Origin of the sequence: Verticiella alkaliphila (assembly GCF_018904615.1) — a bacterium.
Lineage (GTDB): Bacteria > Pseudomonadota > Gammaproteobacteria > Burkholderiales > Burkholderiaceae_B > Verticiella > Verticiella alkaliphila.
Genome location: NZ_JADCNH010000016.1, coordinates 1 through 56,984 on the forward strand (window position 1 = coordinate 1; position 56,984 = coordinate 56,984).

The 56,984-nt window shown below is 66.7% G+C and carries 52 protein-coding genes and 3 pseudogenes (1 of these 55 running past the window's edge); 10 read left to right on the top strand and 45 right to left on the bottom strand.

Annotated elements, in window-relative coordinates:
- From IMZ29_RS11910 to panD, 6 genes and pseudogenes are all read right to left on the bottom strand, one after another.
- On the bottom strand, positions 1-465 hold a 465-nt coding region (locus IMZ29_RS11910), incomplete at its 3' end, for a TrbG/VirB9 family P-type conjugative transfer protein (RefSeq protein ID WP_216184010.1).
- A 134-nt stretch (positions 466-599) separates the two neighbouring features.
- A pseudogene (ugpQ, locus tag IMZ29_RS11915) lies at positions 600-1,374 on the bottom strand (glycerophosphodiester phosphodiesterase).
- A complete protein-coding gene (locus tag IMZ29_RS11920; RefSeq protein WP_216184012.1) occupies positions 1,371-2,657 on the bottom strand; it encodes an extracellular solute-binding protein in 1,287 nt (428 codons plus the stop codon). The pseudogene ugpQ and the gene IMZ29_RS11920 overlap by 4 nt, the downstream one beginning before the upstream one ends.
- 123 nt (positions 2,658-2,780) lie before the next feature.
- Positions 2,781-4,040 carry a D-amino acid dehydrogenase gene (locus IMZ29_RS11925; protein ID WP_216184014.1) on the bottom strand — a complete coding sequence of 420 codons (1,260 nt, stop codon included), beginning with the start codon at positions 4,038-4,040 and terminating at the stop codon, positions 2,781-2,783.
- 167 nt (positions 4,041-4,207) lie between these two features.
- On the bottom strand, positions 4,208-5,251 hold the full coding sequence (locus tag IMZ29_RS11930) for a CDP-6-deoxy-delta-3,4-glucoseen reductase (protein ID WP_216184016.1): 1,044 nt from the start codon (positions 5,249-5,251) through the stop codon (positions 4,208-4,210).
- 33 nt (positions 5,252-5,284) lie between these two features.
- Positions 5,285-5,641: an aspartate 1-decarboxylase gene (gene panD / locus IMZ29_RS11935; protein WP_216184019.1), complete on the bottom strand. Its 357-nt coding sequence runs from the start codon at positions 5,639-5,641 to the stop codon at positions 5,285-5,287.
- A gap of 180 nt (positions 5,642-5,821) precedes the next feature.
- On the opposite strand from panD, the gene sugE reads away from it, so the two are divergent.
- Positions 5,822-6,139, top strand: a complete 318-nt coding sequence (sugE, locus tag IMZ29_RS11940) for a quaternary ammonium compound efflux SMR transporter SugE (RefSeq protein WP_216184021.1) — start codon at positions 5,822-5,824, stop codon at positions 6,137-6,139.
- Between the two features lie 75 nt (positions 6,140-6,214).
- Here sugE and thpD read toward each other — a convergent pair whose 3' ends face one another.
- From thpD to IMZ29_RS11980, 8 genes are all read right to left on the bottom strand, one after another.
- Positions 6,215-7,138 carry an ectoine hydroxylase gene (thpD, locus tag IMZ29_RS11945; RefSeq protein WP_216184022.1) on the bottom strand — a complete coding sequence of 308 codons (924 nt, stop codon included), beginning with the start codon at positions 7,136-7,138 and terminating at the stop codon, positions 6,215-6,217.
- The gene (locus tag IMZ29_RS11950) at positions 7,138-7,548 is read right to left on the bottom strand and encodes an ectoine synthase (protein WP_216184023.1); all 411 of its coding nucleotides are present in this window, start codon (positions 7,546-7,548) and stop codon (positions 7,138-7,140) included. Before IMZ29_RS11950 ends, thpD begins: the two co-directional genes overlap by 1 nt.
- 15 nt (positions 7,549-7,563) lie before the next feature.
- Entirely contained in the window at positions 7,564-8,874 is a 1,311-nt protein-coding gene (gene ectB, locus IMZ29_RS11955; RefSeq protein ID WP_216184024.1) for a diaminobutyrate--2-oxoglutarate transaminase, read from the bottom strand.
- Positions 8,875-8,947: 73 nt separating this feature from the next.
- Positions 8,948-9,469 (bottom strand): diaminobutyrate acetyltransferase, encoded by a 522-nt coding sequence (ectA, locus tag IMZ29_RS11960; protein WP_253207070.1) that lies wholly within the window; start codon positions 9,467-9,469, stop codon positions 8,948-8,950.
- Entirely contained in the window at positions 9,466-9,999 is a 534-nt protein-coding gene (locus IMZ29_RS11965) for a MarR family winged helix-turn-helix transcriptional regulator (protein ID WP_216184026.1), read from the bottom strand. Before IMZ29_RS11965 ends, ectA begins: the two co-directional genes overlap by 4 nt.
- A gap of 426 nt (positions 10,000-10,425) precedes the next feature.
- Entirely contained in the window at positions 10,426-11,103 is a 678-nt protein-coding gene (locus IMZ29_RS11970; protein ID WP_216184028.1) for a helix-turn-helix transcriptional regulator, read from the bottom strand.
- A 43-nt stretch (positions 11,104-11,146) separates the two neighbouring features.
- Complete coding sequence (locus IMZ29_RS11975) at positions 11,147-13,240, bottom strand: acyltransferase family protein (RefSeq protein ID WP_216184030.1); 2,094 nt, start codon at positions 13,238-13,240, stop codon at positions 11,147-11,149.
- A 334-nt stretch (positions 13,241-13,574) separates the two neighbouring features.
- Positions 13,575-14,939: an aminotransferase-like domain-containing protein gene (locus tag IMZ29_RS11980; RefSeq protein WP_253207075.1), complete on the bottom strand. Its 1,365-nt coding sequence runs from the start codon at positions 14,937-14,939 to the stop codon at positions 13,575-13,577.
- A gap of 232 nt (positions 14,940-15,171) precedes the next feature.
- Here IMZ29_RS11980 and IMZ29_RS11985 point away from each other — a divergent pair, with 232 nt between their 5' ends.
- The 5 genes from IMZ29_RS11985 (at position 15,172) to IMZ29_RS12005 (ending at position 18,779) form a co-directional block, all read left to right on the top strand.
- The gene (locus tag IMZ29_RS11985; RefSeq protein ID WP_253207071.1) at positions 15,172-15,768 is read left to right on the top strand and encodes a LysE family translocator; all 597 of its coding nucleotides are present in this window, start codon (positions 15,172-15,174) and stop codon (positions 15,766-15,768) included.
- Between the two features lie 61 nt (positions 15,769-15,829).
- Positions 15,830-16,648 carry an alpha/beta fold hydrolase gene (locus IMZ29_RS11990; RefSeq protein ID WP_216184035.1) on the top strand — a complete coding sequence of 273 codons (819 nt, stop codon included), beginning with the start codon at positions 15,830-15,832 and terminating at the stop codon, positions 16,646-16,648.
- A gap of 12 nt (positions 16,649-16,660) precedes the next feature.
- Entirely contained in the window at positions 16,661-17,527 is an 867-nt protein-coding gene (locus tag IMZ29_RS11995) for a DMT family transporter (RefSeq protein WP_216184037.1), read from the top strand.
- Positions 17,524-18,231, top strand: coding sequence for an MFS transporter (locus tag IMZ29_RS12000; RefSeq protein ID WP_216184039.1), 708 nt, complete (start codon positions 17,524-17,526; stop codon positions 18,229-18,231). The genes IMZ29_RS11995 and IMZ29_RS12000 overlap by 4 nt, the downstream gene beginning before the upstream one ends.
- A 14-nt stretch (positions 18,232-18,245) precedes the next feature.
- Positions 18,246-18,779, top strand: a complete 534-nt coding sequence (locus IMZ29_RS12005) for an MFS transporter (RefSeq protein WP_216184041.1) — start codon at positions 18,246-18,248, stop codon at positions 18,777-18,779.
- Here IMZ29_RS12005 and IMZ29_RS12010 read toward each other — a convergent pair.
- The 19 genes and pseudogenes from IMZ29_RS12010 to tkt form a co-directional block, all read right to left on the bottom strand.
- Positions 18,757-19,077: a DUF2818 family protein gene (locus tag IMZ29_RS12010; protein WP_216184043.1), complete on the bottom strand. Its 321-nt coding sequence runs from the start codon at positions 19,075-19,077 to the stop codon at positions 18,757-18,759. The genes IMZ29_RS12005 and IMZ29_RS12010 overlap by 23 nt on opposite strands.
- Before the next feature lie 14 nt (positions 19,078-19,091).
- Positions 19,092-20,579 (bottom strand): NADH-quinone oxidoreductase subunit NuoN, encoded by a 1,488-nt coding sequence (nuoN, locus tag IMZ29_RS12015; protein WP_216184045.1) that lies wholly within the window; start codon positions 20,577-20,579, stop codon positions 19,092-19,094.
- Positions 20,580-20,613: 34 nt separating this feature from the next.
- Positions 20,614-22,101, bottom strand: coding sequence for an NADH-quinone oxidoreductase subunit M (locus tag IMZ29_RS12020; protein ID WP_216184047.1), 1,488 nt, complete (start codon positions 22,099-22,101; stop codon positions 20,614-20,616).
- Positions 22,102-22,115: 14 nt separating this feature from the next.
- A pseudogene (nuoL, locus tag IMZ29_RS12025) lies at positions 22,116-24,235 on the bottom strand (NADH-quinone oxidoreductase subunit L).
- Between the two features lie 21 nt (positions 24,236-24,256).
- Positions 24,257-24,565 (bottom strand): NADH-quinone oxidoreductase subunit NuoK, encoded by a 309-nt coding sequence (nuoK, locus tag IMZ29_RS12030; protein ID WP_216184049.1) that lies wholly within the window; start codon positions 24,563-24,565, stop codon positions 24,257-24,259.
- Entirely contained in the window at positions 24,565-25,206 is a 642-nt protein-coding gene (locus IMZ29_RS12035; RefSeq protein ID WP_216184051.1) for an NADH-quinone oxidoreductase subunit J, read from the bottom strand. The genes nuoK and IMZ29_RS12035 overlap by 1 nt, the downstream gene beginning before the upstream one ends.
- 21 nt (positions 25,207-25,227) lie before the next feature.
- Positions 25,228-25,719, bottom strand: coding sequence for an NADH-quinone oxidoreductase subunit NuoI (nuoI, locus tag IMZ29_RS12040; protein ID WP_216184053.1), 492 nt, complete (start codon positions 25,717-25,719; stop codon positions 25,228-25,230).
- A 10-nt stretch (positions 25,720-25,729) separates the two neighbouring features.
- Positions 25,730-26,800, bottom strand: a complete 1,071-nt coding sequence (nuoH, locus tag IMZ29_RS12045; RefSeq protein ID WP_216184055.1) for an NADH-quinone oxidoreductase subunit NuoH — start codon at positions 26,798-26,800, stop codon at positions 25,730-25,732.
- Complete coding sequence (gene nuoG, locus IMZ29_RS12050) at positions 26,800-29,130, bottom strand: NADH-quinone oxidoreductase subunit NuoG (RefSeq protein ID WP_216184057.1); 2,331 nt, start codon at positions 29,128-29,130, stop codon at positions 26,800-26,802. The genes nuoH and nuoG overlap by 1 nt, the downstream gene beginning before the upstream one ends.
- A complete protein-coding gene (gene nuoF / locus IMZ29_RS12055) occupies positions 29,130-30,449 on the bottom strand; it encodes an NADH-quinone oxidoreductase subunit NuoF (RefSeq protein ID WP_371820243.1) in 1,320 nt (439 codons plus the stop codon). The genes nuoG and nuoF overlap by 1 nt, the downstream gene beginning before the upstream one ends.
- Entirely contained in the window at positions 30,446-30,946 is a 501-nt protein-coding gene (gene nuoE, locus IMZ29_RS12060; protein ID WP_216184059.1) for an NADH-quinone oxidoreductase subunit NuoE, read from the bottom strand. The genes nuoF and nuoE overlap by 4 nt, the downstream gene beginning before the upstream one ends.
- 25 nt (positions 30,947-30,971) lie before the next feature.
- The gene (locus tag IMZ29_RS12065) at positions 30,972-32,225 is read right to left on the bottom strand and encodes an NADH-quinone oxidoreductase subunit D (protein WP_216184062.1); all 1,254 of its coding nucleotides are present in this window, start codon (positions 32,223-32,225) and stop codon (positions 30,972-30,974) included.
- Between the two features lie 4 nt (positions 32,226-32,229).
- Positions 32,230-32,826, bottom strand: a complete 597-nt coding sequence (locus IMZ29_RS12070) for an NADH-quinone oxidoreductase subunit C (RefSeq protein WP_216184064.1) — start codon at positions 32,824-32,826, stop codon at positions 32,230-32,232.
- Between the two features lie 46 nt (positions 32,827-32,872).
- A complete protein-coding gene (locus IMZ29_RS12075) occupies positions 32,873-33,352 on the bottom strand; it encodes a NuoB/complex I 20 kDa subunit family protein (protein ID WP_216184066.1) in 480 nt (159 codons plus the stop codon).
- A gap of 40 nt (positions 33,353-33,392) precedes the next feature.
- Positions 33,393-33,752, bottom strand: coding sequence for an NADH-quinone oxidoreductase subunit A (locus tag IMZ29_RS12080; protein ID WP_216184068.1), 360 nt, complete (start codon positions 33,750-33,752; stop codon positions 33,393-33,395).
- Between the two features lie 134 nt (positions 33,753-33,886).
- Positions 33,887-35,035, bottom strand: coding sequence for an NAD(P)/FAD-dependent oxidoreductase (locus tag IMZ29_RS12085; RefSeq protein ID WP_216184070.1), 1,149 nt, complete (start codon positions 35,033-35,035; stop codon positions 33,887-33,889).
- A gap of 93 nt (positions 35,036-35,128) precedes the next feature.
- Entirely contained in the window at positions 35,129-36,322 is a 1,194-nt protein-coding gene (locus tag IMZ29_RS12090) for a phosphoglycerate kinase (protein ID WP_253207072.1), read from the bottom strand.
- 11 nt (positions 36,323-36,333) lie between these two features.
- Positions 36,334-37,344, bottom strand: coding sequence for a type I glyceraldehyde-3-phosphate dehydrogenase (gene gap / locus IMZ29_RS12095; RefSeq protein ID WP_216184072.1), 1,011 nt, complete (start codon positions 37,342-37,344; stop codon positions 36,334-36,336).
- A 67-nt stretch (positions 37,345-37,411) separates the two neighbouring features.
- Positions 37,412-39,460 (bottom strand): transketolase, encoded by a 2,049-nt coding sequence (tkt, locus tag IMZ29_RS12100; RefSeq protein WP_216184074.1) that lies wholly within the window; start codon positions 39,458-39,460, stop codon positions 37,412-37,414.
- A gap of 88 nt (positions 39,461-39,548) precedes the next feature.
- Between tkt and IMZ29_RS12105 the strand changes: the two genes are divergently transcribed.
- Positions 39,549-40,301, top strand: coding sequence for a 16S rRNA (uracil(1498)-N(3))-methyltransferase (locus IMZ29_RS12105; RefSeq protein WP_216184076.1), 753 nt, complete (start codon positions 39,549-39,551; stop codon positions 40,299-40,301).
- Between the two features lie 124 nt (positions 40,302-40,425).
- On the opposite strand, the gene IMZ29_RS12110 is transcribed toward IMZ29_RS12105, so the two are convergent.
- The 5 genes and pseudogenes from IMZ29_RS12110 to IMZ29_RS12130 all read right to left on the bottom strand — a co-directional run bounded on the left by IMZ29_RS12110 (position 40,426) and on the right by IMZ29_RS12130 (position 46,415).
- Positions 40,426-40,848 (bottom strand): barstar family protein, encoded by a 423-nt coding sequence (locus tag IMZ29_RS12110; RefSeq protein WP_216184078.1) that lies wholly within the window; start codon positions 40,846-40,848, stop codon positions 40,426-40,428.
- 181 nt (positions 40,849-41,029) lie between these two features.
- Positions 41,030-42,256 carry a patatin-like phospholipase family protein gene (locus tag IMZ29_RS12115; protein ID WP_216184080.1) on the bottom strand — a complete coding sequence of 409 codons (1,227 nt, stop codon included), beginning with the start codon at positions 42,254-42,256 and terminating at the stop codon, positions 41,030-41,032.
- Positions 42,237-44,524: pseudogene (locus IMZ29_RS12120) on the bottom strand (NADP-dependent malic enzyme). Before IMZ29_RS12120 ends, IMZ29_RS12115 begins: the two are co-directional and overlap by 20 nt.
- Positions 44,525-44,574: 50 nt before the next feature.
- Positions 44,575-45,456: an FAD-binding protein gene (locus tag IMZ29_RS12125; protein ID WP_216184082.1), complete on the bottom strand. Its 882-nt coding sequence runs from the start codon at positions 45,454-45,456 to the stop codon at positions 44,575-44,577.
- Between the two features lie 98 nt (positions 45,457-45,554).
- Positions 45,555-46,415, bottom strand: a complete 861-nt coding sequence (locus IMZ29_RS12130; RefSeq protein ID WP_216184083.1) for a lytic transglycosylase domain-containing protein — start codon at positions 46,413-46,415, stop codon at positions 45,555-45,557.
- Positions 46,416-46,677: 262 nt separating this feature from the next.
- On the opposite strand from IMZ29_RS12130, the gene IMZ29_RS12135 reads away from it, so the two are divergent.
- Positions 46,678-48,225, top strand: coding sequence for a UbiD family decarboxylase (locus IMZ29_RS12135; RefSeq protein ID WP_216184086.1), 1,548 nt, complete (start codon positions 46,678-46,680; stop codon positions 48,223-48,225).
- A 96-nt stretch (positions 48,226-48,321) separates the two neighbouring features.
- Here IMZ29_RS12135 and IMZ29_RS12140 read toward each other — a convergent pair whose 3' ends face one another.
- From IMZ29_RS12140 to IMZ29_RS12150, 3 genes are read right to left on the bottom strand one after another with little or no spacing between them, the layout of a single operon-like run.
- Entirely contained in the window at positions 48,322-48,696 is a 375-nt protein-coding gene (locus tag IMZ29_RS12140) for a hypothetical protein (protein WP_216184088.1), read from the bottom strand.
- The gene (locus IMZ29_RS12145; RefSeq protein ID WP_216184090.1) at positions 48,693-49,178 is read right to left on the bottom strand and encodes a phage holin family protein; all 486 of its coding nucleotides are present in this window, start codon (positions 49,176-49,178) and stop codon (positions 48,693-48,695) included. Before IMZ29_RS12145 ends, IMZ29_RS12140 begins: the two co-directional genes overlap by 4 nt.
- Positions 49,178-49,486 carry an ElaB/YgaM/YqjD family protein gene (locus IMZ29_RS12150; RefSeq protein ID WP_216184092.1) on the bottom strand — a complete coding sequence of 103 codons (309 nt, stop codon included), beginning with the start codon at positions 49,484-49,486 and terminating at the stop codon, positions 49,178-49,180. The genes IMZ29_RS12145 and IMZ29_RS12150 overlap by 1 nt, the downstream gene beginning before the upstream one ends.
- Positions 49,487-49,752: 266 nt before the next feature.
- Here IMZ29_RS12150 and dacB point away from each other — a divergent pair, with 266 nt between their 5' ends.
- Together dacB and IMZ29_RS12160 are read left to right on the top strand one after the other, a co-directional pair.
- Positions 49,753-51,330, top strand: a complete 1,578-nt coding sequence (gene dacB / locus IMZ29_RS12155) for a D-alanyl-D-alanine carboxypeptidase/D-alanyl-D-alanine endopeptidase (RefSeq protein WP_371820245.1) — start codon at positions 49,753-49,755, stop codon at positions 51,328-51,330.
- Between the two features lie 37 nt (positions 51,331-51,367).
- The gene (locus tag IMZ29_RS12160) at positions 51,368-52,237 is read left to right on the top strand and encodes a cytochrome c oxidase assembly protein (RefSeq protein ID WP_216184095.1); all 870 of its coding nucleotides are present in this window, start codon (positions 51,368-51,370) and stop codon (positions 52,235-52,237) included.
- A gap of 12 nt (positions 52,238-52,249) precedes the next feature.
- Here IMZ29_RS12160 and tldD read toward each other — a convergent pair whose 3' ends face one another.
- The 4 genes in view from tldD to IMZ29_RS12180 are tightly spaced (at most 44 nt apart) and all read right to left on the bottom strand, a layout consistent with a single transcriptional unit that may run on beyond the window.
- Entirely contained in the window at positions 52,250-53,710 is a 1,461-nt protein-coding gene (tldD, locus tag IMZ29_RS12165; RefSeq protein ID WP_216184097.1) for a metalloprotease TldD, read from the bottom strand.
- Between the two features lie 28 nt (positions 53,711-53,738).
- Complete coding sequence (locus IMZ29_RS12170) at positions 53,739-54,566, bottom strand: carbon-nitrogen hydrolase family protein (RefSeq protein ID WP_216184100.1); 828 nt, start codon at positions 54,564-54,566, stop codon at positions 53,739-53,741.
- A 44-nt stretch (positions 54,567-54,610) separates the two neighbouring features.
- Positions 54,611-55,552 (bottom strand): YhdP family protein, encoded by a 942-nt coding sequence (locus IMZ29_RS12175; protein ID WP_216184102.1) that lies wholly within the window; start codon positions 55,550-55,552, stop codon positions 54,611-54,613.
- Positions 55,553-55,565: 13 nt separating this feature from the next.
- Positions 55,566-56,984, bottom strand: partial view of a YhdP family phospholipid transporter gene (locus tag IMZ29_RS12180; protein ID WP_216184104.1) — the 3' portion only. 1,185 nt of this gene lie beyond the right edge of the window; only the last 1,419 of its 2,604 coding nucleotides appear in the window; its start codon lies off the right edge, out of view — the gene reads right to left on this strand; it ends in the stop codon at positions 55,566-55,568.

A 56,984-nucleotide genomic window follows, 5' to 3' on the forward strand; every position in this document is an offset into this window, starting at 1 on the left:
CGTGGCCGAATCCGGTGCCATGGCGAGCGCGCCGCTGCGCAGGGGCGACGGCGAGGGCGCAGGCAGCCACTGGGGCGACGGGGCGGCTTCGGTCGTGGCAATGCCGGACCGCGCCTGCGCGCCGGCATAGTCGACCTGAGCCTCGATATCGCCGATGCGCAGCACCAGACGCGGCGCCGTGCCAGTCAGCACGACATACGGACCTTGTTGCGTATAGGGCACCAGCCGCGACGCGCCGTCCGCCAGCGCGAACACCGCCGGCAAGGCCTGCCCCGCGTTGAACTGCAACCAGGTCGATTGCCCGTCGTCGAACACCTGCAACGGGGCCACGCGCCGGTCGCCGGAGAGCCGATAGGCGAAATCGTAGCCGGGTGCCGCAGCCGCCAGTGCCGCGCTGGCGGCTCCCAGGAGCGTCGCCACCATGAGCGCCGTGCGTGACGCGCGCTTGAACTGCCTGCCTGCCATGTCTCGTCCCCGATGCCGCGGCACTTGTCCGCCATGGCTGGCATGCTGCGCGCGTCAAGGCGCGCGCCTATATCGGAGAACACGTAAGGGGGAGGTTTTCACGCACCGCGGGCGCTGCGCGCGCCCGCGGTGCGTCAGGCGAAGTCGGCGGGAAAGAGATCGATGCGATCCGTGCAGATCCCATCGACGCCCCAGTCCAGGAGGACTCGGGCGCGTTCCGGCGCGTTGACGGTGTAGACCATGAGGCCATACATAGCCCTCGGCCTTGATCTCGGCCGCGAGTGCGGCCGTGAGGTGACGGTGGTTCGTGTGGATCGCCGTGCAGCCGAGGGACTCAGCCGTGGCCTGCCAGCCTCGCGGCACCTGGCTCCAGAGCATCGCTCGCGCGATATCGGGCGCTGCGAGCTTGGCCGTTCGCAGCGCGGCCTCGGAGAACGAGGAGAGCAAAGGTGCCGGCAACACGGCGTCTGCCGGCTTCGCCGCCCAGGCGCGCGCCGTATGCTCGGCGGTGACGCGCCCAGTGAGCGCCTCGAAGCCGGCCGCGGGCTTGATCTCCACGTTCATCCAGATGCCCTGGGCAATGAGCCAGTGCGCGATGTCTGCGAAGAGCGGCACCGGCTCGCCCGCGAATGCCGGGTCGAGCCAGGCGCCCGCGTCCATGCGCACCAGATTGGCCGACGGCGTGAGGGGCACCGCGCCCCGCCCCGGCACCGTGCGCCCGAACGCCTCGTCGTGCATGAGCACGGGGACCTCGTCGGCCGCCAACATGACGTCGAACTCGACGCCCTGCAGGCCACGCGCCTGCGCCGCGCGCATGCCGGCCAGGGTGTTCTCGGGCGCGAGCGTGCCGCCCCCGCGATGGGCGACGATGCGCGGATAGTGCCAACCGCGGGAGACGGCGTCGCTCATTTGCCGCCCATCGCCGCCGAGGCGCGGCGCACGGCATCGCCCTGCGCCTGCATGGGCGGCTTGTTGCCCTGGAGGATCGAGGCCATTTCCTCGTTCAGGATGGCCAGCACCTTCGGATACTGCGGCAGGCGGATGCCACGGCTGTTCTGGCCCGGGGTGTCGTCCATCAGGTCGACCATGGCCTTCGCGCCCGGAATCCGGTTGTAGAACGAGACGTCGGCAGCGCGGGCCGCAGCTTCAGTCATGGGCAGGTAGCCGGTGCTCTGGTGCCATTGGGCGGCCACGGCCGGCGTGGCCAGCCAGGCGACGAACTTGCCCATGGCCGCCTGCTCAGGCGCGGGATGACCCGACAGGGCCCACAGGGCCGAGCCGCCGATCAGCGGCATGCCGCCTTCCTTGCTCGCTTCCAGATAGCGCGGGATCGGCGCGATGCCAGCGGAAAAGCGCTTCGGATCCAGCTGGGCCCAGGCGCCGGTACCGCTCGTGAGGATGGCGCATTCACCGCGGGCGAACGGCGCGTCCGATTCGCTGTTCACACTGATCTGCGGAAAGAGGCTGCTCTTGACCCAGCTCTTCATGAGCGCCATGTGACGCACGTGCAGCAGCCCGTTCACGAGCAGCTCGGCGCGACCGCTGTCCATGCCGTTGTTGCGCGTGGCGAACGGCTGGTTGTTCGAGGCCGCGAGGTTCTCCTGGTGGATCCACACCATGTCGCTCGTGGCGTACGGGCAGGCGACGCCCGACTTCTGCAGGGCGATCAGCTGACCTTGCAGCTCCTGCCACGTGCGCGCCGGCGCGTCCGGATTGAGCCCGGCCTTCTTGAAGAGATCCCGGTTGTAGAACATCACCGGGGCCTCGGCCATCAGCGGCAGCGCGAGCAGACGCCCACGGCTGTCACGCACGTAGCTCGTGGTCTGAGGCAGGAACCACTGCAGATCGCGCACCGGATGCTTGGCGAGCAACTCGTGCATCGGCATTACGCGGTTGTCCTTGGCCACGCCTTCAGGATTGTGATAATCCGGCAGCTGCACGAAGTGCGGTGCGCGCTTGTCACGGATGGCCTGCGCGACGCCCGTCTCCATGGCTTCGAAGGACGGGGCCACGGAGAGCTCGACGGCAACGTCGGACTGGCTCTTGTTGTACTGCGCGACGAAGGCCTCGAAGATCGCCGCATGCGCGGGATCCATGGCGTGCCAGACTTGAATCTTCTGGGCGGCCGCCGACGCGGTGCCGCCCACGAGCGCAACCGCCAGGGCGGCAACGCATTGCTTCCATGCTTTCACGGTATCTCCTGATAACCCAGAACTACGGCATTGTCCCGCCGTGTGGCGGCGGATCGACGTTGAGAAAAAACGAAGGTTGGTGAGGTGCGACGCCGGCCAGGGGCCGGCACGGGGCGCGGCCCGTCAGTATCCGATGAAGGGAAAATCCGGTTCCGGACGACGGCCGGCAACGATGTCGGCGATGACGCGGCCCGAGCCCGCGCCCATCGTCCAGCCCAGCGTGCCATGCCCCGTGTTCAGAAAGAGATTGCCGATGCGCGAGCGCCCGACCAGCGGCACGCTGGACGGTGTGGACGGACGCAGCCCGGACCAGTAATTGGGGGTGGTCAGATCGACGACGCCCTCGGGGAAGAGTTCAGCGGCGATACTGGCCAGCGCCTCGCAGCGCACGGTATTCAACGCGCGCGAATAGCCCGAGAGCTCGGCCGTGCCGGCCAGGCGCAGGCGATCGCCCAGACGCGAGACCACGACCTTGCGCGAGCTGTCGGTGAGACTGACTTCGGGCGCGCGCGCGGGATCGAGGATGCGAAACGTGGCGGAATAGCCCTTGGCGGGATAGACAGGGCACGGGACACCGAGGGGACGCAGCACGTCGGGCGAGAAGGCGCCCATCGCGACGACGAAGGCATCCCCGAGCACGCGGGTGTAGCGGCCATCCGGTTCGATGACCTCGGCTGCCCAGACGCGGCCGCCTTCGGCGAGCAGGCGGGTGACGCGGGTGTCGAAGCGAAAGTCGACGCCGGCGGACTCGGCGCGCTGCGCGAGCTGCGTCGTGAACTGGTGGACGTCGCCACTCTCGTCATCGGCCGTGTAGTCGCCGCCCACGATGCGATGACGGCTGGGCGCAAGCGCGGGCTCGATGGCCACGGCTTCCTCGGCCGACACGATGCGCCGATCCACGCCCATGTCCCGCATCAGGCTGGCCGCGCGTTGGGCGGTCTCGAACTCGGACTGTCGCCGATAGAAGGTGAGGATGCCGCGCTGGAGCTGGTCGTACTGGATGCCGAGTGACTCGCGCATGCCATGCAGGGTGCGGCGACTGTATTCGGCCATGGCCACCATGGCCCGGATGTTCGGCGCCAGGCGCGAAGGCAGGCATTCCCGGAGGAAGGAAAGGCCCCACTGCCATTGGCGCCAGTCGGCCTGGGGCCGAAAGAGCAAGGGCGAGTCGTCGCGCATCATCCATTGGAGCAGGCGCCACGGTGCGTGCGGATTGGCCCAGGGCTCGGCATACGACACGGAAATCTGGCCACCGTTGGCGAAGCTCGTCTCCCGGGCGGGGCCGGCACAACGGTCGATGACCGTCACCTCATGACCGTCCTGGCGCAGCCACCAGGCGCTGCTGGTGCCGATGATGCCGCTCCCCAGAACCACAACCTTCATGCTTGCTCCTGTCCGGCCGGGGCCAGCCGTTCAGGCCCCGCGACGCCGGGGCTTCGGGTGCGCGCGCCGCGCACGGCCAGAACGCCCGCTGGCGGGCAGTGTAGCGCGGAATCCGGGGCGCATTCCAACGCAAATTGTGTCTGTCACACGGGTGCCGCAGAACGCTGTCAGGCACGTTGCGCAGCGTCGGCTTCCGTGGTGAAGGCGTCGGCGAAGAAGGACTCGCCGGACAGCCCGCAGCGACCCGTGAAATCCGTCCGTGCGGCCTCGACCATCGCGGGCGCGCCACAGGCATAGACCTGGTGTCCGGACAGATCGGGCAGATCGGCAATGACAGCCTCGTGCACCCACCCGGTGCGACCCTGCCAGCCGTCCTCGGGCAACGCATCGGAGACGACAGGCACGTAGGAGAACCCGGGCAGGGCCTGCTCCCAGCTGCGCGCCAGGGCATCGAGATACAGATCGCGCGGCCGGCGGCCGCCCCAGTACAGGACGGTGCGCCGATGAATGCCCACGTGGATCATGTGCTCGACCATCGCCTTGATCGGGGCGAAGCCCGTGCCGCTTGCGAGCAGCACGATGGGCTGCTCGGTGTCCTCGCGCAGGAAGAACGAACCGAGCGGCGCTTCGCAGCGCAGGATCTCGCGCACCTTCAGCGCCGGCTCGGCCTGGCCGAACACGCGATCCGTGAACGCGCCACCCGGCAGGTGACGCAGATGCAGTTCGACCGAGCCCTCCACGTGCGGCGCGCTGGCCATCGAATAGGCTCGGCGCCGGCCATCCTTCAGGATGAACTCCAGATATTGGCCCGCATTGAAGACGAAGCGCTGATTGGCCGGCAACTGCAAGGTGACGCGCATGACATCGTGCGCAAGCGGCGCGATCTCCTGCACCCGCACCGGCATCTTGCGGATTTCGATGCCGTCCATGCCCTGCACCACGCGCGCCTCGACCGTGACGTCGGACTCCGGCGTCGTGCAGCACAGCAGGGCGAAGCCCTGCGCCGCGTCGTCCGCATGCAGGCTGCCCGGCTGGTGCGGGCCCTGCACGAACTCACCATCGACCACGCGCGCCTTGCAGGATGAGCATGCACCGTTCTTGCAGCTGTAGGGCAGTGTCACCCCGGCGGCCAGGGCGGCATCGAGGATGCTCTCGCCTGGGGCGGCATAGAACTGGTGATTGGACGGCAGGACGGTGATGCGATGGCTCATGAGGCAGCAGTACGGGCAGTGATTCCGGCAGGCTTACCGGATTTCCTTGATGCGATTGGCGTCGTCGACGAGGATGACCTTGGGCTTGTAGGTCTCGATCTCGGTCTCGGTCATCGGCGCGTACGTGCAGATGATGAGGTAATCGCCCAGATGAGCGCGACGTGCGGCCGCGCCATTGAGCGAAATCTCGCCGCTGCCCCGGGGCGCGGTGATGATGTAGGTCGAGAAGCGCTCGCCGTTGTTCACGTTGTACAGCTCGATCTTCTCGAAGGGCTTCATGTCGGCCGCGTCGAGCAGATCCTGGTCGATGCCGCAGGAACCTTCGTAGTTCAGGTCGGCTTGGGTGACCGTGACACGGTGCAGCTTGGCACGCAGCATCACACGTTGCATAAGGGTGGCTCCAAGGGGCGCGGCGCCGTTGCCGCAGGATGGCCGGGATGTCCCGACCGAAAGAGAATGATTTTATAATTTTTGCCTTTGACGCGCCGGGACGACCCGGCGCCCGCGGCCTGTGGAAGGGCCAAGGCCGTCAAGCCGGGGACGACCCCACCTGTCTCCCTGGAGTCTTTCATGCATTGGATCATTCTCTTTCTGGCCGGGCTCTTCGAAGTGGCATGGGCCGTCGGGCTCAAGTACACCTACGGCTTCACCCGGCTCGTGCCCACCGTGTTCACCATCAGCGGGATGGTCGTGAGCTTCTGGCTGCTGTCGATGGCCATGAAGGTGCTGCCTCTGGGCACCGCCTACGCGATCTGGACAGGCATCGGCGCCGTGGGCGCCTTCATCGCCGGGATCTTCCTGTTCCAGGAGGCCGTGACGCCGATGCGCGTGATCAGCGTGGCCCTCATCATCACGGGCCTCATCGGGCTGAAGCTGAGTTCGGCCTGAACGTGACGAAGGGCGCAACGCGATCTGCGCTGCGCCCTTCGCTACACCCCCCGCGCCAGGCGAGGGCCTGCCCGATCAACCGCGCATGCGCGTCGGTGCCAATGGCTTGATCGCTTCGAACTTCTTGCGCGTGGCAATGAATTCCGGACGCGGCGTGAGGCCGAACTTCGGTGCGCCCAGCGTGTTCTCCATGCTGTTGTAGACCATGAAGACGTTGGCGCGCGGCCACGGCGTGATGTTGCCGTTCGACCCGTGCATCGTGTTGCAATCAAAAAACACGACCGAGCCCGCCTTGCCCGTGATGGAGCGAATACCGCCCTGCTCCACCAGCAATTGCAGGCTCACCGGATCCGGCACGCCGTATTCCTGCTTGCGCAGCGAATCCTTGTAGTGATCGTCCGGCGTCTCGCCAATGCACGAGATGAACTGACGATGCGAGCCAGGCACCACCATCAACGGGCCGTTCTCCGGGCGGTTGTCCGTGAGCAGCACCGAGCAGCTGATGGCGCGCATGGCGGGCATGCCGTCTTCCACGTGCCAGGTCTCGAAATCCGAGTGCCAGTAGAACTCCTTGCCCTTGAAGCCAGGCTTCAGGTTGGCACGGGACTGGTGGATGTAGACCTCGGAGCCCAGGATCTGTCGGGCGATGTCGGCCAGCCGAGCGTCGCTCGCGAGCCGGCCCAGGATCGGGCTGATCTCGTGAACCTTGAACACCGAGCGCACGACGTCGCTGCCGGGCTCGCGGATCGCTTCCTCGCGCTGGCGAATGGCCGGGTCCGTCGACATGCGCTCGACTTCACGCAGCAGCGCCGCGGTCTCCTGCTCGGAGAAAAACTCCGGCAGGAAGAGGAAGCCGTCGCGATCGAAATCTGCGATCTGTTCGCTCGAGGCTCCGGCGGCGTACTTCCCGTCACCATGAATGACGGGATCCTGACGGGCGATGATGGCCGCGCCGCGGTCAGAGCGCGACGCGTAGATATCCTTGGCGGGGGTAATCATCAGGCGACCTCCTTGACGTCTTCTTCCAGGTCGGCGGGATACACGCCCTTCTCGTCGTGCACTTCCCGCCCCGACAGCGGCGGATTGAACACGCAGATCACCCGCAGCGGCGTCTTGCCGCCACGCAGCCAGTGTTCATCGTGCTGGTCCAGGGCGTAGACCACGCCTGGGCCGAGAGCGTACTTCTTGCCATCGGCAATGGTCTCGATCTCGCCATCGCCCTCGACGCACCACACCGCCTCCAGATGGTTCTGGTAGTGGATGTGCGTTTCCGTGCCGGGATGAATGATGGTCTCGTGGAACGAGAAGCCCATGCCATCTTTCTTGAGCAGCACGCGGCGGCTGGTCCAGGTATCCGTACGGATCTCGTCCTGGGTTCCGATGACGTCCTTCACATTACGTACGATCATGGGTCTGCTTTCTCCTTAGCGATTGCCGAACTTCAGCACGCGAGCGCTGCTCGCTGGGGAGGCCTTCTCGGCGGCCAGCACCTCGGCCACGCAACGGTCGATGATCTCGAGACCGCGCTTGAGCTGGGTGTCGTCGATGGTCAGGGCCGGCAGAAGCTTCAGCACTTCGTCGTTGGCGCCCGAGGTCTCGATCACCAAGCCTTGCTCGAAGGCCTTGGCCGCCACCTTGCCGGCAAAGCTGTGGTCCTGGCTCACCAGGCCCTGCATCAGCCCGCGGCCACGCACGCTGAGGCCGGCGCCCGGATAGCTCTGGACGATGTTCTCCAGGCAATCCCGCGCGATGCGTTCCTTGCGCTGCACGTCGCTCGCGAAGGCGGAGTGCGTCCAGTAGTTGTCCAGGGCGGCCGTGGCGGTGACGAAGGCCAGGTTGTTGCCGCGGAACGTGCCGGTGTGGGCGCCCGGCTTCCAGACGTCGAGTTCCGGCTTCATCAGCACCAGCGACATCGGCAGGCCAAAGCCGGACAGCGACTTGGACAGCGTGATAATGTCCGGCTGGATGCCGGCCGGCTCGAAGCTGAAGAAGCTGCCGGTACGGCCGCAACCTGCCTGGATGTCGTCGACGATGAGCAGCATGTCGTTGGCATGGCACACGCGCTGCAGTTCCTTCAGCCAGCGCAGCGACGCCACGTTGATGCCGCCTTCGCCCTGCACCGTCTCAACGATCACCGCAGCGGGCTTGTCCAGGCCGCTCGACTTGTCCTCGAGCATGCGCTCCAGGTAGACGATGGTGTCGACGTCAGGACCGAAGTAGCCGTCATACGGCATGAAGACCGTGTTGGCATGCGACACGCCAGCAGCTTCGCGATACTTCGAATTGGCCGTGACAGCCAGCGAGCCACCGCTCAGGCCATGGAAGCCGTGCGTGAACGAGATGATGTTCGAACGGCCCTTGACTTGGCGGGCGAGCTTGAGAGCAGCTTCGACAGCGTTGGTGCCGGTCGGGCCCGTGAACTGCAGCGTGTACTTCCAGTTGCGCGGCTTCAGGAGCACGCGCTCGAAGGTCTCCAGGAAGGTGCGCTTGGCGCCGGTGGCCATGTCCAGGCCATGGACGATGCCATCTTCCTCGAGATACTCGACCAGCTTCTGCTTGAAGATGGGGTTGTTGTGACCGTAGTTGAGCGTTCCCGCCCCGGCGAAGAAATCGATGTATTCGCGACCGGTTTCGTCCACGAGGGTGGAACCGCGCGCCTGCTTGAACACGACCGGGAAGGAGCGGATGTAACCGCGCACTTCGGATTCCAGGCGATCAAAAATTTTCAGATCCATCTCTATCTTCTCCCTTATGGCCCAGGGAAACATTTGGGCCGCTCCCTGGGGTCAGGGAGCGACACGAATGCCTCTAGTGGAACGGGCCGATTCTGAGTAGTTTCTCGTCTTCGTGATCCGACCCCGAACCGAACATGGACTTGTCGAACAAGTCCTGCTCGGTCAGGTCGGTCTCCAGATCCTTGGCCAGGCGCGCAAACATGCCACGCGACGGGCCATTGGACGGCGAGACCGTGGTCTCGAGAAAGCGGACATGTCGCGATACCGGCCGCAAGAGCAGGTGGCGCAACATGGAGAGGCCGAGCCCGCAACCACGGGCATCAGCGTGAACAGCGACCTGCCACACGAAGAACGTGTCCGTCGCAGACGGCGGCAGATAGCCGGAAATGAAGCCCACCACCTTGCCATCGCGCTCGGCGACGACACAGGTCGACGCAAAGTGGTGGCACAGGAGCAGGTAGGCGTACGTCGAGTTCACATCGAGCGGCGGCGACTGGCGGATCAGTTCCGCCACGGCAGCCCCGTCCTCGGTACGTGGCTCGCGCAGGGTGATGTCGACCCCCGCGCCATGAGACTTGTGCGCAGGCTGAGTCATACGGCCAACCCCGATTCCGCAGCCGTCACGTCGCCATGCGGCACATCCAACAAGGCCGGGTGAGCATCCTGGCTTGCGCTCGGCGCGCGGCGCTCGACCAAGTCCACGATGCGCTCGAGCGACAACGTGATCGTGGCCCGCTCCAGCTCGGGCAACTCGTTGAGCGCTTCGGACAATGTCTTCTGCAGCGGCGACGGCGCGTCGTTGGCCAGCTTCACGCCAGCTTCCGTCGCAGACACGAACACCGTGCGGCGATCTTCGCGCCCGCGCTCGCGGCGCACCAGACCCTTCTCTTCCAGGCGATCGAGAATGCCGACGACCGTACTGGCACTGACGTGGATCTCGCGGCTGATCGCCGTGGCCGTCATCGGCCCGCCGGCGATCACCGTATGCAGACACACGAGCTGAGGCGCCGTGATGTGGCTGCAGGCCGCCAACTGCTTGGAATGCAGCGCAATGGCCCGGGTGATGCGGCGCAGTGCCCGAAGGATGCGCAGATCGTACTGCTCGGAAAGAGGCGTGTTGTTCATGGGAAAACCTTGGCTCGACAAGTGGCCGACGAATGGATCGACAAGGTCGATTTTCGCCGCTCTCGGCCCGGATTTCATGGCTTCGAAGATGCGTTCAAATGAATTAATTTCTACTGCAATCATATTCACTGAAGCCGATTGCGTCAACCGGCTGGGCCTTGGCTCGGGATTACCCCAGGATGAAACCCTTCAAGCAAGTGGCGGGCCTGGATCAGAATAGCCAAGTGAAAAATCCACTTATTTTTGCCGATTCAATAACTTAACTCGTGTCGAGCGCCTGTTATGGTTGAGTGACTTTGGCATCGAAGGCAGAAATTTCCTACCGAGATCATGTCAACTGAAAACATTGCAGGTCATTTCAATGTCGCGCAAGACGAAGACGTGCGGGCGCGCGCAGTCGTGAGAAGCGGGCTCAAAACAAGGTGATCAGAGGACGGCGCGACCGCCCCGGCGCTCAGCCGGGCGTGATGCGATAGGCGCAGCGCGCGTCGCCGGCCTGGAGATGTTCGAGACGAGACACCGCGCGGGCGCCAGCAGATCCGCGAACGTGGCGAGTTCGCTGTCGCAGAACGCTTGACAGGCCTGGGCCGCCGAGCAGATCGGGCAGTGGTGCTCGATCAACAGGAAACTGCCGTCGGCCTCGACGCGGTAATCGCAGAGATACCCGTCCTCGGTGCGCAAACCCGCCAGCGCCGCCACGCGAGATTCCAATGAGATGCAGGCGGAAAGGCAGGCGCGGTATCGCCGACGGATCTCGCGATCCCGGGCATCCACGAGGGTGACCACGGCGGCCTCGCCCAGCGCAGCGCGTACGGAGTGCAGCAAGCCAACGGCAAGCCCTGCGTGACCGTCCGGGAAGCGCTGGTGGCCGAGATCTGTGAGCGTCCAGCCGAGCGTCGGGCGCCCTACCCCGGCCCGTAGCGCGCGAGACTGGACGAGGCCATCCCGGCGCAACCGGGCCAGTTGCTGCCGCGCACCCTCGCCCGAGATACCCAGCCACGTCGCCAGCTCGGCCGTCGCCTGCTCCCCGGCTGTCTTGAGCCGAAGCAGGAGGCGCTGGGCGGTGCCAGAAGGCGCGGACGAGTGGGCGAGCGAGTGACGCATTCCCTTAGTCTGCCAGGGTTCGCGGCTTGGCGGAACTGTCGGGCTAGAGCGACGGTGCCGGTTTGCCCGGATTGGCGAGGCCTTTGAGAAATCCCTTGAACGCGTCAACGACGAGTTCATTGCCGTAGCCGCTGATGTGATCGCCATCCAGAAACAGCGGCCGGCCGTCCCGCATGGCATGGCATTCGGGGCCTTCGGGGCAAAGCACGGGGAACGGATCCCAAATCGCGGCCCCGGGTACCCCGTCGGTGACGGACGCCATGGCAGCCATCACCGGCTCACGCCACTTGAGCAATTGATCCCGGTCGATGCTCAGGCCATCCGCACAGATGGCGTTGGTGGCGTTATAGGCGTGAACGCAACGCATCGGGGGCGACCTGAAGATAGGCTTGGGGGCCTCGAACACCACCAGCGCCCCTGTCTGGCGAAGCGCTCGCACCACCTCGACAGCCTCTCGCGCCGCCGCATCGCGCCGCTCGGCGAAGGCAGGCGACAACAGGTCTCGCTCGAAGCCGGCAAGGGGAAAATTCATCCACTGGTCCGTCAGACGCGGCAAGCGCAAGCTCGGCAGAAAGATCACGTCACCGGGGCGGGCGGTGGCCAGCATGTCCTCGATGGCCACCCTGGCGTGGCCTTGGCAATGCGCACTGTCTTCGCGCCAGGGCTGCAGGCTGAGAAAGGGACAACCCCCGTTGATATACACCGAGACCTCAGCGCCCGTGTCGAGGACATAGCGCCGGAACAGTGCCTCGTAACTCATCGCGTGCGAGTCGCCGATGGCCAGGATGCGGCGCGGGGCTTGTGCGTCTTCGCGGCACCCATGCGCACGGAAATCGACCCGCCTGTCCAGCGACAGGAGATGAATCTCGGCATGCACTTCGCAGCCCGGCTGCGCCTGACTCGCATGGCTGCCGTACGGATACCAGTCGTGCGGTGCGCGCGCCAACGCCGTGATCGACAGCGAGGACTGCTTGTTCTGGATGAGGCTGGCAAGCCCCGCGCCGCCGATCAGCATGCCCACCCCAACGATCACGATGGCGATTTGCGGCACGCGGCGCGTCATGGCCAACGTGCGCATAGGCGTCTCCACCCACCGGTACGACGCGGCGGCCAGCAGCAGCGACAGCGATGCCGCAGCGAAGCGCATGACAGGCATATCCAGCCCGACCGTCCATCGGAACAGCACGAACACCGGCCAATGCCACAAGTACAGCGAATAGGAGATGCGGCCCGCGAACAGCATGGGTCTGTTCGTGAGCGCGCGCACCAGCCAGTGGCCGCTCGGCGTGCCATGCAGACCGGCCAGCACCGCCAGCGCGCCGGCGACGACCAGCAGGCCGCCCGGGAAGGGGAAGGTTTGCGCACGTGAGGTCGCCAGGGCCACGGCGAGCGCGACCAGACCCGCACTTGCAACGGCCCCGCCCCATCGCCACGGCGCGGGCGTGGCCACGTCGAAGCGGCGGCCCGCCATCGCCATCGCCTGGTAGAGCAGCACCCCCGCCCCCAACTGCCAGAAGCGACTGGTGATCATGTAGTAGGCCGACGTCCGATCGATCTGGCCCGGCCACGCCGCCCACCCTAGAGACAGGATGACCGCCAGGGCGAAGAGGCCCATACTCAGGCGCGGCCGGCGATGCCGACCGATCCACGCGATGAAGAGCAGCGGAAAGACGAGGTAGAACTGCTCTTCCACGCCAAGCGACCACGTGTGCGTGTAAGGATTGAACTCGCTGATCGGTGAGAAGTAGTCGTTCTGCGTGCGCGCCAGGATGAAGTTACTCAATCCAAAGAACGCGTACAGCCCCGTGAGCGGTGCCGTATGGCTCAGCCACACGGCGGGGATCAGTATGGCGCTGGCCAGTGCCGTCGTGAGCAGGCAGACCAACAGGGCCGGCCCGATGCGGCGCAGTCGACGGGCATAGAACGACGCAAGGAAGCTTGGCAACCCCATGTCTCGTCTGGCGCCAACCGACGCACTGACGATAAAGCCCGAGATGACGAAGAAGATGTCTACCCCGGCGAATCCGCCCGGCAGCCAGGCGCCGTTCAGGTGGTAGACGAAGACAGCGAGAACTGCGATGGCGCGCAACCCATCGATGTAGGGGAAGTACGCGATGGGCGATCGTTGGGAATCCATGACTCGGGCAGCATCGACGGGAATCGCCACGACACGGCTCGACGGTGCGATCCTTGACGTGCGCAAGGGCCCGGATCTTACTGGGATTGCCGAGATCAAAAGACCCCACAATGCGGGGCTTGGTCCTGGAAAATCGCTCGCCCCAAACGGCCAGTCACGCAGCCATAACGACACTGGACATCAACTAACGCTGGATGTTTGGTCAACCCCGATCAAACCCCGGCCCGCTGCTGAGATGCCCTTGCGCCGAGCGATCTTTAACGTGATCTGTACCTACAATAAAAGTCACGTTTTGTTGCAAAAATTCTGGCTCGCAATGACCTTGCCAGCGGGCTCAGTCGACACGCCCGCGCGCCTTGGCAGCGCTGTCGGGCGGCGGGCCGAGCAAGGCGCGCAGTGTCCGTCCGGACGCCGCGTCATCGACGATCGCCACCGAAAACCGCATCAAGGTTGAATCACGCTGATCCGGTGAGAAGAGGCTGCCCGGGGCCAGGATGAGGCCTTGTTCAGCGGCGGCCAGGGCGAGCGGTTGCGTATCCCGCCCACAGTCGCCCCACACGAAGAAGCCGGCGTGCGGCGCGTGATGCACGCGCACGCCCAGGGATGCGAGCAGCTTCAGGCAGCGTTCGCGCGCGTCGTCCACGCGAAGGCGCACGCGCTCGACATGTCGGCGGTACTGGCCATCGGCCAGGATGCGGTGGACCACGCGCTCGCCCAGTTCCGGCGTGGTGAGCCCCGTGAGCATCTTCAGATCCGTGAGCGGCTGCACGAGTTCGGGGGGCGCCGCGATGAAGCCCACCCGAAGGCTGGCGGCCAGCATCTTGGAAAAGCCGCTCACGTAGATCACCCGGCGCAAGCCGTCCAGCGCAGCCAGGCGGATCGCCCCGCCCGGATGCAGGTCGCCATAAGTGTCGTCCTCCACCACCATGAACCCATAGGCCTCGGCGGCACGCAGCACCCCGTAGGCGCCCGCCGCCGACAAGGAGAACCCGGTGGGGTTGTGCACGGCGGCATTGATGATGAAGAGCTTGGGCTGATGCTCCTGCGCGAGCCGGCCGAGCGCCTCCAGGTCGGGCCCGTCCGGACCGCGCGGGACGCCCACGACGCGCGCGCCAAAGGCGGCCAGCCGGGCGAACATCAGAAACCACGCCGGGTCTTCGACAAGCACCGTATCGCCCGGCTGCACGAGGTGCCGCAGGATGAGATCCAGACCTTGCGTGACGCCTGCCGTGGTGACCAGGTGATGCGAGGGATGGGCCGGGATACCATCGGCCTGGAGCCGCGCGGCGATCTGCTGGCGCAGCGGCACGAAGCCGCGCGGATGGCCATAACCCAGCAAGCCGCCGCGTGCTGCACGCCCTACCGCGCGCACCGCCGCCGCCACCATGTCGGCATCGAGCCACTCCACGGGCAGCAGACCTGGCCCGCCCGGCGTGCCCACGGCGGCCTCGGAGAACATGCTGCGCAGCAACCAGCTCACTTCGACCCGGGCCGGCGCCGCCGGCTGCGGCATGGGCACCAGCGGTGGCGTGGGCCGGTGAGTGACGAAGAACCCGGCGCCGCGCCGGGATTCGACGAAGCCCGCCGCCACGAGCCGGTCATAGGCCTGCACGACGGTGAACCGGCTCACCCCCTCGGCCACGGCGAAGTCCCGGATGGACGCCAGCCGGGCACCGGCGCGCAACACCTGAGACTCCATCTGGCCAACCAGCTTTTGCGCAAGCCGGCCTGCCAGGGTGTGGTCGGTGAAGGCGGCAGACGAGGAAACCGAGCCGCCGGGCGGCGTGTACGGTCCCGATGCGGACAGTGTCATGGTGAATCTCCGGGCCAGAACCCGGCGGGATTCTGCAAAAGTGTACCGGTACTGTACTGCACAGTAGGCATAAAGTGTCAGCCAGATCTTCCCGATGTGTTTCTCGTCGAGTGCCCTCATGCCCGATTCGCTGCTGCTTCCCTTGATCGCTTTCACCTTCACCATGTCGGTGACGCCCGGCCCCAACAACGTCATGCTTACCGCCTCCGGCGTGAACTTCGGCTTTCGTCGCACCGTGCCTCACATGGTGGGCATCAGCACCGGCGTCGTGATCATGGTGCTCGCCATCGGCATGGGGTTGGGCACCGTCTTCCAGACTTGGCCGCAGGTGCACATCGTCATGAAGTACCTGGGGGCGGCGTATCTGCTCTATCTCGCCTGGCGTATTGCGGTGGCGGGTGGACCCGCCGGTGCCGCCGCGGGCGCGCGGCCGATGTCGCTGCTTGGGGCGGCGGCCTTCCAGTGGGTCAATCCCAAGGCCTGGATGATGGTCGTGGGGGCGGTGGCCGCCTTCGCCCCAGCGCAGGATTATTACCACCACGTCGCGCGCATCGCGCTGGTCATGGCCGTGGTCGGTCTGCCCACCATCGCGCTCTGGGCCGGTGCGGGCACCTTGCTGCGCGGATTGCTGCAGAATCCGCACGCCATGCGCAGCTTCAACATCGTCATGGCGCTGCTGCTCGTCGCCTCGCTGTATCCCGCGCTGAACGGGTGAACGCCCCCGAGAGGCGGCAGGGATGGGGCACAATGCGGGATTGTGCGGCCCCGCTGTGATCATGCGTTTCTCCCCCGACATTCCCTTGCGCTCTGCCATCGTCGATGGCACGGCGCTGCACTACCAGGAGGCTGGCGACGGCCCCGCCCTCCTCCTCGTCCATGGCTCGCTATGCGATTGCCGATACTGGCAGGCGCAGATCGGGCCATTCGCCCGCACCTATCGCGTGATCGCGCCGAGCCTTCGCCACTACTGGCCCGGCGGGCCGCAGGCCGACACGCCCTTCTCCATTGCCACCCACGCCGACGAGCTCGCCGCACTGCTCGCCGAGTTGCAGATCCCGCGCGCTCACGTGCTGGGCCACTCGCGGGGCGCGCGCGTGGCGCTCGCTCTCGCCTTGCAGCACCCGTCGCGCGTGGCCGGACTGGTCCTTGCCGATCCCTCGGCCCAATGGCGCGACGCCGCTGCCGCCCCGGTCAGCCCAGCGCTCGCGCAGGCGCGTGCGGCCCTGGATCGCGGTGACCCGGAGGCCGCGCTCGGTGGTTTCGTCGACGCGGTCAACGGTGCCAACACGTGGTCCCGGATGGTCGAGGGCTTCAAACGCATGGCCCGCGACAATGCGGGCACCCTGCCGCTGCAGGTGGTCGAGCCATCGGCGCCGCTCGACGCCGATGCCGTGAAGGCCCTGACTCAGGCCGTCCTGCTGGTGGGCGGCGCGCAGGGACCGGCGCGCTATGCACAGGCCCAGGACAAGCTGCAAGCGCTCCTGCCCGCCGCGCGGCGGGTGGTCATCGACGGCGCGGCGCACGGCATGAACCTCGCCAAGCCCCACAGCTTCAACACTGCCGTGCTCGACTTCCTGCGCGACCTGGCCACCTGAGGAACTCGCGTCATGTCCTCGCGTCGCGCCCTGACCGCCATCCACGTCGCGGCCGTGCTCTTTGGCCTGACCGGCGTCTTCGGTCATGCCATCCAGGCATCCCCGGAAGCCATCACGCTCGGACGCGCCGCCTTTGCGGTGATCGCCCTGGCGCTCGTCGCGCGCTGGCAAGGCTGGTCTCTCCTGGGTGGGCTCACGGTGCGCCGTGCCCTGGCCCTGGGTGGGTCCGGCGTCCTGCTCGCCGTGCACTGGGTCACCTTCTTCCAGGCCGTCAAGCTCGGAGGCGTGGCCGTGGCCACGCTGGGCTTTGCCAGCGTGCCGGCCTTCACCGTCATGCTCGAACGCGTGATCTATGGCGATCGCATCCAGCGCACCGAGCTTGGCCTGCTCGCGCTCGTCACCCTAGGCCTCATCCTGGTCGCGCCCACCTTCGATCTGCGAGATACCGCCACCGTCGGACTCGCCTGGGGTGTGCTTTCCGGCTTCTCGTTCGCTTTGCTCGCCATCGTCAATCGGTGGGCCGCGCGCGGGCTGCAAGCCCTGCAGGTGGCATGCTGGCAGAACGTGGCCGTCGCCGTTCTGCTGCTGCCCTTCGCTGGCAGTCAGGTGGGGCAGGTGGCGAACATCGACTGGTTCTGGCTCGCGTTGCTGGGGATCTTCTGCACCGGGCTGTCGCACTACCTCTTCGTGAGCAGCCTCGCCCGGATCAACGCCCGCACCGCCGGTATGGTCATCGCCCTCGAGCCGGTGTATGCCATCGCCTTCGCCTGGCTGCTCTTTGCCGACGTGCCGAGTGTGCGCATGCTGGCCGGCGCTGCCTGCATCCTGGGCGCAAGCGTGCTCACGACGCTACGACAACGGACGCCAAGGCACGCGTGAAGATCACGTCCGTGATCAAGGGCTCCACGCCCCCTGCGCTCCCCGCACAGGGCGTGGGCCTGGCCGTCTTCGCCACCTTCGCCCTGACCTATGTGCTCGCGTACGGCCTGCGCTCCGTCAATGCCACCCTCGCCCCGTACCTCACTGAGGATCTGCGTCTGTCGGCGGCCGGCCTGGGTGGATTGTCCGCGGCGTATTTCATCGCTTTCGCTGCATTGCAGCTGCCGCTGGGGCACTGGCTGGATCGCTACGGTGCGCGCCGCGTCGAAGCCATGCTGCTCGTGATCGCGGCGGTCGGCGCGTTACTGATGGCGTTGGGCCGCGACATCACCGTCGCGACGGCAGGACGTCTGTGCATCGGGATCGGCGTCTCGGCCTGCCTCATGGCGCCCTACACGTACTTCCGTCGGTGCTGCACCCCCGAACGGCAGGCCAGGCTCAGCCAGTGGATGCTGGTGGCAGGCACGACGGGGGCGGTGCTCGCCACCCTGCCCACCGGCGCCATGGCCGAGTGGCTGGGCTGGCGAGGCGTCTTCGGGACCATCGCGGTGTTGCTGCTGGGCTCAGCCGTGGCGGTCTATCGGCTCGTGCCGGATCATGATCTGGCCGCCATGACACGGCGCCCGAGACGCCATCGGCCGCTCGCACGACCGGTCTCTGGCGTCACCCGCACATCCTGCCCCTGCTGCCGCTCGGCCTCCTGAGCAACGGCGGGGTCATGGCCATCCAGACGCTCTGGGCAGGCCCCTACCTGACGGAAGTGCTGGGCCTGGACAATACCCACATGGCCCACATGCTGCTTGCCATCATGTTGACGCTCATGGCGTCGTACGTGGCGCTGAGCTTTCTGAGTGGCTGGCTGCATCGGCGCTTCACGCTCGTGCAGATGGGCGTGGCAGGCCACGTGGCAAGCATTCCCCTGATCGTCGCGATCGCGTTCCTGCCCTGGCGCGAGGCCGCATGGCTCTGGCTGCTCCTGGTGATGACGGTGCCGCTGATGTCGCTCGTGCAGCCGGGCCTTGCGGTGCTCTTTCCCCGCAGCATCGCCGGGCGCGTGCTGACGCTCTACAACCTTTTCATCTTTCTCGGCGCCTTCCTGATGCAGTGGGGCATCGGGCTGGTCGTGGAAGCCCTGCAAGCCCAGGGCGTGGCGCGTGCGCTGTCCTACCAGATGGCGCTAGGCGGCCTGGCGACGGTGCAGATGGGATGTCTGGCGTGGTGGGGGGTATTCAGGCGCCGCGACGGCGCATGAGATAGCGCCACACGAAGCCGGGATAGGCACACACGAGGAAGACGGCCAGGGTGATGGCATAGAACTGCCAGCCCTGCGCGAAACGATTGCCCAGCTGGGACTCGAACGCGAAGCCGATCGCGATGACGATGGCGTAGAAGACCAGGACTTCCCCCACGCGAAGCCAGAACGACTTCACCTGGGGGACGCCTGCGCGCCGCCACGGAACCAGACCCATCACTCGCTCGGAAACGAAGGGGATGTTGGCAGCGATCGCCATCAACCCGATCAGAACGACGATGGCGAGCGTCTGATTCATGCGGCGCGGTTTCCTTAGAAGATCGAGACGACAGCCGCCAGGCACAAGGCCATGAGCGGACCGGGCACCACACCCAGCACCACGGTGAGCAGGCCGTTGGCCGAGAGCACACCGCGGGAGACGCCACCCGCTTCGATGGGGGCCGCAGCGTCTGCCGTGGTCGGCTCATCGAAGTAGGCGAACTTGACCACGCGCAGGTAGTAGAACGCACCGATCAGCGAGAGCAGCACGGCCGCCACGGCCAGCCAGTAGTAGCCGGAGTCGACCAGCACGCTCAGCACGACCAGCTTGGCCTGGAAGCCCACCGTGGGCGGCAGACCGGCCAGGGAGAACATCATGATAAGCAGCAGCAGCGCGAACCAGGGGCTGCGCCGGTTCAGGCCCTTCAGATCGTCCAGGTTGTCCGCCTCGAAGCCATTGGCGCGCGAGAGCAGCAGGATGACGCCGAAGGTGCCGAGCGTGGTCATGACGTAGGTCACGACATAGAACATGGCCATGCCGAAGGCTTCGTGGCGGCTCGCGGCATCCGTGCCGGACATGAGGCCCAGCAGGATGAAGCCCATCTGCGCGATGGTCGAGTACGCCAGCATGCGCTTGAAGCTCGTCTGCATGATGGCGGCGAGGTTGCCCACCAGCAGCGAAAGCACGGCGAGCACGGCCATCATCGACTGCCAGTGCGGAGCGAGCATGGGCAGGGCTTCGCCCAGGATGCGCACGGTGATGGCAAACGTAGCGAGCTTGGGCGCGGCACCCAGCAGCAGCGTCACGGGCGTCGGCGCACCGTGGTAGACGTCCGGCACCCACATGTGGAACGGCACCACGCCGAGCTTGAAGGCCAGACCCGACACGATGAAGACGAGGCCGAAGACCAGCACGAGCTCACGATCGGCAGGCACGCCCTGCGCGAGCGCAGCGGCCACGCCAGCGATCGACAGGCTGCCCGTCGCGCCGTACAGCATGGACATGCCATACAGCAGGAAGCCCGTGGCGAGCGCGCCCAGCACGAAGTACTTCATGGCGGCTTCGGTGGCCTGCGTGTGATCGCGGCGCAGGGCCACGAGCGCATACAGCGCGAGCGACATGAGTTCCAGGCCGAGGAAGATCGTGACCATGCTGCCGGCCGAGATCATGACCATCTGGCCCAGCGTGCTCAAGAGCGCGAGCACATAGAGCTCGCCACCGCGCGAGACCATGTCGCGGGCTTCGGCGTACGCGCGGCCGTAGACGAGCGTGACCATGCCGGCGAGGTAGGTGAAGATCTTCAGCACGTGCGAGAAGCCATCGGCCACGTACAGACCGTGGAAGGTCGCGCCCGCGACGCCGTTGGACCACTGCATCGCCGAGACGACGATGAGCACGGCGAACGTGAGTTGCGTGAGCCCGTACGTGATGGCGCGGTTGGCCGACCGCGCGAAGGCATCCACCACGAGGATGCCGCAGGCCGCGACCAGCAGCAGGATCTCGGGCGCTGCCAGGGCGAAGTTGAGGTTAATGTCTTGCATAGTCGGCTACAGGATCGGTTGGTCGGTGTCAGGCTTACAGCTTGGACACAGCGATGTGTTCCAGCAGAGCCTGCACCGACACGTGCATCACGTCGGTGAAGGGCTTGGGGTACACGCCCATGTACAGCGTGGCCAGGGCGAGCACGCCCAGGATCGCGAACTCACGGGTGTTGATGTCCGAGAGACCGCGCACGTGGTCGTTGGTGATCTCGCCAAAGAACACGCGCTTGACCATCCACAGCGAGTAGCTCGCCGCGAGGATGAGCGACGTGGCCGCCAGGAGACCGATCCAGAAGTTGTACTCGACCGCGCCAAGGATGACCATGAACTCGCCCACGAAACCGCTGGTGGCCGGCAGGCCGCTGTTGGCCATCGCAAAGAGCACGGCGAAGGCGGCAAAGCGCGGCATCACGTTGATCACGCCACCGTAGTCGGCGATGTTGCGCGTGTGCATGCGGTCATAGAGCACGCCAATGCAGAAGAACATCGCGCCCGACACGAAGCCGTGGGAGATCATCTGCACGATCGCGCCTTCGACGCCGGCCGTGTTGAAGATGAAGAAGCCCAGCGTCACGAAGCCCATGTGCGCCACGGACGAATAGGCCACGAGCTTCTTCATGTCGCTCTGCACGATCGCGACCAGACCGATGTAGATCACGGCCACGAGCGAGAGCGAGATCATCAGCCAGGACAGCGACTGCGAGGCATCCGGGGCGATCGGCAGCGAGAAGCGCAGGAAGCCATAGGCGCCGAGCTTCAACATGATCGCGGCCAGCACGATCGAGCCGCCCGTGGGCGCCTGCACGTGGGCGTCCGGCAGCCAGGTGTGCACCGGCCACATCGGTACCTTCACGGCGAAGGCCATGAGCAGCGCGAGGAAGATCAGCACCTGCGGGGTGTAGCCCAGCTGGACGTTGTGCCAGGTAGCGATGTCGAAGCTGCCGCCCGAGACGTTCCAGAGGTACACGAAGGCCACGAGCGTGAGCAGCGAGCCCAGCAGCGTATACAGGAAGAACTTGAAGGCCGCGTAGACGCGATCCGCCCCACCCCACACGCCGATGATGATGTACATCGGGATCAGCGTGGCTTCGAAGAAGATGTAGAAGAGTAGACCGTCGAGCGCCGCGAACACGCCGATCATCAGACCGGAGAGCACGAGGAAAGCACCCATGTACTGGGCCACGCGGCTCGTGATGACTTCCCAGCCGGCGGCGATCACGATCACCGTGATGAACGCGGTGAGGATCACGAACCAGAGGGAGATCCCGTCCACGCCCAGGTGGTAGTGCACGGCGAGCGGCGCGATCCACAGCGCCTTCTCGACGAACTGCATGTCGGCCGTGCTGGCATCGAACCCGGTGTAGAGCGGGATCGTGACCGCGAGCCCGAGCAGCGCACCGATCATCGCCAGCTTGCGGGTGAAGCCGGGATTCTCGTCGCTACCCAGGAACATCGTGACGAAACCGAAGACGATCGGCACGAAGATCGCAAGCGAGAGCCACGGAAAAGAGGATTGCACCATTTCGCTTGCCATCTTCAATTAATCAGCACAAAGAAGGTAATCAGCGCCAGGATGCCGATGATCATCGAGAACGCGTAGTGATAGATGTACCCGGACTGGAGGTGGCGCGACACGGCGGCAACCCAGCCCACCAGGCGCGCGCTGCCATTGACCAGCAGGCCGTCGATCAGGCGGCGATCGCCGATCTGCCAGAGGCCCGTACCCAGCAGGCGCGCACCGCGAGCAATGATCTGCTCGTTGACCCAGTCGACGTAGTACTTGTTCTCGAGCACCTTGATCACACCGCTGAACGCGCGGCGGCAGGCAGCACCGGACGCCGGACGGAAGAGGCAGGTGTACCAGGCCACGACAGCACCCGCCACGACCAGCCAGAACGGCAGCGTGATGAAGCCATGCAGACCGTAAGCCACCCAGCCATGGAAGGTCGAGGCGATCTCGGCCATCGCAGGGTGGTTGTCGAACACCGTGATCACGCCGTCGAAGAAGTCACCGAAGAGCATCGGGAAGATCGCGATGGCACCGATGATGACCGACGGGATGGCCAGGAACACCAGCGGGAAGGTCACCACGCCAGGCGATTCGTGCGGCGGGCCGCCGTGATGGCCGTGGTCATCGTGCGCATCGTGGGCCGGCGCGGCGTGTGCGCCGTGGCCGTCTTCCGTGTGCGTGCCGGCGTGAGCGTGCGTGGCATGGGCAGCGGGCGCGTGATGGCCGTGGGCGTCATGGCCATGGCTGTCGTGCGCATGCGTGTCGAAACGCTCCTTGCCATGGAACACCATGAAGTACACGCGGAACGAGTACAACGAGGTGACGAAGACACCGATCAGCACGGCATAGTAGGCAAAGCCTGCGCCCCACACGTTGGCGGCGTGAGCGGCCTCGATGATGTGTTCCTTCGAGTAGTAGCCCGAGAAGAACGGCGTGCCGACCAGCGCGAGCGTGCCCAGGAGGAAGGTGATCCAGGTGATCGGCATGTACTTGCGCAGGCCGCCCATCTTGCGGATGTCCTGCTCGTGGTGCATGCCATGATGACCGAGCCCGCACCCAGGAACAGCAGCGCCTTGAAGAACGCGTGCGTCATCAGGTGGAAGATCGCGACCGAGTAGGCCGAGGCGCCCAGCGCCACCGTCATGTAGCCCAGCTGCGAGAGCGTGGAATACGCGATCACGCGCTTGATGTCGTTCTGGATGATGCCCAGCACACCCAGGAAGAGCGCACCGATGGCGCCGATCACGATGATGAAGGACAGCGCGGTCTCGGAGTGCTCAAAGAGCGGCGAGAAGCGCGCGACCATGAAGATCCCTGCGGTCACCATGGTGGCCGCGTGGATCAGCGCCGAGATCGGGGTCGGGCCTTCCATCGAATCGGGCAGCCAGGCATGCAGCGGCACCTGGGCGGACTTGCCCATGGCACCGATGAAGAGGCAGATACACGCGACGGTCAGGAGTTGCCAGTCGGTGCCGGGAAAGCCCGTCGCGGCCAGATCGTCGGCACGGCCGAAGACTTCGGCGTAGTCCAGCGAGCCAGTGTAGGCGAAGAGCAGACCGATGCCGAGGATGAAGCCGAAGTCACCCACCCGGTTGATCAGGAAGGCCTTCATGTTGGCGAAGATCGCCGTGGGCTTCTTGTACCAGAACCCGATCAGCAGGTAGGACACCAGGCCCACCGCTTCCCAGCCGAAGAACAGCTGGAGCATGTTGTTGGCCATGACCAACATCAGCATCGAGAACGTGAAGAGCGAGATGTACGAGAAGAAGCGCTGATAGCCGGGATCGTCGGCCATGTAGCCGATGGTGTAGATGTGCACCATCAGCGAGACGGAGGTCACGACCACCATCATCATGGCCGAGAGCGCGTCGATCAGAAAGCCGATCTCCACCCGGATGTCGCCGATCAGGCTCCAGGTGTAGACGGTGCCGTTGAACGTCGTGCCGTTGGCGACGACGTCATACAGCACCCAGGCCGAGCCGAGTGCGGAAATCAGCACCCCGGCGATCGTCAGCAGGTGCGAGCCGCTGCGGCCGATGACGGCACGACCGGTGAGAAAGCTCGTGCCGAGCATGCCGGCCAGCGCGGCCGTGACCAGCGGCGCGAAGGCGATCAGGAGGTAGAGGTTGGGTACGCCAGTTGTCATGTCTTTCTCGTGCCCGCTGCGTCAGCCCTTGAGCTGGTCGAGTTCGTCTACGTTGATGGTGTTCAGGTTGCGGAACAGGAGCACCAGGATCGCCAGGCCGATGGCCGACTCGGCGGCAGCCACGGTGAGGATGAAGAACACCATCACCTGACCGGCAACGTCACCGCTCCAGGCGGAGAACGCGACGAAGTTCATGTTGACCGCGAGCAGCATCAGCTCGATCGACATGAGCAGGATGATGAGATTGCGGCGGTTCCAGAACATGCCGAAGATGCCCAGCGCGAAGAGGATCGCGCCCAGCACGACATAATGGCCAAGAGTGAGCGTCATCACTTGTCTCCGTGGGGGGCGGCGGTTTGCGCGGCATCGGCAGCGCGCTCGCGCTCGGCCGGCACGCTGACCAGACGGATGCGATCCTCGCGCTTGACCTTCAATTGCTCGCTGGGCACGTTGCGCTTGACGTCGTTGCGACGGCGCAGCGTGAGCGAGATGGCCGCCACCATACCCACCAGCAGAAGAACGGCACTGACCTGCACGGCATACACGTACTCCGTGTACATGGCCGTACCGATCGCCAGGGTGTTGTTGTAGTCCGAGGCGGGCACGGGCAGCGGATTGCCCGAATCCCACCAGGTGCGCGCCAGCACGAAGGACATCTCGCCCACCATGACGGCAGCGATGATGAGCCCCAGCGGCAGATAGGCCCGAGCCCCGGCGCGCAGCTCAGTCATGTTGATGTCGAGCATCATGACCACGAAGAGGAACAGCACCATGACCGCGCCGACATAGACCAGCACCAGCAGCAAGGCGAGGAACTCGACGTGGATCAGCATCCACAGCATGGCGGCCGTAAAGAACGACAGCACCAGGTGCATGGCCGCCGTGACCGGGCTGCGCGCGGTGACGACGCGAAACGCCGCCACCACGAGGATCGCGGCGAACAGATAGAACAAAACGGTGGTTACAGTCATGGCGTGTGTACGTAGTGCTGCTTAGCGATACCGGGCATCCTGAGCCCGGTTCTCGGCGATCTCGGATTCGTAGCGATCACCCACGGCCAGGAGCATCTCCTTCGTGAAGTACAGATCGCCGCGCTTCTCGCCGTGGTATTCGTGGATGTGCGTCTCGACGATGGAATCGACCGGACAGCTCTCCTCGCAGAACCCGCAGAAGATGCACTTGGTGAGATCGATGTCGTAGCGCGTGGTGCGGCGGCTGCCGTCGTCACGCACTTCCGATTCGATGCTGATCGCCAGCGCGGGGCACACGGCCTCGCACAGCTTGCAGGCGATGCAGCGCTCTTCGCCGTTGGGATAACGGCGCAGCGCGTGCAGGCCACGAAAGCGCGGCGATGCCGGGGTCTTTTCCTCGGGGTAGTGCTGCGTGACCTTGCGCGCAAACACGTACTTGCCCGTCAGGCGCAACCCCTTGAACAGCTCGGTCAGCATGAGGCTGCCGATGAAATCCTTGATGGCACTAGACATGTCAGTTCTCTCAGGGCGCCCAGATATTGAACGGCGTCTGCATCCAGACGGCCACCACGATCAGCCACACCAGCGTGAGCGGAATGAAGATCTTCCAGCCCAGGCGCATGATCTGGTCATAGCGGTAGCGCGGGAAGGATGCGCGGAACCAGATGAAGAGCGAAACCACGAAGAGCGTCTTCAGGAAGAGCCACAGCCAGCCCGGCACCCAGGTGAAGGGCGCGATGCCGATGGGCGCATCCCAGCCGCCGAGGAACATGATCGCCGCGAGCGCGGACAGGAGGATCATGTTCGCGTACTCGGCGAGGAAGAAGAGCGCGAAGCCCATGCCCGAGTACTCGACCATGTGGCCGGCCACGATTTCCGACTCGCCTTCGACGACGTCGAACGGGTGGCGGTTGGTCTCTGCCACGGCCGAGATCACGTAGATCACGAAGAGCGGCAGGAGCGGCAGCCAGTTCCACGACAGGAAGTTCAGGCCCATGTCGGCGAACGTGCCGCGCAGCTGGACGTTCACGATCTCGATCATGTTGAGGCTGCCGGAGACCAGCAGCACGGTGACGAGGACGAAACCGATCGCGAGCTCGTAGGACACCATCTGGGCCGACGCGCGCAGCGCGCCGAGGAAGGCGTACTTGGAGTTCGACGCCCAGCCCGCCACGATGACGCCATATACGCCCACCGAGGTGATGGCCATGACGTAGAGCAGGCCGGCGTTGACGTTGGCGAGGACCGTTTCCGGGCCGAACGGGATCACCGCCCAGGCGGCGAAGGCCGGCATCAGCACCACCATGGGCGCCACGATGTAGAGCACCTTGTTGGCTTGCGCCGGGGTGATGACTTCCTTCAGGAGCAGCTTGATGACGTCGGCGAAGGCCTGCAGCATGCCGCCGGGGCCGACGCGGTTCGGGCCCTTGCGCAAGTGCATGGCACCGATGAGCTTGCGTTCCCAGAACGTCAGGTAGGCGACGGACAGGATCAGCGGCACCAGGATGCAGACGATGCCGAGCAGGATCCAGACGACCGGCCAAACGTACGGGCCGAGCAGGGAGAGACCGAATTGGTGCAGCGAGTCGAGCATCACACACGCTCCACGGTGACGTTGCCAAAGGCACTGCCCAGCGCGACCGTGCCGGGATGTGCGCCCGCGATACGGACGGCGCCCTCGGGCACCGCGGCATCCAGGGCCACGCCGAGTTCGACGCTGCCCGCCGCCGAACGCACGCGCACGCGGTCATCGGCACCCAGACCCAGGCGCGTGGCCTCTGCCGGGTTCAGACGGGCGCGCGGCGCACGCGAGGCCGGTGCGGCCTGCAGCGAGGTGGCACGACGGGTGATGGCGTCGCTGAAGTAGATCGGCACGTCGGTGATGCGCGCGAGGCCTTCGCCTGCCGCCGCCGGGGTGAGCGCGAGCTCGCCCGTGACGGTGTTCGACAGACGCTCGGCCACGCTGCCCAGGGCGGCGTCACGCACGGCTTCGGACGATTCCTCATCGAAGCCTTGCAGCTGGAGCAGGTTGCCCAGCACGCGCAACACCTTCCAGGCCGGGCGCGTCTCGCCCAGCGGACGCACGGTGCCCTTGAAGCTCTGCACCGTGCCGGCCAGGTTGACGAACGTGCCGGAGGTCTCGGTGAAGGGGGCGACCGGCAGCATGACGTTCGCCCAGTCGGCCGCGGCGGAGGCATAGGACACCAGCGCCACGTTGAACTGGGCGGCCTTCAGGCTCGCCAGGGCTTGCGCACCGTTGGCCGTGTCGAGCGTGGGCTCGGCATGCAGCACGATGTAGGACTTGAGCGGCTCGGCCAGCATCGCGGCGGCGTTCTTGCCACCACGCTCCGGGATCGCGCGCGCCAGGTGGCCGCCGACGGCGTTGCCGCCCACGACCAGGAAGCCCAGACGGGCACCTGCGGCTTGCGCCAGCGCCTGTGCGTTGGCGACGATGCGCGCGGCTTGCGGGGATTCGATGGCCACGCTGCCCAGCCAGATGGCGGCATTGGTGGCCCCCGCGAGGCTGTCGGCGATGCGACGCGCGGCGTCCGAGGGCTGCACGCTCGTGAGCGCCGCGGGCACCTCGGTGCCACGCGACTGTGCGAAGGCAACGGCGACTTCGGCCACGGCGTTGGCCAGCTGGTCCGGCGTCACGGTGAGGCGGCCGGCCAGCGGCATCAGCAGGTCATCGGCTGCGACGTCGATGCTCGTCACTTGGGTGCCATGCTTGGCAGCCTGACGCAGGCGCTGCGTGATGAGGGGCTGATCCGCGCGCGGGAACGAACCGATCACGAGCACGCGATCGAGCGTGCCGATGTCGGCCACCGGCATGCCCAGCCACGGCGTGCCCGAGAGCACGGCATCCAGGCCGGCATCCGTCTGGCGCAGGCGGAAGTCGACGTTGTCCGAGCCCAGGCCACGCACCACGCGGGCGAGCAGCGAGAATTCCTCGGTGGTGGCGTACGGGGCGGCGAGCGCACCGATCTGGCCGGCACCGAAGCTGTCCTTGACCTGCGTGAGGCCTTCGGCCACCAGGCGCAGCGCGTCGGCCCAGGAGGCCTCGCGCCAGCTGCCGTCGTCCATGCGCACCATCGGCACCTTGAGGCGGTCTTCCACGCCCAGGCCTTCGTACGAGAAGCGGTCGCGGTCGCTGATCCAGCATTCGTTGACGTCGTCGTTCTCGAACGGCACCACGCGCAGCACTTCGTCCATCTTGACCTGGACGATGATGTTGGCGTTCAGGCTGTCGTGCGGGCTCACCGAGCGGCGGCGCGCGAGTTCCCAGGTGCGGGCGCTGTAGCGGAACGGCTTGGAGGTGAGCGCGCCCACCGGGCACACGTCGATCATGTTGCCAGAGAGCTCAGACTCGACCGCGCGGCCGACGAAGGACGTGATCTCGGAATGCTCGCCACGATTGAGCATGCCCAGCTCCATGACGCCGGCGATTTCCTGGCCGAAGCGCACACAGCGGGTGCAGTGGATGCAGCGGGCCATTTCCTCGGCCGAGACCAGCGGACCCAGGCTCTTGTGGAAGACGACGCGCTTTTCCTCGCGATAGCGCGAAGCGGAGCCGCCGTAGCCCACGGCCAGATCCTGCAGCTGGCATTCACCGCCCTGATCGCAGATCGGGCAATCGAGGGGGTGATTGATCAGCAGGAATTCCATGACGGACTTCTGCGCGGCCACCGCCTTGGGCGATTGCGTGTGCACAATCATGCCGTTGGTGACGGGCGTGGCGCAGGCCGGCAGCGCCTTGGGCGCCTTCTCGACCTCGACCAGGCACATGCGGCAGTTGGCGGCAATCGACAACTTCTTGTGATAACAGAAGTGCGGAACGTAGACGCCCAGCTTGTTGGCCGCATGCATCACCATGCTGCCCTCGGGCACCTCAACTGCGGCGCCGTCGATCGTGAGTTCAACCATTACAGATACTCCGGTACCACGCACCGCTTGTTTTCGATGTGGTGGGCGAATTCATCTCGGAAGTGCTTGATGAAGCTGCGCACCGGCATGGCGGCGGCGTCGCCCAGGGCGCAGATGGTGCGGCCCATGATGTTGGCGGCGACGTCGTCGAGCAGCGCGAGATCCTCGGCGCGGCCCTGGCCGTTTTCGATGCGATGCACCATGCGGTAGAGCCAGCCGGTGCCTTCCCGGCACGGCGTGCACTGGCCGCAGCTTTCCTCGAAATAAAAGTACGACAGGCGCATGAGCGACTTCACCATGCAGCGGGTCTCGTCCATGACGATGACCGCGCCCGAACCCAGCATGGAACCTGCCTTGGCGATGGAGTCATAGTCCATCGTGCAGTTCATCATGATGTCCGCGGGCAGCACGGGTGCGCTCGAGCCACCGGGGATGACGGCCTTCAGCTTGCGCCCGCCACGCACGCCACCGGCGAGCTCGAGCAGCTTGGAGAACGGCGTGCCCAGCGGCACTTCGAAGTTGCCGGGACGTTCGACGTCGCCCGACACCGAGAAGAGCTTGGTGCCACCGTTGTTCGGCAGGCCGACTTCGAGGTAGGCCGGACCCCCGTGGCGGATGATCCAGGGCACCGCCGCGAAGGTCTCGGTGTTGTTGATCGTGGTGGGCTTGCCGTACAGGCCGAAGCTCGCCGGGAACGGCGGCTTGAAGCGCGGCTGGCCCTTCTTGCCTTCGAGCGACTCGAGCAGCGCGGTTTCCTCGCCACAGATGTAGGCGCCGTAGCCGTGGAACGCGTGCAGCTGGAAGTTGAAGGCCGAGCCCAGGATCTTGTCACCCAGGAAGCCCGCCGCACGCGCCTCTTCGAGAGCTTCCTCGAAGCGCGTGTAGACCTCCCAGATCTCGCCGTGGATATAGTTGTAGCCCACGGAGATGCCCATCGCATAGGCGGCGATCGCCATGCCTTCGATCACGATGTGCGGGTTGTAGCGCAGGATGTCGCGATCCTTGTACGTGCCCGGCTCGCCTTCGTCCGAATTGCAGACGAGGTACTTCTGGCCGGGGAACGCCCGCGGCATGAAGCTCCACTTCAGGCCCGTGGGAAAGCCCGCGCCGCCGCGGCCACGCAGGCCGGAAGACTTCACCTCGGCGATGACTTCTTCCTGCGTCATGCCGGTGGTGAGGATCTTGCGCAGGGCTTCGTAGCCGCCGCGCGCGACGTAATCCTGCAGATGCCAGTTCGAGCCATCGAGGCCCGCCATGATCTGCGGCGTGATGTGACGGTCGTGCAGGCCGACCGAGAGGGGAAGCGTCGAGTCGTTCACGAGGCATCTCCTGCGGTCGTATTCAATTCGCCCAGCAAGGCTTCCAGGCGCTCATCGGACATCTGCACGCACATGCGGCGATTGTTCACGATCAGCACCGGAGCATCGCCGCACGCGCCCATGCACTCGCCTTCGACGAGGCTGAAGCGGCCGTCGGCCGTGGTCTCGCCATAGCCGATGCCCAGCTTCTTCTTGAGGTACTCGCCCGCCTTCTCGCCATCGCGCAGCGCACAGGGCAGATTGGTGCACACCGAGATCTTGAACGTGCCGACAGGCTTGGTGTCGAACATGTTGTAGAAGGTGGCGACCTCCTGCACGGCGATCGGGGGCACACCGAGGTATTTCGCCACATCCTCGATGGTTTCGGTGGAAAGCCAGCCCTTCTCTTCCTGGGCGATCGCCAGCGCCGCCATGGTGGCGGAAATGCGCTGCTCAGCCGGAAACTTGGCGAGCTCGCGATCGATCCTTCGGTAGGCCTGGTCGGACAACAACGTCATGTCGGTTCCTGGAACAGTTCTGGTGTCAGCGGTCGACTTCGCCGAACACGATGTCCTGCGTGCCGATCAGCGTCACCGCATCGGCAATCATGTGGCCGCGCGCCATCTCGTCGAGAGATTGCAGGTGCGCAAAGCCGGGGGCGCGGATCTTCAGGCGGTACGGCTTGTTCGCGCCGTCCGAGACCAGATAGATGCCGAACTCACCCTTGGGATGCTCGACCGTCGAGTAGGCCTCGCCGGGCGGCACGTGAAAGCCTTCGGTAAAGAGCTTGAAGTGGTGGATCAGCTCTTCCATGCTGGACTTCATGGCCGCGCGCTCGGGCGGTGCGACCTTGTGGTTGTCCGTCATGACCGGGCCGGGGTTGTTGCGCAACCACTCCACGCACTGCTTGATGATCCGGTTGCTCTGGCGCATCTCTTCGATGCGGACCAGATAGCGGTCGTAGCAGTCGCCGTTCTTGCCCACGGGCACGTCGAAGTCCATGAGGTCATAGACTTCGTACGGCTGCTTCTTGCGCAGATCCCAGGCGATGCCCGAGCCGCGCAGCATCGGGCCGGAGAAGCCCAGCGCCATGGCGCGCTCCGGGGTCACGATGCCGATGTCCACCAGGCGCTGCTTCCAGATCCGGTTGTCGGTGAGCAGGGTTTCGTACTCGTCGACGCAGGCCGGGAAGCGGTTGGTGAAGTCTTCGATGAAATCCAGGAGCGAACCCGCGCGCGCGGCGTTCATGGCCTCCAGATCCTTGTTCTTGCGGTACTTGTTCGCCTTGTACTGCGGCATCGTGTCCGGCAGGTCGCGATACACGCCGCCCGGACGATAGTACGCCGCGTGCATGCGTGCGCCCGAGACCGCTTCGTAGCAGTCCATCAGGTCTTCGCGCTCGCGGAAGGTGTACAGGATCACCGCCATCGCGCCCACGTCCAGCGCGTGGCTGCCCACGGACATGAGGTGGTTCAGGATGCGGGTGATCTCGTCGAACATCACGCGGATGTACTGTGCGCGCAGCGGCACTTCGATGCCGAGCAGCTTCTCGATCGCCATGACGTAGGCGTGCTCGTTGCACATCATGGAGACGTAATCCAGGCGGTCCATGTAGGGCAGCGCCTGGATGAAGGTCTTGTGCTCGGCGAGCTTCTCGGTGGCACGATGCAGCAGGCCGATGTGCGGATCGGCGCGCTGGATGACTTCGCCATCGAGCTCGAGCACCAGACGCAGCACGCCGTGGGCGGCCGGGTGCTGAGGCCCGAAGTTCAGGGTGTAGTTCTTGATCTCGGCCATGGTCTTAGCGCCCTGCCCCGTAGGAATCTTCGCGGATCACGCGCGGGGTGATCTCCCGCGGTTCGATGGTCACCGGCTGGTACACGACGCGCTTCTGGTCTTCGTCGTAGCGCATCTCGACGTTGCCCGTGAGCGGGAAATCCTTGCGGAACGGGTGGCCGATGAAGCCGTAGTCCGTCAGGATGCGACGCAGATCGGGGTGGCCTTCGTACAGGATGCCGTACAGATCGAAGGACTCACGCTCGAACCAGTTCACGCTCGGCCACACGTCGATCAACGAGGGCAGCACGGGGAAGGCGTCTTCCGGCGCGAACGTGCGCACGCGCAGGCGCCAGTTGTGTTCGAGCGACAGCAGGTGGATGACCGAGGCGAAGCGCGCCGGCGCCGGCTCGATGCCGTTGCGGTACGTGGCGTAATCCACCCCGCACACGTCCATACAGCTCTGGAAGCGCAGATCGGGGTGATCGCGCAGCGTGGTGCACACGGCGATGAGACGCTCGGCCGGGACGACCAGGGTGACTTCGCCCAGGGCCTCGGTGAGTTGCAGGCCGGCGCCGAGCACGGCGCGCAGGTTTTCCTGCAGGGTTTCCAGTTTGGTCATGCGGTGTCTGCCGAAGGGGCGCGGCGCTGACGGGCAAACATGCCGGTCAGCCGCGAGCGATGGTGTTGGTGCGGCGGATCTTGTTCTGCAGCTGCAGCAGCCCGTACATCAGGGCCTCGGCCGTGGGCGGGCAGCCCGGCACGTAGATATCCACCGGCACGATGCGATCACAGCCGCGCACCACCGAGTACGAGTAGTGGTAATAGCCGCCGCCATTGGCACAGGAGCCCATGGAGACCACCCAGCGCGGTTCGGCCATCTGGTCGTACACGCGGCGCAGGGCCGGGGCCATCTTGTTGCACAGGGTGCCGGCGACGATCATCACGTCGGACTGGCGGGGGCTGGGACGGAAGATGATGCCGAACTGGTCCAGATCGTAGCGGGCCATGCCCGCGTGCATCATTTCGACCGCGCAACAGGCCAGACCGAACGTCATCGGCCACATCGAGCCCGTGCGGGCCCAGTTGATGACCGTGTCGGCGCTGGTCGTGATGAAGCCTTGCTTCAGGAGTCCTTCGATAGCCATGAGATGATTCCGGGATGCAGGGTATGCGTGAGCGTGGTGCTCACTCCCAATCGAGGGCGCCCTTCTTCCACTCGTAGATGAACCCCACCACGAGGATGGAGAGGAAGATGATCGCGGTCCAGAAGCCGAGCATGCCGACTTGGCCATTGGCCATGGCCCAGGGGAACAGGAAGGCGATCTCGAGATCAAAGAGAATGAAGAGGATCGCGACGAGGTAGTAGCGCACATCGAACTTCATGCGGGCGTCTTCGAACGCCTCGAAGCCACACTCGTACGGGGCCAGCTTGGCAGCATCCGGCTTGCGCGGCCCGATGACCGAACCCGCCGTGAACAAGGCCACACCGACCAGGGAGCCCACCAGGATGAACATCAGGACGGGCAGATAGGAGTCGATAACCATGGAAGACATTCCTCACTCACCCGCTGCGGCGGGCCATCGCGCCAGCATGAGACAAACACGTCTCACGGGCTCCACAACATCCCGCATTGTATCGCATTGGCACATATGCTAAAAATCGTTGGTTTGCCCGAGACTTAGGCCAATCCTGCCGATTGGATGCCGCTCATCGGTGGCTCGCCGGTCATTTCCAGTCGGCTCAACACCTCGTCGGCGATGGCAAGACAGCTCGTCAGCCCTGGCGACTCGATCCCGAAAAGATTCATCAAGCCAGTGAGCCCGTGCACCTGCGGGCCTTGCAGCACGAAATCCGCCGCGGGCACGCCTGGGCCGGTGATCTTGGGCCGCACACCGGCGTACGTGGGCGTGAGTGCGTCAGTCGGCAGACCCGGCCAGTAGGCGCGCACGGCCGCCTCGAAGCCCGCGAGGCGCGCGGCATCCAGACCATACTCCTCCCCCGACACCCATTCCGTATCCGGGCCGAATCGCGCCTGCCCGGCGAGATCCAGCGTCAGATGCACGCCGAGCCCGGCGGCTTCCGGCACGGGATAGATCAGCCGAGAGAATGGCGCGCGCCCCGCCAGCGCGGCATAGGTGCCTTTGCAGAAGAAGGCCTGGGGCACATCCTGCGGCGGCATTCCGGTGATGCGCGCGGCGAGCGCCGGCGCATGCAACCCCGCCGCGTTGATGAACCAGCTGGCCGAGAGGGTGATGGGCTCGTCGCCACCCATGGCGACGGCCCAGCCTTCGTCTGACGGCTCGGCAGCCAGCACAGGCGTTCGCACCACCAGATCGGCGCCGTACGCCTGCGCATCGGCGAGCAGGCTTTGCATGAGGGCGTGGCTGTCGACGATGCCGGTGGCCGGCGACAACAGGGCAGCCTCACAGGCGAGCGCCGGCTCCAGGGTACGCGCTTCGGTCCCTTCCAGGTACACGAGATCGTCCACGCCGTTGACGCGGGCCTGCGCCTGAATGCCCGCGAGTCGGGCAACCTGGTCGGGCGCGGTGGCGACGATGAGCTTGCCCACCTGGCGTGCGGGCACGTTGCGCTCGGCGCAGTACGCGTACAACCGCGTCTTGCCCTCCACGCACAGTCGCGCCTTGAGCGAGCCCGCGGGGTAATAGATGCCCGCGTGGATGACTTCGGAATTGCGCGCACTCGTGGCCGTGCCGTAGGCGTCGGCAGCCTCGGCGATGAGCACGGAGCGGCCCGTGGCGGCCACCGCACGCGCGATGGCCAGGCCGACGACGCCCGCGCCGGCGATGATGCAGTCGTAATCGGTCATGCGAAAACGCCAAGAGAAAAGCCCACCCGCTGTCACGCTGGTGGGCTTCCCAGAACATGCCAGGACGGCTGCAGCCGTCTCGGCACTTCCCGCTCAGGCGCGCTGCTGCAGGACGTCCACGGCAGGCAGGGTCTTGCCTTCCAGGAACTCCAGGAACGCACCGCCGCCGGTCGAGATGTAGCCGATGCGATCGGACACGCCGTACTTGGCGATCGCCGCGAGCGTGTCGCCACCGCCCGCGATCGAGAAGCCAGGCGCATCCGCAATGGCACGCGCCAAGGTCTCGGTACCCTTGCCGAACGCATCGAACTCGAACACGCCGACGGGGCCGTTCCAGACGATGGTGCCGGCACGCTTCAAGGCCTCGGCCAGACGTGCGGCCGTCTTCGGGCCGATGTCCAGGATGAGGTCATCCGGGCCGACCTCGTTCGCCGCCTTCACGGTGGCGGGCGCATCGGCGGCGAACGCCGTGGCGCACACCACGTCCTCGGGGATCGGCACCTCGGCGCCGCGTTCACGCATCAGATCGATGATGGCGCGGGCCTCCTCGATCTGCGCGGGTTCGGCGAGCGACTTGCCAATGGGCAGACCGGCGGCCAGCATGAAGGTGTTGGCGATGCCGCCACCCACGATGAGCTGATCCACCTTGTCGGCGAGCGCACGCAGGATGCTGAGCTTGGTCGACACCTTGGAGCCGGCCACGATCGCCGCGAGCGGACGCTTGGGCTCGGTCAGGGCGCGACCCAGGGCATCGAGCTCGGCCGCGAGCAGCGGACCGGCGCACGCGACCTTGGCGAAGCGGGCGATGCCATGCGTCGTGGCCTCGGCGCGGTGCGCCGTGCCGAACGCGTCGTTGGCGTAGACGTCGCACAGGGCGGCCATCTTTCGCGCCAGCCCTTCGTCGTTCTTCTTCTCGCCCACGTTGCAGCGGCAGTTCTCGAGCAGCACGACCTGGCCGGGCTGCACGTCGACGCCGTCGACCCAACCGGAGACCAGCGGCACGGGCTGCCCAAGCAGCGCGGACAGGCGCTCGGCCACGGGGGCGAGGCTGTCTTCGGGCGTGACCTGCCCTTCGGTGGGGCGACCCAGGTGCGAGGTCACCATCACGGCGGCACCCGCTTCCAGCGCCAGCCGGATGGCCGGCACGGAGGCGCGGATACGCGTGTCTTCCGTGATGTTGCCCGCGTCGTCCTGGGGCACGTTCAGGTCGGCGCGAATGAAGACGCGCTTGCCCTTCAGCTCGCCGCGCTCGGCGAGCGCGGCCAGGGTGATTGGCTGCTTGGCCATGGCCGCGCCGCTCACTTGGCCGTGGCCAGGGCCACGGTGGTGTCGAGCATGCGGTTGGAGAAGCCCCACTCGTTGTCGTACCAGCTCGAGACCTTCACGAGCGTGCCGGAGACCTTCGTCAGCGTGGCGTCGTACGTGCTCGAGGCCGGGTTGTGGTTGAAGTCGACCGACACCAGCGGCTCCGTGTTGTAGTCGAGGATGCCCTTCAGCGCACCTTCGGAGGCTTCCTTCAGGATGCTGTTGACTTCGTCGACCGTGGTTTCACGGGCAGCGATGAAGGACAGGTCGACCACGGACACGTTGATGGTCGGCACGCGCATCGCGTAGCCGTCCAACTTGCCGTTGAGTTCGGGCAGCACCAGGCCCACGGCAGCGGCAGCACCCGTCTTGGTCGGGATCATGCTCATCGTGGCCGAACGGGCGCGACGCAGGTCTTCGTGATAGACGTCCGTCAGCACCTGGTCGTTGGTGTAGGCGTGGATCGTGGTCATCAGACCCGAGACCACACCCAGCTTGTCGTTGAGCGGCTTGACCAGCGGGGCCAGGCAGTTCGTGGTGCACGAAGCGTTCGAGATCACGGTGTGCTCTTTCTTCAGCACGTCGTGGTTCACGCCGTAGACGACGGTGGCGTCGACATCCTTGCCGCCGGGCGCGGAGATGACGACCTTCTTCGCGCCGCCCTTGATGTGGGCGCTGGCCTTTTCCTTGGTGGTGAAGAAGCCCGTGCATTCGAGCACGACGTCCACGTTCAGCTCGCCCCACGGCAGTTCGGCCGGGTTGCGGTTGGCCAGCACGCGGATGCGATCGCCGTTGACGACCATGTACTCGCCATCGACCGTGACCGTGCCGGGGAACTTGCCGTGGGCCGTGTCGAAGCGCGTGAGGTGGGCGTTCGTCTTGGGATCGCCCAGGTCGTTGATCGCGACGATTTCGATGTCGTGCTTCTTGCCGCCTTCGTAGTGGGCACGCAGAACGTTGCGGCCGATACGGCCGTAGCCGTTGATGGCAACTCGGATGGTCATGTCGTCAAGCTCCAGTGATGATGCAATGGCAATCGAAAGCGAAGATCGTCAGCGAGGCACGAGGCCGTCAGGCGAGGACGCGACGCACGGCGTGCGCCACGCCCTCGGCGGTGATGCCGAAGTGTTTGAAGAGCACACCCGCGGGGGCGGACTCGCCGAAGGTGTCGATGCCGACCACTTCGCCGTCCAGGCCCACGTACTTGCGCCAGTAATCGGTGATGCCCGCCTCCACGGCCACGCGCGGCAGGCCGGCCGGCAGCACGCTGGCACGCCATGCCTTGTCCTGGCGGTCGAAGACGTCCGTGCTGGGCATGGACACCACGCGCACGGCGACGCCTTCGGCGGCCAGCGCTTCCTGGGCGGCCAGCGCCAGGGCGACTTCCGAGCCGGTGGCGATGATCACCGCCTTGGCGTCCTGCGCGTCGCGCAGCACATAGCCACCGCGCGCCACGGCGGCGATCGTGGCGTCGTCGCGTTGCACGAAGGGCAGGTTCTGGCGCGAGAGCAGCAGCGCGGTCGGGCCGCCCGCATGCACTTCCATGCCGATGCTGGCCGGACGTTGCACGGCGTGGCCCCAGGCCACCAGGGTCTCGACGGTGTCGCACGGACGCCAGACGGACAGGTTGGGGATCAGACGCAGGCTGGCGGCGTGCTCGACCGATTGGTGCGTGGGGCCGTCTTCGCCCAGGCCGATCGAATCGTGGGTGAAGACGTGGACCACGCGCTGCTTCATCAACGCAGCCATCCGGATGGCGTTGCGCGAGTAATCCGAGAACGTGAGGAAGGTGCCGCCAAAGGGCAGATAGCCGCCGTGCAGCGCGAGGCCGTTCATGATCGCGGCCATCCCGAATTCGCGCACACCGTAGTTGATGTGGCGCCCGGCGTGGAGCGGACGACCGGCGCGCACCGCCACCGCGCCCTTCCAGTCGGTGAAGTTCGAGCCGGTGAGGTCAGCCGAGCCGCCGAGCATTTCGGGCAGGATCTCGACCAGCGCCGTGATGGCGTACTGGGAGGCCTTGCGCGAAGCGACCGTCTCGGCCTTTTCCACGGTGCTGGCAAGCAGGCCGGCCAGGCGATCGGCGAAGCCTTCCGGCAGGTCGCCGCGCATGCGGCGCAGGAACTCGGCGGCGAGCTCGGGATGCGTCTTGGCATAAGCGTCGAAGCGCTGCTGCCACTCGGCCTGTGCCTTGGCGCCGCGCTCGCGGGCGTCCCAGGCGGCATGGATGTCGTCGGCCACGACGAAGGCGTCGTCGGTCCAGGCGAGCGCGCCACGGGTGGCGAGGATCTCCTCGGCGCCCAGCGGCGCGCCGTGCACGTTGTGCGTGCCGGCCATCTTGGGCGAACCCTTGCCGATGATGGTGCGGCACACGATCAGCGAGGGGCCGGCGTTGGCGCCGCGTGCCGCATCGATGGCTGCGCTCACCGCATTGGCGTCGTGGCCGTCCACGTCGCGCACCACGTTCCAGCCGTAGGCTTCGAAACGCTTGGCGGTATCGTCGGCGAACCAGTGCTCGACGTGCCCGTCGATCGAGATGCCATTGGCGTCGTACAGCACGACGAGCTTGGACAGCCCCAGCGTGCCGGCGAGCGAGCAGGCCTCGTGCGAGATGCCTTCCATCAGGCAGCCGTCGCCCACGATCGCGTAGGTGTGGTGATCGACGACGGTGTGACCGTCGCGGTTGAACTCGGCCGCGAGCAACTGCTCGGCAAGCGCCAGGCCCACCGCGTTGGCCAGGCCCTGGCCCAGCGGGCCGGTGGTGGTCTCGACCCCCGGGGTGATGCCGACTTCGGGGTGGCCCGGCGTGCGCGAATGCAGCTGGCGGAAATTGCGCAGCTCGCTCGCGGGCAGGTCATAGCCCGTCAGGTGCAGCAGCGAGTACAGCAGCATCGAGCCGTGGCCGTTGGACAGCACGAAGCGATCGCGCCCCGGCCAGGCCGGATCGGCCGGGTTGTGGACGAGGTGCCGATTCCAGAGCGCTTCGGCGACTTCGGCCAGGCCCATGGGCGCGCCGGGGTGGCCGGAGTTGGCCTGCTGCACGGCGTCCATGGAAAGCACACGGATGGCATTGGCCATGCGCGAGGCCATGGCGGTATCGGGGGAGGTGGAAGCACTCATGGCGGATAGGCGGTATGCAATACTGCGAAACCCAGAATTTTAGCGTGATTCGCCGACCGGCCGGAAAACCGCCGGCTCGCCCTGTGCCATGGCCCTGCCCCGCTTCCATCTCGATGCCCCGCTCGCCGGGGACGCCGACCTCCCCTTGCCTGAGCCACTCGCCCACCATGCGCTGCGCGTACTGCGCCTGGCCGATGGAGCGCCGATCGTGCTCTTCGACGGGCGCGGCAATGCCCGTCACGCGACACTGCAGGTGCATGGCAAGGCCGCGTCAGCCCGCCCGGGTGCCCCGCTCGAGGACACCACCGAACTCGCCGGGCGCATCACGCTCGTGCAGGGGTTGGCCTCGGGCGACAAGATGGCCTGGATCATCGAGAAGGCCGTGGAACTGGGGGTTCATGCGGTGGTGCCGGTGGCCGCGCAGCGCAGCGTGCTGCGCCTGTCCGACGAGCGTGAAGCCAAGCGCCTCACGCAATGGCGGCGCACGGTGGTTGCCGCCTGCGAGCAGTGTGGCCGCAACACCTTGCCCGAGGTGCATGCCCCCGTCACGCTGGCGCAGTGGCTGGCACAGCCGCGAACCGCCGACAGCCTCGCGCTGCTGTGCCATCCCGAAGGCGCCCAGACGCTCACCGAGACGCTCGCACAGACGCAAGACCTGCGCGAGCTCATGCTCCTGATCGGGCCGGAAGGCGGGTGGTCGGACGAGGAACTGGCGTTGGCACGCGCGCAGGGCGTGCGGGCAGTGCGGTTCGGCGCGCGGGTGCTGCGCACCGAGACGGCGGGCCTGGCCTTGACGGCGGCCGCCACGGCCCTCTTGGGCTGGCAGGACGCACAGCCCTGACGTGGCGGCGGGCCCCGGCGCGTCCCGCGCTGCGTCACGTCGCCTCGGGATTGGCCGCGACAGCGGGCTAGCGCGCCGTCACAGGCGGACGCCGCAGCGTCGCCCGCTGGCGCCTGGCCGCGACTCAGTCGTTGAGCGCGGCGCCGCCGTCAACCTGCACGAAAGCCAGCGCGCGGCCGTTGTCGCGCACGTATTCCGCAGCGTCGGAGAACGTGGTGAGGATGTCGTCCACGTGTTCACCCACGCCAGGCTCCTCGGCATTGATGCCTACGAGCAGCACCAGCGCACCGGGCCTTTGCGCATCCAGGACGGTGGCGGTGAGGCAATCGAGCAGCGCATCGAGATTGCTGCCGAAGAACTCGGGGTAATCGACGGCGCTCGCAATGGCGCGCAACACGGCCGATTTGGATTTGGCGCGGCTGCAATCGACGTCGAACACCACGTAGCCCAGCGCCTCGGCAGCCGCCGCCAGGGGCTCGCGCGGATGCGTCTGGAGCATTCCGCCTTGTTGAATCAATGCTTGCAAGGAATCGTGCGTAATCGTCACGATGACCCTCCTGACCTGGATGCGACGTGCGCCTTCGTGCCGAAGGCAAAGGGGGCGATTAAACCCTAAAACGCCACGCTGTGGTGCAACGCATCTGCAAAAAAACCGGGCCTGGCAACCATGGCCTCAGGGCCGCATTTTTCACGACGCGCGCGCGCGTGGCAACACCCCTCTGGCGGGCTCACGAGACCGCCTCGCCTGCGAAGAAACTGCGCACCTCGGTTGCGCGGGCCATGGTGTCGTCCCAGCCCAACGCGATCAACTCGCGCGTGTATTCGCGCTCGAACAGCAGGTAGGACACGAGGCCCGAGCCGCGCGTCTGGCCGCCGCCATTGGCGGAGACCCCCACGCCGCCCAGCAGGGCCCGCATGGTGGGCGGCAGCGACTGCACATGGCGCGCGGCGATCTCGTCCAGGTTGCGGCTGGGCGTGATCACGAGTGCCGCGATGGGCCGCACGCCCAGATACTGGCGCAGCGCCGGCGGCATGATGCGCGCCGCCGCATTCGTGCGTTCGAGTTGCTCGATGTCCACCGACAGGCTGTCCAGGAAGATGTTGGACAGCGCATGCGAGCCGATCTGCGCGAGCGTCGGGTAACCGGATTCGCGCTCCGCGGCCGGGTTCTCGTGCGAACGCCCTGCCCCTATCACCAGGACGCGCTCGGCGCCCAGATGGATCGCCGGGCTGATCGGCGCGAGCTGACGCATGGCGCCGTCGCCGCACCACTCGGTGTAGTCGCCCACGCCCAGGCGACGCGCCGGAAAGATGAATGGGATGGCGCTGGAGGCGAGCAGGTGGTCCACGGTGATGCGATCGCGCACGGCCAGGCGCAGCGAACGCTGCCAGGGCGCGATGTTCAGCGACGACTGGTAGAACGTGAGGTGGCGACCGGAGGTGTAGCCGGAGGCCGTCACCGCGAGCGCACCGAGCGCGCCTTGCGCGAGATTGACCTCGAGCTGATGGAAATCCAGGGTGAGTGCGAGCAGTTCGGCGAGCGGCGCGTTATCGAGCAGAGAACGGGGACGCTCGCGGCGCAGCCGGGCCAGCATCCAGCCGAAGGACATCATCGAGAGCCAGCGCGCACCAGTGCGCACGATGCCAAGGGAGTCCGATCGATACACCCGATCGGTGGTGAGGTTCTCCCAGATGGCGAGCAGGCGCCGCAGCGCAGCCCGGGGATTCTCCGCGCCACAGGCCAGGGCCGTGGCGTTGATGGCGCCGGCCGAGGTGCCGCAGATGATGTCGAACGGGTTGCGCGCGAGCGCGCCGCCTGCCTCGTCCGCCATGAGGCGGAAGACGGCCTTGAGCACGCCGGCCTGGTAGGCCGCGCGCGCCCCGCCGCCCGTCAGCACCAGGCCCGTGCGCGGGGCCGGTGCACGGGTTGCAGCGTCAGCGCTGCGAGTTGGCATCGAGCACGGCCAGGGCGGCCATGTTAACGATGCGTCGCACCGTGGCACTGGGGGTGAGCACATGCACCGGCGCGTTCGCGCCGAGCAGGACCGGGCCCACGGCCACGTTGCCACCCGCGGCGGTCTTGAGCAGGTTGTAGGCGATGTTGCTCGACTCGATCGTCGGGCACACGAGCAGGTTGGCCGAGCCCGACAGCGTCGAGGTGGGCAGGAGGCGCTGGCGCGCGACTGGATCCAGGGCCACGTCGCCGTGCATCTCGCCGTCGACTTCGAGCCAGGGCGCGTCGCGGCGGATGATCTCGAGCGCCTCGCGCTGCTTCACCGCCGAGGGCGAATTGTGCGAACCGAAATTCGAGTGCGACAGCAACGCGGCCTTGGGCTCGAGGTTGAGCCGCTTCATCTCTTCGGCGGCCATGATGGTGATGTTCGCCAGCTCTTCGGCGCTCGGGTCCTCGTTCACGTGCGTGTCGACCATCGCCACCGTGCGCTCGGGCAGCACGAGGAAGTTCATCGCCGCATAGACCTTGGCGCCATCACGCTTGCCGATGACTTCGTCGATGTAGCGCAGGTGATTGCCGAAGAGACCCACGGTGCCGCAGACCATGCCGTCGGCTTCGCCCAGATGGATCATCATCGAACCGATCAGCGTGAGGCGACGGCGCATCTCGACCTTGGCCAGATCCTGCGTGATGCCACGCCGGTTCATGATCTCCCAATAGGCCGTCCAGTACTGGCGAAAGCGCGAATCGAATTCCGGGTTGGTGACTTCGACGTCCACGCCCAGGCGCATGCGCAAGCCGGCCTTCTCGATGCGCGAGGCGAGCACCGAGGGCGCCCCACCAGGATCGGGCGGGCAAGCTTCTCATCGATCACGATCTGCGCCGCACGCAGCACGCGATCGTCTTCGCCTTCGGTGAAGACGATGCGATTCTTGCCGCCTTCGCGCGAGAGCTGCTTGGCGGTGGCGAACACCGGCTTCATGAAGGCGCCGGAGTGGTAGACGAACTGCTGCAGCTGGTTCGTGTAGGCCTCCATGTCGGCGATCGGGCGCGTGGCCACGCCGCCATCCATGGCCGCCTGGGCCACAGCCGGGGCGATACGCACGATCAGGCGCGGATCGAACGGCTTGGGAATCAGGTACTCGGGGCCGAAGGAAATATCGGTGCGCCCGTAGGCCAGGGCCACGACGTCGCTCATTTCCTCTTGCGCGAGGCCGGCGATCGCATGGACGGCAGCGATCTCCATCTCGCGGGTGATGGTCGTGGCACCCACGTCCAGCGCGCCGCGGAAGATGTACGGGAAGCAGAGGACGTTGTTGACCTGGTTCGGGTAATCCGAGCGGCCGGTGGCCATGACGGCGTCCGTGCGCACGGCGAAGACGTCTTCGGGCAGTGCTTCGGGCGTCGGATTGGCCAGGGCCAGGATCAGGGGACGATCGGCCATCTGCGCAATCATGTCGGCCTTGAGCACGCCCGCAGCGGACAGCCCCAGGAAGACGTCTGCGCCGCCGATCACGTCCGCCAGGCGACGCGCCTCGGTCGGCTGAGCGAACTTGGCCTTGTCCGGATCCATGAGCACCGTGCGGCCTTCGTACACCACACCTTCGATGTCCGTGACCCAGATGTTCTCGCGCTTGACGCCGAGATCGACCATGAGTTCGAGGCAGGTGAGCGCGGCAGCGCCGGCACCAGAGGACACGAGCTTGACCGTGCCGATGTCCTTGCCGACGACTTTCAGACCGTTGATGAGGGCGGCGGCCACCGTGATCGCAGTGCCGTGCTGATCGTCGTGGAAGACCGGAATGTTCATCCGCTCGCGCAGTTTGCGCTCGACGGTGAAGCACTCGGGTGCCTTGATGTCTTCGAGGTTGATCCCGCCGAAGGTGGGCTCGAGCGCGGCGATCACCTCGACGAGCTTGTCCGGATCCGACTCGTTGATCTCGATGTCGAAGACGTCGATGCCGGCGAACTTCTTGAAGAGGACAGCCTTGCCTTCCATCACGGGCTTGGAGGCGAGCGCACCGATGTTGCCCAGGCCGAGCACGGCCGTGCCGTTGGTGATCACACCCACCAGGTTGCCGCGCGCGGTGTAGCGGAACACGTTGGCCGGATCGTCGACGATCTCTTCGCAAGCCGCCGCTACCCCTGGCGAATAGGCCAGCGCGAGATCACGCTGGTTGGTCAGGTGCTTGGTCGGGGTGACCGAAATCTTGCCAGGGCGTCCTGCCTCGTGATATTCGAGGGCAGCTTTGCGAAAAGTGGGGTCCATACATCACACGTCGACGAGAAGAATGCGGATTATCGGCTGGGAGCCGGCCTTTAGACAACCGGCGGCAGATCGGGCCAGAGGCCGGCCGGGTCGAGGATGGCACGCAGGCGGTGCTCGAGAGGACGGCTCGCGGGCGCCAGCGTCCTCGGCACGAGAGCCTCTGCGGACGGCAGCATGACTGCGTGGGACACGCGCGCGAACACCAGAGCGACGGGCCAGCCTAGCGTGCCGGCACCGCCCAGCATGAGATGAGACAGATTCGGGGACTCGGCCCACAAGGCGTCCAGGCGGTAGCGGGCCGGCCAGCGCGGCGCGTCGCGCCAGGCGGCGTGGGCAGGGTCCATGGCCATGCTGAAGAGATCGGCCACGCGCCGGCTGGCCGCAGCCGAGAGCGCGGGACGCCGGGCGTCGGCACCGAAAGGACCGAAGGCTTCAAGCGTGCCATCGGCCAGCAGCACGTCGGCGTGCATCAGCCCGCTGTCTGGCGTGCCGGATGTGGCCCAGCCTTGCCAGGCGGGCTCGGCAAGCCAGTGCATCACGGTGAGATCCGACGGCGCGCCTGGGCAGGCCTCGGGCCAGTGTTCACGAAGTGCGCCAAGCGTGGCGCCGGGCGCGACGCGCCAACGGCCATCGGCCTGCGGGGTGATGGCGTCCAGGCGCCGCGGGTCGAGCAGCAGACGAGGAGCCTCCGTAGGGGCCATGGCGGCACCCTCCAGTGCCAGCGTCACGCCGCACTCCGCGCAGAGCGCGCGGGCGTGATGCACGTCTTCGTCACGGGCCAGCGTGAGCCGCGCGAGACCGGGCGCATCACGGCTTTCGGTGAGATCCTCGAAGCGGCCCCGCACGACGAGCGCAAGTCGCTGGGAGAAGCGGCCCCAGGCCGTCGCGAGGCCACGGCCGGCGGTGAGAAAGGCGCGACGCGAGGGCTGCATGGAGCCTACTAATAATAGAGACACGGCAAAAAAACAGGCGAGGCGGCATGGTACACCGCCTCGCCTCAAGCGCTGGCACCGCAGGGGCCAACGCGCGCTTACATGTCCGCGCTGCTCAGATCGCGCTGGGTGAGCGAAGCGGTGATCTCCACCGGCTCGTTGCCGATGTCGCCTTCGCGTGCTGCCAGGCTCAGCGTGGAGACATCGCTCTCGCCCGGGGCGGAGGCCGTCAGCACTTCGGCCTCGACCGGCATCAGGGCGCGCAGACGGTCACGCTCGGCCAGAACCTTTCGACCATAGCTGCTCGCCGTGCCCGGCGAGCCCACGTAGCACGTGAGGCCTGCGGCCACCGAACCGCGGCGGTTGATGCACTCCTGCAGGATCTGCGCGCCCACGTTGATGTTCACCTCGGGATGCCATGCCGTCTTGATGCCACCGAACGGTTCGAACTTGTCACGGTGGATGCGCGTCATCACCTGCATCAGCCCCTGGGCGCCCATCCCGCTCTCGGCACGCGGATTGAAGCTCGACTCGATCGCCATCACGGCCAGCAGCAGCAACGGATCCATCTGCATGGAGCCGCCCACGTTCCAGGCGGTCTCGACGACCGAACGCACGGTGCCGGCGGACACGCGGTACTTGTCCGCGATGTACGACTGCAGCGCCTTGGCGTGGGCGTCCTTCGTGCCCGCCGCATGGCGGGTCTGATTCCTGCTTTGCTCTCGCGTGGCCTCCAGGGCCTTGGCGGCTTCCAGCAGCACGCTGGTGGAGGTGGTGACAGCGGTGGCGGCCTGAGCGGCGGTCACGGTCGGCTGCACAGCCTGCGCGTTCGTGCCGAAGCCAAGTGCGGCAACGGCGGCCAGGGCGGCGACGGCATGGCGCGCACGCGGCGTGCTGCGCGGTTGCGCACTGGCGGTTGAAGGGCTACGCAACGTACTCGGACCTTGCGCGTCGGGCATGTTTACCTCCTTGTCGGGGGAACCTGCACGACCAGATACGCGGGGTATCCTATATGGCCGTACCCATTCGATCATGGCGCGAGCGCGCCACTTCATTGGAAAAAAATCGTCCTCACGCGGCGGCGTAAAGCCTGCCGTGCGTGCAGACGTCGTGGGAGTCGGGCGCTAGTATAGGAATGCGATTTCTGCCTCGGCAAGGAAAAATCCGCTTTCTACCCGGGTATTAACAGACTTTTTTGTAAGATATCGGTAAGCAAAGAGCATGAAGTACAAGGATTTGCGCGACTTCATCGCGCGGCTGGAATCGCGAGGCGAGCTCAAACGCATCACAGCCCCCGTCAGCACGCACCTGGAAATGACCGCCATCAGCGACCGTGTTCTACGCGCCGGCGGCCCTGCCCTGCTCTTCGAGAACGCGCGAACGCGCGAGGGTGCGCCACACGGCATGCCGGTGCTGGCCAACCTCTTTGGCACCCCGGATCGCGTGGCCTTCGGCATGGGCGCAGACAGCGTGGGCGCGCTGCGGGAGGTGGGCGAACTGCTCGCCTCGCTGCGCGAGCCCGAGCCGCCGCGCGGCCTGCGCGATGCGGTCGCCAAGGTGGGCATGCTCAAAGCGGCGCTCTGGGACATGGCGCCGCGCACCGTGCGCAACGCGCCCTGCCAGCAAGTCGTGATCGAAGGCAAGGACGTGGATCTGGCCTCACTGCCCATTCAGCACTGCTGGCCTGACGACGTCGCCCCGTTGCTGACGTGGGGGCTGGTCATCACGCGCGGGCCGCACCGCAAGCGCCAGAACCTGGGCATCTATCGCCAGCAACCGATCGGGCGCAACAAGCTCATCATGCGGTGGCTGTCGCACCGCGGCGGCGCCCTGGATTTTCGCGACCATGCGTTGGCCAACCCCGGTCAGCCCTTCCCGATCGCCGTTGCCCTGGGAGCGGACCCGGCCACGACGCTGGGCGCCGTGACCCCAGTGCCGGATGCCTTGTCCGAGTATCAGTTCGCGGGGCTCTTGCGTGGGGCACGCACCGAGGTGGTCAAGGCCCTGGGCAGTGACCTGACAGTGCCGGCCACGGCCGAGATCATCCTCGAAGGCCACCTGCTGCCGTCGAACCATCCGGACGCCCTGCCGCCCACGCGGCCTGAGGGCGCGCCGCCTCCGCCCGATACGGGTTACGAAGTGGCGCTCGAAGGCCCCTACGGCGATCACACGGGCTACTACAACGAACAGGAGTGGTTCCCGGTCTTCACCGTCGAGCGCATCACCATGCGTTCGGACCCGATCTACCACTCCACCTACACCGGCAAACCGCCCGACGAACCGGCCGTGCTGGGCGTGGCGCTCAACGAAGTCTTCGTGCCGCTGCTGCGCCGGCAGTTCCCGGAGATCGTGGATTTCTACCTGCCGCCTGAAGGCTGCAGCTATCGCATGGCGATCGTGTCGATCCGCAAGCAGTATCCCGGCCATGCCAAGCGCATTCTCTTCGGGATCTGGAGCGTGCTGCGCCAGTTCATGTACACCAAGTTCATTGTCGTGGTGGACGAGGATGTGAACGTGCGGGACTGGAAGGAAGTGGTTTGGGCGATGACGACGCGCATGGATCCCGTGCGCGACACCGTGCTCGTGGAGAACACCCCGATCGACTATCTGGATTTCGCCTCGCCTGTGTCGGGCTTGGGCGGCAAGATGGGCATGGACGCCACCAACAAGTGGCCGGGCGAGACGCAGCGGGAGTGGGGACGGCCCATCGTCATGGACGACACCGTGAACGCCCGCGTGGACGCGATGTGGGGTGCGCTGGGGCTGTGAGACGTTGCAGGGCACCCACGTGACGTCGGCGCCCACGGGCGCCGACGTCATACCGGGGCCCGCAGGCCCCGGCGACACCCTATCCGTCAACAGGGGTCAGCGCGGTGCGCGCCGCACGGGACGCGAGCCTTTCAAACCGCGCTGCACCGCCAGCGCCACGCCCGCCAGCTTGAAGAGCCGGCCAAAACGCGTACGCCGAAACACCACGGAGCCCACGCTCGACCAGAGCAGTGGATAGCGGTTGTAGAAAGTCGAGACTTGGGACCCGATCTGGGAAAAGAGCCCAGGCGAGCCAGACGATTGTCCACCGCCGCCACCGAGCTTGAAGGGCAGCACGCGCTGGAGCAGCGTGCGCGGCTGCACCGCCTCGCGCACGACGGCGATGCTGCGGGCGAGCTCGATGCGCTCGACCTCGGCATGCGCCTGCAGGAGCGCCTTGCGGATCGCACGATCCGATGCGGATTGACTCATGACTGGCCTCCTGGCGTGACGGGGGGCACGGGCTCGGTCGGCCCGGCATCGGCGCGCTGCACCACGGCCTGACGTTCGGCACGCGTGGAGTCCGGATCAGCCAACGGTGAGGTCAGCACGTCGTAGTCGCGCTCCAGTTCGGCCAGCGTCAGACTGAACGGATGTTGCGCCTGACGCACGCTGCGCATCACGATGAGGAGACAAGCCACCCCACCCAGCAGCCAGGCCAGGCCCAGCAGCCCGACAGCGAGCAAGCGGTGCTCGGTATCCCAGAAGATGACGGCAATGAAGGCCGTGAACACCGCGGCAGCCATGGCAAGGCACAGCAGTCCGACGGCGGCGAGGATGCCGGCGCGCATCGCATTGGCCTTCTGCTCGGCGAACTCGATGCCGAAGAGCTCAAGGCGAGTGCGCCCGACTGCCAGCACACTAGCTGACAGCGAGCGCAGCGCGGCGCTGATGGTGGGCGGTTGCGCAGCCATCAGCGACGATTGATCAGCAGGCCGATGACGAAGCCGGCAGCCACGGCCACGCCAAGCGAACGCCAGGGATTGTCATGCACATAGTCGTCCGTGGCGCGGGCCACCTTGCGGCCGCGTTCGACGACCGTGTCCTGCACGTCCATCAGCGTCTCGCGCGCACGCTTCAACGAGGACAGCGCAGAGTCGCGCAGTTCGGCAGCCTTGTCGCCCGTGGAGGAGGCCGCTTCGCGCAGCAGTTCCTCAACATTGTGCAAACCGCTCTTGACGTCGGTAATCAGATCTTGGCTGGAGCTACCACGAGTGGACATGATGATTCCTCAAAGGGCGTATGACGGGAAATCATGATAGCAGCGCGCCTTGCCCAAGCCGCGCGCCGTACCGCTCCCAACAGCCCGGTATGAGCCTGCCGGAGCGAGTCCGCTGAAGCAAACGGCATGCCTGGACGGAGACCTCACAGGAACCGGCCCCTGGCCGCTACGATGTGACACGACTTTTTCGCACCCCCATGGACGCGGTACAGTGGCGGGTCGGCGAATTCGCGCATCTGATCGACCCTCCCCGCATCGGAGTTCCCGTGGCAGCCTCATTCCCCCTGGCCCGCACGCTGCGCCGTCTCGGCGCAACCGGCTTCATTCTCGTGCTCGCCGGGTGTGGCACGCCACGCGAAGCGATGACGCCCACGCTGGACACGGGCGCACCCGCCGCGCAAGGCACCGTCGAGCCGCAGAGCCGGCTCACGGTGACGCCGCAGATGCGCGCGCCCATCGATTACGTGGCCACGCCAGCGGCCGACCGCATGGACATGCTGCCGGCCGAGCTGCGCGAAGCCTTCCAGCGCAGCGGCCTGTCCGAGAACGCCGTGTCGGTCGTAGTGGCCGAAGTTGGCCAGCCGCCCATGATCGCCATCAACCCCGGACAGCCGCGCAATCCGGCATCGGTGATGAAGCTCGTGACGACCTATGCCGCCCTCGAAGGGCTGGGCCCGAGCTACACCTGGCGCACGGAGCTCCTGGCACCGGCCGGCGCGCGTGTCGGACCGGACGGCACTTTGTCCGGCCCGCTCTACCTACGCGCGGGCGGCGACCCCGACATGCGCCTGGAAGATCTCTGGCAGCTGATGCGTGAGCTGCGCCTGCGTGGCGTGAGACAGATGCCAGGCATCGTCGTCGACCGCAGCCGTTTCGGCGACGTCACGATCGATCCGGGTGCCTTCGACAATTCGCCTGACCGCGTCTACAACGCGAGCCCGGATGCCCTGATGGTGGGTTTCGGTGCGCTGCGTCTGCTGTATCTGCCAGACACGGCAACCGGGCAATGGAACGTCGTGCTCGACCCGCCTATCCCCGGTATTCGGGTCGACAATCAGGTGCGCGCCACCCGCGCCGCCTGCCCCGGCGCGCCGGCCGTGCGCACCGATCAATCCAGCGACGCACAAGGCATCACGCTGCGCGTGACGGGCAGCGTGGCGCTGTCCTGTGGGGAATTTTCGGCCTACCGGCTCGCGCTCACCCAGCCCCAGCACACCACCGCCGTCCTCGCCCAGATGTGGCGCGAACTCGGCGGCACGCTCACGGGCCCGGTGGTGAGCGGCCAGACGCCCGCTGGCGCCACCGTGCTGGCCGCGCGCGAATCGCGCCCGTTGTCCGAGCAGATCCGCACGGTGAACAAACAAAGCAACAACGTGATGGCGCGCATGATGCTGCTCACGTTGGGCGCCGAGCTGGGCGACGGGCCCGCGACCACCTTCACCGGCCAGCGCGCGCTGGCCAACGTGCTGGCGAGCCAGGGCCTGCGTTTTCCCGAACTGGTGGTGGACAACGGCTCCGGCCTCTCGCGCGACGGACGCATCTCGGCTGCCAGCCTGGCGGCCATGCTCGAATCCGCCTGGGAATCGCCGCGCATGCCGGAGTTCCTGTCGTCCATGGCCGTGGCAGGCGAAGACGGCACCGTGCGCCGCCGCTGGCGCGACGGGAACACCGCCGGCCGCGCCCACCTGAAGACCGGCACGCTGCGTGATGTGAGTGCATTGGCGGGCTACGTGCTGGGTGCGAGCGGACGCCGGTATCTCGTCGCGATCATGGCGAACGATCCGAAGGCCTCCGGCATCCGCGCCTTCAACGACCGGCTCATCGCGTGGCTGGCCGGGCGTTGAGCGTGGCAGGCCACGCTGACACGCAGGGTGCCGCGCCATGACCGACTGGCTGCTGTGGCTCGTCCCGTGGGAGTTCTCGCCCACCCTGCTCGCGGCTTTCGCCGTGAGCATCGCGCTCTTCGTGCGCGGCGCCCGCCATCAGCGCGTCGGCACGGCGCGCCACGCGCTCTTCTGGACAGGCATGGTCATCCTGTACCTGTCCATGCACACGCGCCTGGATTACTACGCCGAGCGCATGTTCTTCATCCATCGCGCTCAGCACGTCGTGCTGCACCACTTGGCACCTTTGCTCATCATGGCCGCCTATCCCGGTTCCGTGATGCGTGCGGGCATGCCTCTGGCCTGGCGCAGCGCGCTGCACCGATTCCGGCGCACCGGGCCGGGCCAGGCAGTCACCTGGCTCCTCACCAACCCATTCCTGGTCGGGCTCGCCTTCGTTTTGCTCGTGCTCGTCTGGCTGGTGCCCGGCATCCAGTTCTACGCGATGCTGGACTGGCAGCTCTACCGGCTCATGAACTGGTCCGTGGTGATCAGCGGCATCCTCTATTGGAATCTGCTGCTGGACCGCCGCCCCAGCCCGCCCGCCGCCCTGTCGCCCGGCATGCGCGTGCTCTCGCCCATCATCACCATGACCCCGCAGATCATCGCGGGTGCCGTGCTCACCTTCAGCGAGCGCGATTTCTACCCCGTCTATGACGTCTGCGGCCGCGCCCTGAACTTCACGGCGCAGTTCGACCAGAACCTGGGCGGGCTCATCCTGTGGATCCCGGCTGGCGTCATCGAGGCCATCGGCGGCGTCGTTGCCCTGCGCACGCTGATGCGGCTCTCGGAGCGTGGACGCCTGGGCAAAGGCAAGACGGCCGCGCCGCCGCAAGGCCGAGCGACGCAGGTGCAGACGCCAGGGTAGGCGGGACGACCGTCAGGCCGTACCACCCACCGTCAACCCATCGATCCGCAAGGTCGGCTGCCCCACGCCGACAGGGACGCTCTGGCCATCCTTGCCGCACGTACCCACCCCGGAATCCAGCCGCATGTCGTTGCCAACCATGCGCACGCGCGTCATCGCGTCCGGTCCGTTGCCGATCAGGGTGGCGCCCTTGACCGGATACGTGACGCGGCCGTTCTCGATCATGTAGGCCTCGGAAGCCGAGAACACGAACTTGCCGTTGGTGATGTCGACCTGGCCGCCGCCGAAGTTCACGGCGTAGAGGCCACGCTTGACCGACGCGATGATCTCCTGCGGATCCTTGTCGCCGTTGGGCATGTAGGTGTTCGTCATGCGCGGCATCGGCAGGTGGGCGAAGGATTCGCGCCGGCCGTTGCCGGTGACCGCGGTCTTCATGAGCCGGGCGTTCAGGCTGTCCTGCATGTAGCCGCGCAGGATGCCGTCCTCGATGAGCACGTTGCACTGAGAAGGATTGCCTTCGTCATCCACGTTGAGCGAACCGCGTCGCCCGGACAGCGTACCGTCGTCGATCACCGTGACGCCCTTGGCCGCCACGCGCTCGCCGATGCGCCCGGAAAAGACGCTGGAGCCCTTGCGGTTGAAGTCGCCTTCGAGGCCGTGACCCACGGCCTCGTGCAAGAGGATGCCCGGCCAGCCGGAGCCCAGCACCACGGGCATCTCGCCCGCCGGTGCGGGCCGGGACTCCAGATTGGTGGTGGCTTCGTGCACGGCCCGGGCCACGTATTCGTCCAGCAACGCGTCGGAGAAGTATTCGAGCCCCGAGCGGCCGCCGCCGCCAGCGTGGCCGGCCTCACGCCGCCCACCCTGCTCCACGAGCACAGTAAGGCTCAGCCGCACCAGCGGGCGCACGTCTGCGGCCAGGCGCCCATCGCTGCCCACGACCATGACGACGTCGTACTCCGCCCCCAGGCCCGCCATCACCTGGATGATGCGCGGATCGGCGGCGCGGGCCCGACGCTCCAGACGTTCGAGCAGTGCCACCTTCTCGGGCGCGTCCATCGAGGCGACTGGATCGAGATCGCCGTACAGCGTGCGGGCGCCACGCTGCGAGAACGCCCCGGCCACCTTGGTGCGGCCCGCGCCCTGACGGGCGATGCTGCGCACGGCACGCGCAGAGGACAGCAACGCTTCGCGCGAGAGCGAATCGGAGTAGGCGAATGCCGTCTTCTCGCCGGACAGGGCGCGCACCCCTACCCCTTGCTCGATGGAGAAATTGCCCGTCTTGACGATGCCCTCCTCCAGGCTCCAGCCTTCGCTGCGCGTGTACTGAAAGTACAGGTCGGCGTAGTCGACACGATGGGTGAAGATCTCGGCCAGCGCACGCGACAGATCGTCCTGCGTCAGGCCCCACGGGGCAAGCAACAGGGATTCGGCGGTGGCCAGGGCCTGGATGTTGGGTTCGACGAGTTTCATAGATTCGGCAGAAAGGTTTGGACGCGCGTCAGGCCAGGACGCGATGCGACAGGGCAGGCAGGGCAGCGCGCACCTGGGCCAGACGGGCGGGGTCAACGAGGCCGGCAGCTACGCCCGGCCCCGTCTCACAGCAATCGAGCACCTCGCCCCACGGATCGATCAGCAGGGAATGGCCCCACGTGCGGCGCCCGCTCGGGTGAGTGCCGCCCTGGGCGGCCGCGAGCACATAGCACTGGTTCTCCACGGCACGCGCGCGCAGAAGCATCTCCCAATGCGCCTTGCCTGTGGCGTAGGTGAAGGCGGAGGGCACGAGGATCAAGTCCACCTCGCCCAGCGCCCGATACAGTTCGGGAAAGCGCAGGTCATAGCAGATCGACAAGCCGACACGCGCGCCTGGCCCATCGAAGGCCACTGGCGTGCGACCCGGGACGATGGTGCGGGCTTCGTCGAACGCATCCCCACCCTGAAAAAAGCGAAACAAGTGGATCTTGTCGTAGCGGGCCACGCGCTGGCCCTCTGGCCCATACACGAGCGTGGTGTTGTAGACGCGATCCGGCTCGCTGCAGGCGAGCGGCAACGTACCACCGGCGAGCCAGATGCCGTGGCGAGCGGCCGACTCGGCAAGGAACGCCTGGATAGGGCCCTCGCCCTCTGTCTCGCGCACCCGGACCTTGTCGGTCTCCGACAGCCCCATCAGACAGAAGTACTCGGGCAGCAGGACCAGCCGCGCGCCCCCGGCGACCGCCCGCGCAATGCCCTCACCCGCCGCGGCGAGATTCTCGGCGACGTCGGGTGTGGACACCATTTGCACCGCGGCGACCGGCAAGGGCGCGGCGGGGGAGGACGATCCAGGCATGGTCTCAGGGGAGAAGAGGATAGTGTGAGTGTAAACCCGCCGTATCAGCGATCAATCCGGGTGACTTGCGGTCCGCTCCAGGGGCCGGTCACCGCATACTGCATGGTCAACGCCTCGGAAATCGGTTTCTGCAGGAGCCACTGTGCCAGGAACGCCCCCGCGCCCAACACGGGATTGACGGCCAGCCCCGCCAGCAGTGCGGCGCCGCTCGCATCCACGTGGGGCACAATCACGGCGCGCAGGTCGGCGCGCTCGCGCACCAGGTCGGCCGTGCCGGACAACACCGCCGTGGCGCTGGCCCCATGCAGCTGGAAGCTGTCGATGCGGGCCACGCCCCCGCCCACCGACACCTCCGAGCGCAAGGTGTCCCACGCGAATCCGGCGGCAAAGAGGTTGCCCTCGCTGAAGGTCGCGGCGCGCGCGAGCGTCTGCAGCGACAACAGGCCCAGCAGACGACCGGCGGTATTGTCAGTCTGAAGAAAGCGCCCCTCGTCCAGGGCGACGCCGGCGTGGGCATCCAGCTGGGCCACATCGTAGGAGAACGGCGCCCCGGCCCAGCCCACCGAGCCCTTGACGTGACCCTTGCCGCCCGCCACGACATCGTTGAAGCCCAGCCGGCCGAGCAGGCCACCGGCATCGTGCACCTCCACGCTCACGTCCAGCGTGGTGCGCCGGCGCGTGCCGCCATTGACGGGCTCCCAACTGCCGTGCGCGGACAAGGCGGCGTCGCGGTTGACGATGGACAGTTCACGCACGTGCCATCGGTGCCCGTCCGTACCGACGTTGTCCGCCGCCACGCGCACCTGACCCAGATCGCGGCCATGAAAGGCGAATCGATCGATCTGCAGGTCCAGGTCGGGCAGCGTGGCCGTGGTGTCGGCCTCGGATGTCGTCGTGCCCTGCCTGGCCTTGTCCGCGCCCGGCGCCGGCTCCAGCGACAGCCGCGCGAAGCGGCCTTGCCAAGACCCTGGCGTGCCCGGCACCACCGTGAGTGAGCCGTCAGCCTGGCGCGCCCGCAGCCGGGCCTGCCACCCGCCCCGCGGCGGTACGCGTCACCTGCACGCGGGCCGCATCCAGGCGCTGTCCCACGGCGTCGATCCGCCCGGCTTCGATGGTGGCGGTGACCGGCAGGCGCGCGGCCCAATCTGCCGCAGCGGCGCCGGCGGCGTCTTCGCCCTGGGCAGCGAGCGCGGCGGCCGCCTCGGCCCACTGCCCGAGATCGAGCACGTCGGTCTTCACATCCAATCCCACCCCGGCCTCTGGCAGACGGGCGGCACGGCCGACACCGACGCCAACCCGGCGCGGCGCCGCCCCGGCGTCAGTCCCGCCGAATTCGGCGATGGCATCGAGCACCTGGCCCACGGAAACCGCCACCTCGCGCGTCCCTTCGCTGGCGCCCTGACGAACCCGGATCGTCGTCGGCCATGCCACGCCCGCCGGCTTGGCGAGCGGCGCGGGCAGCGACAGGGCCAGACCACGCAGATCCGAGTTCACCGTCATGGCCAAGCCCTTCGGGCCGCCCGTCACCTCGCCGCGATAGGTCAGGCTGCCTTGCATCTGTTCGAGCACCCCGGCGGGCCAGGCACGCCGGATGGCGCTCGCCTGCAGCACACCATCGAGCGTGATCGCCCCACCGCCGGCCAGCTCGACCTCGCCCTGGGCGCGCAGCGGCCCATCCAGCCACCGGGTGCGCACGTCGCGCGCCCCGATGCGCTTCTGGGTGAACGTCACGGCGCCATGGGTGTTCGCGAAGGGCGGCGCGAGCGGATGCAGGCGCACCGTATTGCCCGCCAACTGCACCTCTCCCTCGACCTCGGTGTCGCTCACCTGCGCCAACGGCACCCGCACCGTCAGCGGTACGGTCAAGCTCCCGTCGGCCCGGGTCTCGCGCAGGAATCCGCCGGTGAACCCCTCGAGCGGCGTGGCCCGCACATACGCGAGGAAGGCGGAGGCCGGACCGTGCGCCTCGCCCCCGACTGTCAACACGGCGCCCGCGTGCAGATCGGGAATCTCGACGTGCGTGGGTCCGATGGCCACGGCGGCCGGCAGGCCAGCCTGCACCCGGGCATCTCGCACGTGCGCGGTCAGGCTCGCCCGGGCGACTTCCAGGTGCCCATTGACAGCCTCGAAGCGCGGCCACGTGCCGGCACGCTGCGGCAACACGTCCAGGGTGAGGTCAGTCACCTCGCCCGCCACCCGAAACTCGCCCGCGTCGGGATGTTTGTCGAACGGGAAATCCGCGAGATCGCCACGCAGCGTCACCTGGGTCTGGGAGATCCGACCGTCGGCGATGCCGTCGCGCAGCCAGCGCCGCACGGCCGGCCCGATCTGGCGCGGCATGAAGCGGGAGACAGCACGTGCATCGGCCTCCTCCACGCGCCCGGTGAGATCGATGAGCCCGGCCACGCCGCGCCCGCC

Coding starts and splice junctions, on each gene's coding strand:
- IMZ29_RS11925 (WP_216184014.1), bottom strand. CDS start 4,040: ATGAAGGTTGTGGTTCTGGGGAGCGGCATCATCGGCACCAGCAGCGCC.
- IMZ29_RS11930 (WP_216184016.1), bottom strand. CDS start 5,251: ATGAGCCATCGCATCACCGTCCTGCCGTCCAATCACCAGTTCTATGCC.
- panD (WP_216184019.1), bottom strand. CDS start 5,641: ATGCAACGTGTGATGCTGCGTGCCAAGCTGCACCGTGTCACGGTCACC.
- sugE (WP_216184021.1), top strand. CDS start 5,822: ATGCATTGGATCATTCTCTTTCTGGCCGGGCTCTTCGAAGTGGCATGG.
- thpD (WP_216184022.1), bottom strand. CDS start 7,138: ATGATTACCCCCGCCAAGGATATCTACGCGTCGCGCTCTGACCGCGGC.
- IMZ29_RS11950 (WP_216184023.1), bottom strand. CDS start 7,548: ATGATCGTACGTAATGTGAAGGACGTCATCGGAACCCAGGACGAGATC.
- ectB (WP_216184024.1), bottom strand. CDS start 8,874: ATGGATCTGAAAATTTTTGATCGCCTGGAATCCGAAGTGCGCGGTTAC.
- ectA (WP_253207070.1), bottom strand. CDS start 9,469: ATGACTCAGCCTGCGCACAAGTCTCATGGCGCGGGGGTCGACATCACC.
- IMZ29_RS11965 (WP_216184026.1), bottom strand. CDS start 9,999: ATGAACAACACGCCTCTTTCCGAGCAGTACGATCTGCGCATCCTTCGG.
- IMZ29_RS11970 (WP_216184028.1), bottom strand. CDS start 11,103: ATGCGTCACTCGCTCGCCCACTCGTCCGCGCCTTCTGGCACCGCCCAG.
- IMZ29_RS11975 (WP_216184030.1), bottom strand. CDS start 13,240: ATGGATTCCCAACGATCGCCCATCGCGTACTTCCCCTACATCGATGGG.
- IMZ29_RS11980 (WP_253207075.1), bottom strand. CDS start 14,939: ATGGAGTCTCAGGTGTTGCGCGCCGGTGCCCGGCTGGCGTCCATCCGG.
- IMZ29_RS11985 (WP_253207071.1), top strand. CDS start 15,172: ATGCCCGATTCGCTGCTGCTTCCCTTGATCGCTTTCACCTTCACCATG.
- IMZ29_RS11990 (WP_216184035.1), top strand. CDS start 15,830: ATGCGTTTCTCCCCCGACATTCCCTTGCGCTCTGCCATCGTCGATGGC.
- IMZ29_RS11995 (WP_216184037.1), top strand. CDS start 16,661: ATGTCCTCGCGTCGCGCCCTGACCGCCATCCACGTCGCGGCCGTGCTC.
- IMZ29_RS12005 (WP_216184041.1), top strand. CDS start 18,246: ATGGCCATCCAGACGCTCTGGGCAGGCCCCTACCTGACGGAAGTGCTG.
- IMZ29_RS12010 (WP_216184043.1), bottom strand. CDS start 19,077: ATGAATCAGACGCTCGCCATCGTCGTTCTGATCGGGTTGATGGCGATC.
- nuoN (WP_216184045.1), bottom strand. CDS start 20,579: ATGCAAGACATTAACCTCAACTTCGCCCTGGCAGCGCCCGAGATCCTG.
- IMZ29_RS12020 (WP_216184047.1), bottom strand. CDS start 22,101: ATGGTGCAATCCTCTTTTCCGTGGCTCTCGCTTGCGATCTTCGTGCCG.
- nuoK (WP_216184049.1), bottom strand. CDS start 24,565: ATGACGCTCACTCTTGGCCATTATGTCGTGCTGGGCGCGATCCTCTTC.
- IMZ29_RS12035 (WP_216184051.1), bottom strand. CDS start 25,206: ATGACTGTAACCACCGTTTTGTTCTATCTGTTCGCCGCGATCCTCGTG.
- nuoI (WP_216184053.1), bottom strand. CDS start 25,719: ATGTCTAGTGCCATCAAGGATTTCATCGGCAGCCTCATGCTGACCGAG.
- nuoH (WP_216184055.1), bottom strand. CDS start 26,800: ATGCTCGACTCGCTGCACCAATTCGGTCTCTCCCTGCTCGGCCCGTAC.
- nuoG (WP_216184057.1), bottom strand. CDS start 29,130: ATGGTTGAACTCACGATCGACGGCGCCGCAGTTGAGGTGCCCGAGGGC.
- nuoE (WP_216184059.1), bottom strand. CDS start 30,946: ATGACGTTGTTGTCCGACCAGGCCTACCGAAGGATCGATCGCGAGCTC.
- IMZ29_RS12065 (WP_216184062.1), bottom strand. CDS start 32,225: ATGGCCGAGATCAAGAACTACACCCTGAACTTCGGGCCTCAGCACCCG.
- IMZ29_RS12070 (WP_216184064.1), bottom strand. CDS start 32,826: ATGACCAAACTGGAAACCCTGCAGGAAAACCTGCGCGCCGTGCTCGGC.
- IMZ29_RS12075 (WP_216184066.1), bottom strand. CDS start 33,352: ATGGCTATCGAAGGACTCCTGAAGCAAGGCTTCATCACGACCAGCGCC.
- IMZ29_RS12080 (WP_216184068.1), bottom strand. CDS start 33,752: ATGGTTATCGACTCCTATCTGCCCGTCCTGATGTTCATCCTGGTGGGC.
- IMZ29_RS12085 (WP_216184070.1), bottom strand. CDS start 35,035: ATGACCGATTACGACTGCATCATCGCCGGCGCGGGCGTCGTCGGCCTG.
- IMZ29_RS12090 (WP_253207072.1), bottom strand. CDS start 36,322: ATGGCCAAGCAGCCAATCACCCTGGCCGCGCTCGCCGAGCGCGGCGAG.
- gap (WP_216184072.1), bottom strand. CDS start 37,344: ATGACCATCCGAGTTGCCATCAACGGCTACGGCCGTATCGGCCGCAAC.
- tkt (WP_216184074.1), bottom strand. CDS start 39,460: ATGAGTGCTTCCACCTCCCCCGATACCGCCATGGCCTCGCGCATGGCC.
- IMZ29_RS12105 (WP_216184076.1), top strand. CDS start 39,549: ATGGCCCTGCCCCGCTTCCATCTCGATGCCCCGCTCGCCGGGGACGCC.
- IMZ29_RS12115 (WP_216184080.1), bottom strand. CDS start 42,256: ATGCCAACTCGCAGCGCTGACGCTGCAACCCGTGCACCGGCCCCGCGC.
- IMZ29_RS12125 (WP_216184082.1), bottom strand. CDS start 45,456: ATGCAGCCCTCGCGTCGCGCCTTTCTCACCGCCGGCCGTGGCCTCGCG.
- IMZ29_RS12130 (WP_216184083.1), bottom strand. CDS start 46,415: ATGCCCGACGCGCAAGGTCCGAGTACGTTGCGTAGCCCTTCAACCGCC.
- IMZ29_RS12135 (WP_216184086.1), top strand. CDS start 46,678: ATGAAGTACAAGGATTTGCGCGACTTCATCGCGCGGCTGGAATCGCGA.
- IMZ29_RS12140 (WP_216184088.1), bottom strand. CDS start 48,696: ATGAGTCAATCCGCATCGGATCGTGCGATCCGCAAGGCGCTCCTGCAG.
- IMZ29_RS12145 (WP_216184090.1), bottom strand. CDS start 49,178: ATGGCTGCGCAACCGCCCACCATCAGCGCCGCGCTGCGCTCGCTGTCA.
- IMZ29_RS12150 (WP_216184092.1), bottom strand. CDS start 49,486: ATGTCCACTCGTGGTAGCTCCAGCCAAGATCTGATTACCGACGTCAAG.
- IMZ29_RS12160 (WP_216184095.1), top strand. CDS start 51,368: ATGACCGACTGGCTGCTGTGGCTCGTCCCGTGGGAGTTCTCGCCCACC.
- tldD (WP_216184097.1), bottom strand. CDS start 53,710: ATGAAACTCGTCGAACCCAACATCCAGGCCCTGGCCACCGCCGAATCC.
- IMZ29_RS12170 (WP_216184100.1), bottom strand. CDS start 54,566: ATGCCTGGATCGTCCTCCCCCGCCGCGCCCTTGCCGGTCGCCGCGGTG.